58 protein-coding genes and 1 pseudogene (2 of these 59 cut by a window edge) are annotated in these 57,671 nt (G+C 47.1%); 57 read left to right on the top strand and 2 right to left on the bottom strand.

Annotation, left to right across the window (positions count from 1 at the left end; all coding sequences use genetic code 11):
• The 6 genes from ACFYU8_RS01000 to ACFYU8_RS01025 form a co-directional block, all read left to right on the top strand.
• Positions 1-100: the end of a class I SAM-dependent methyltransferase gene (locus tag ACFYU8_RS01000; RefSeq protein ID WP_390296649.1), read on the top strand. It extends 704 nt beyond the left edge of the window; 100 of the gene's 804 nt are visible here — the last part of the coding sequence; its start codon lies beyond the left edge, outside the window; it ends in the stop codon at positions 98-100.
• 116 nt (positions 101-216) lie between these two features.
• Positions 217-393 (top strand): DUF2759 family protein, encoded by a 177-nt coding sequence (locus ACFYU8_RS01005; protein ID WP_390296647.1) that lies wholly within the window; start codon positions 217-219, stop codon positions 391-393.
• 140 nt (positions 394-533) lie between these two features.
• On the top strand, positions 534-1,700 hold the full coding sequence (gene steA / locus ACFYU8_RS01010) for a putative cytokinetic ring protein SteA (protein WP_390296646.1): 1,167 nt from the start codon (positions 534-536) through the stop codon (positions 1,698-1,700).
• Positions 1,701-1,725: 25 nt separating this feature from the next.
• Entirely contained in the window at positions 1,726-2,280 is a 555-nt protein-coding gene (locus ACFYU8_RS01015) for a copper transporter (RefSeq protein ID WP_390296644.1), read from the top strand.
• On the top strand, positions 2,267-2,959 hold the full coding sequence (locus ACFYU8_RS01020; protein WP_390296642.1) for a glycosyltransferase family 2 protein: 693 nt from the start codon (positions 2,267-2,269) through the stop codon (positions 2,957-2,959). Before ACFYU8_RS01015 ends, ACFYU8_RS01020 begins: the two co-directional genes overlap by 14 nt.
• Positions 2,941-3,864 carry a UDP-N-acetylmuramyl pentapeptide phosphotransferase gene (locus tag ACFYU8_RS01025; protein ID WP_390296640.1) on the top strand — a complete coding sequence of 308 codons (924 nt, stop codon included), beginning with the start codon at positions 2,941-2,943 and terminating at the stop codon, positions 3,862-3,864. The genes ACFYU8_RS01020 and ACFYU8_RS01025 overlap by 19 nt, the downstream gene beginning before the upstream one ends.
• On the opposite strand, the gene ACFYU8_RS01030 is transcribed toward ACFYU8_RS01025, so the two are convergent.
• Entirely contained in the window at positions 3,861-4,121 is a 261-nt protein-coding gene (locus ACFYU8_RS01030; RefSeq protein WP_390296638.1) for a DUF2627 domain-containing protein, read from the bottom strand. The genes ACFYU8_RS01025 and ACFYU8_RS01030 overlap by 4 nt on opposite strands.
• Before the next feature lie 215 nt (positions 4,122-4,336).
• Here ACFYU8_RS01030 and ACFYU8_RS01035 point away from each other — a divergent pair, with 215 nt between their 5' ends.
• The 10 genes from ACFYU8_RS01035 to ACFYU8_RS01080 all read left to right on the top strand — a co-directional run bounded on the left by ACFYU8_RS01035 (position 4,337) and on the right by ACFYU8_RS01080 (position 18,349).
• A complete protein-coding gene (locus ACFYU8_RS01035) occupies positions 4,337-6,406 on the top strand; it encodes a sigma 54-interacting transcriptional regulator (protein ID WP_390296636.1) in 2,070 nt (689 codons plus the stop codon).
• A 233-nt stretch (positions 6,407-6,639) separates the two neighbouring features.
• On the top strand, positions 6,640-7,731 hold the full coding sequence (locus ACFYU8_RS01040; protein WP_390296634.1) for a Glu/Leu/Phe/Val dehydrogenase dimerization domain-containing protein: 1,092 nt from the start codon (positions 6,640-6,642) through the stop codon (positions 7,729-7,731).
• 138 nt (positions 7,732-7,869) lie between these two features.
• Positions 7,870-9,291, top strand: a complete 1,422-nt coding sequence (lpdA, locus tag ACFYU8_RS01045) for a dihydrolipoyl dehydrogenase (RefSeq protein ID WP_390296632.1) — start codon at positions 7,870-7,872, stop codon at positions 9,289-9,291.
• 18 nt (positions 9,292-9,309) lie between these two features.
• Positions 9,310-10,302, top strand: coding sequence for a thiamine pyrophosphate-dependent dehydrogenase E1 component subunit alpha (locus ACFYU8_RS01050; protein WP_390296630.1), 993 nt, complete (start codon positions 9,310-9,312; stop codon positions 10,300-10,302).
• 13 nt (positions 10,303-10,315) lie between these two features.
• The gene (locus tag ACFYU8_RS01055) at positions 10,316-11,299 is read left to right on the top strand and encodes an alpha-ketoacid dehydrogenase subunit beta (protein ID WP_390296628.1); all 984 of its coding nucleotides are present in this window, start codon (positions 10,316-10,318) and stop codon (positions 11,297-11,299) included.
• A gap of 20 nt (positions 11,300-11,319) precedes the next feature.
• Positions 11,320-12,657 (top strand): dihydrolipoamide acetyltransferase family protein, encoded by a 1,338-nt coding sequence (locus tag ACFYU8_RS01060; protein ID WP_390296626.1) that lies wholly within the window; start codon positions 11,320-11,322, stop codon positions 12,655-12,657.
• A gap of 241 nt (positions 12,658-12,898) precedes the next feature.
• Positions 12,899-15,049: a copper amine oxidase N-terminal domain-containing protein gene (locus tag ACFYU8_RS01065; protein ID WP_390296624.1), complete on the top strand. Its 2,151-nt coding sequence runs from the start codon at positions 12,899-12,901 to the stop codon at positions 15,047-15,049.
• A 331-nt stretch (positions 15,050-15,380) separates the two neighbouring features.
• Complete coding sequence (gene mce, locus ACFYU8_RS01070; protein ID WP_390296622.1) at positions 15,381-15,797, top strand: methylmalonyl-CoA epimerase; 417 nt, start codon at positions 15,381-15,383, stop codon at positions 15,795-15,797.
• A 91-nt stretch (positions 15,798-15,888) separates the two neighbouring features.
• Positions 15,889-17,010, top strand: a complete 1,122-nt coding sequence (locus tag ACFYU8_RS01075; RefSeq protein ID WP_173620182.1) for a M20/M25/M40 family metallo-hydrolase — start codon at positions 15,889-15,891, stop codon at positions 17,008-17,010.
• A gap of 145 nt (positions 17,011-17,155) precedes the next feature.
• On the top strand, positions 17,156-18,349 hold the full coding sequence (locus ACFYU8_RS01080) for a DUF3866 family protein (protein WP_390296620.1): 1,194 nt from the start codon (positions 17,156-17,158) through the stop codon (positions 18,347-18,349).
• A 7-nt stretch (positions 18,350-18,356) separates the two neighbouring features.
• Here ACFYU8_RS01080 and mciZ read toward each other — a convergent pair.
• A pseudogene (gene mciZ / locus ACFYU8_RS01085) lies at positions 18,357-18,410 on the bottom strand (Z-ring formation inhibitor MciZ); the annotation flags it as partial.
• 106 nt (positions 18,411-18,516) lie between these two features.
• Between mciZ and ACFYU8_RS01090 the strand changes: the two are divergent.
• The 41 genes from ACFYU8_RS01090 to ACFYU8_RS01290 form a co-directional block, all read left to right on the top strand.
• Positions 18,517-19,074 (top strand): NUDIX domain-containing protein, encoded by a 558-nt coding sequence (locus ACFYU8_RS01090; RefSeq protein WP_390296618.1) that lies wholly within the window; start codon positions 18,517-18,519, stop codon positions 19,072-19,074.
• A 4-nt stretch (positions 19,075-19,078) separates the two neighbouring features.
• On the top strand, positions 19,079-20,251 hold the full coding sequence (locus ACFYU8_RS01095) for an endonuclease Q family protein (RefSeq protein ID WP_390296616.1): 1,173 nt from the start codon (positions 19,079-19,081) through the stop codon (positions 20,249-20,251).
• A 67-nt stretch (positions 20,252-20,318) separates the two neighbouring features.
• Positions 20,319-20,945 (top strand): stage II sporulation protein M, encoded by a 627-nt coding sequence (gene spoIIM / locus ACFYU8_RS01100; RefSeq protein ID WP_016739960.1) that lies wholly within the window; start codon positions 20,319-20,321, stop codon positions 20,943-20,945.
• A gap of 94 nt (positions 20,946-21,039) precedes the next feature.
• Positions 21,040-21,504, top strand: coding sequence for a ferric iron uptake transcriptional regulator (fur, locus tag ACFYU8_RS01105; RefSeq protein ID WP_007720739.1), 465 nt, complete (start codon positions 21,040-21,042; stop codon positions 21,502-21,504).
• A 156-nt stretch (positions 21,505-21,660) separates the two neighbouring features.
• Positions 21,661-21,900 carry a YqzK family protein gene (locus tag ACFYU8_RS01110; RefSeq protein WP_106837597.1) on the top strand — a complete coding sequence of 80 codons (240 nt, stop codon included), beginning with the start codon at positions 21,661-21,663 and terminating at the stop codon, positions 21,898-21,900.
• Between the two features lie 93 nt (positions 21,901-21,993).
• The gene (gene xerD, locus ACFYU8_RS01115) at positions 21,994-22,881 is read left to right on the top strand and encodes a site-specific tyrosine recombinase XerD (protein ID WP_390296614.1); all 888 of its coding nucleotides are present in this window, start codon (positions 21,994-21,996) and stop codon (positions 22,879-22,881) included.
• 118 nt (positions 22,882-22,999) lie between these two features.
• Positions 23,000-24,172, top strand: a complete 1,173-nt coding sequence (gene deoB / locus ACFYU8_RS01120) for a phosphopentomutase (RefSeq protein ID WP_390296612.1) — start codon at positions 23,000-23,002, stop codon at positions 24,170-24,172.
• Between the two features lie 60 nt (positions 24,173-24,232).
• The gene (locus tag ACFYU8_RS01125) at positions 24,233-25,042 is read left to right on the top strand and encodes a purine-nucleoside phosphorylase (RefSeq protein WP_390296610.1); all 810 of its coding nucleotides are present in this window, start codon (positions 24,233-24,235) and stop codon (positions 25,040-25,042) included.
• 24 nt (positions 25,043-25,066) lie between these two features.
• Positions 25,067-26,374, top strand: a complete 1,308-nt coding sequence (locus tag ACFYU8_RS01130; protein ID WP_390296608.1) for a pyrimidine-nucleoside phosphorylase — start codon at positions 25,067-25,069, stop codon at positions 26,372-26,374.
• 329 nt (positions 26,375-26,703) lie between these two features.
• Entirely contained in the window at positions 26,704-27,174 is a 471-nt protein-coding gene (locus ACFYU8_RS01135) for an Lrp/AsnC family transcriptional regulator (protein WP_012686077.1), read from the top strand.
• Between the two features lie 113 nt (positions 27,175-27,287).
• Positions 27,288-28,937: a peptide ABC transporter substrate-binding protein gene (locus tag ACFYU8_RS01140; RefSeq protein ID WP_390296606.1), complete on the top strand. Its 1,650-nt coding sequence runs from the start codon at positions 27,288-27,290 to the stop codon at positions 28,935-28,937.
• A 250-nt stretch (positions 28,938-29,187) separates the two neighbouring features.
• A complete protein-coding gene (locus ACFYU8_RS01145) occupies positions 29,188-30,120 on the top strand; it encodes an ABC transporter permease (protein WP_390296604.1) in 933 nt (310 codons plus the stop codon).
• A 6-nt stretch (positions 30,121-30,126) separates the two neighbouring features.
• Positions 30,127-31,044: an ABC transporter permease gene (locus ACFYU8_RS01150; RefSeq protein WP_390296602.1), complete on the top strand. Its 918-nt coding sequence runs from the start codon at positions 30,127-30,129 to the stop codon at positions 31,042-31,044.
• Positions 31,045-31,058: 14 nt separating this feature from the next.
• The gene (locus ACFYU8_RS01155; RefSeq protein ID WP_390296600.1) at positions 31,059-32,048 is read left to right on the top strand and encodes an ABC transporter ATP-binding protein; all 990 of its coding nucleotides are present in this window, start codon (positions 31,059-31,061) and stop codon (positions 32,046-32,048) included.
• A gap of 14 nt (positions 32,049-32,062) precedes the next feature.
• The gene (locus ACFYU8_RS01160; RefSeq protein ID WP_390296598.1) at positions 32,063-33,022 is read left to right on the top strand and encodes an ABC transporter ATP-binding protein; all 960 of its coding nucleotides are present in this window, start codon (positions 32,063-32,065) and stop codon (positions 33,020-33,022) included.
• Positions 33,023-33,202: 180 nt separating this feature from the next.
• On the top strand, positions 33,203-35,275 hold the full coding sequence (locus tag ACFYU8_RS01165; protein WP_390296596.1) for a methyl-accepting chemotaxis protein: 2,073 nt from the start codon (positions 33,203-33,205) through the stop codon (positions 35,273-35,275).
• A 145-nt stretch (positions 35,276-35,420) separates the two neighbouring features.
• Entirely contained in the window at positions 35,421-36,605 is a 1,185-nt protein-coding gene (locus ACFYU8_RS01170) for a D-alanyl-D-alanine carboxypeptidase family protein (protein WP_390296594.1), read from the top strand.
• 147 nt (positions 36,606-36,752) lie between these two features.
• On the top strand, positions 36,753-37,103 hold the full coding sequence (gene spoIIAA / locus ACFYU8_RS01175) for an anti-sigma F factor antagonist (RefSeq protein WP_390296592.1): 351 nt from the start codon (positions 36,753-36,755) through the stop codon (positions 37,101-37,103).
• Positions 37,103-37,552 (top strand): anti-sigma F factor, encoded by a 450-nt coding sequence (spoIIAB, locus tag ACFYU8_RS01180; RefSeq protein WP_390296590.1) that lies wholly within the window; start codon positions 37,103-37,105, stop codon positions 37,550-37,552. Before spoIIAA ends, spoIIAB begins: the two co-directional genes overlap by 1 nt.
• 11 nt (positions 37,553-37,563) lie before the next feature.
• Positions 37,564-38,319: an RNA polymerase sporulation sigma factor SigF gene (gene sigF, locus ACFYU8_RS01185; protein ID WP_390296588.1), complete on the top strand. Its 756-nt coding sequence runs from the start codon at positions 37,564-37,566 to the stop codon at positions 38,317-38,319.
• Between the two features lie 192 nt (positions 38,320-38,511).
• Positions 38,512-39,126 carry a stage V sporulation protein AA gene (locus tag ACFYU8_RS01190; RefSeq protein WP_390296586.1) on the top strand — a complete coding sequence of 205 codons (615 nt, stop codon included), beginning with the start codon at positions 38,512-38,514 and terminating at the stop codon, positions 39,124-39,126.
• Positions 39,123-39,542, top strand: a complete 420-nt coding sequence (locus tag ACFYU8_RS01195; protein ID WP_390296584.1) for a stage V sporulation protein AB — start codon at positions 39,123-39,125, stop codon at positions 39,540-39,542. The genes ACFYU8_RS01190 and ACFYU8_RS01195 overlap by 4 nt, the downstream gene beginning before the upstream one ends.
• Before the next feature lie 80 nt (positions 39,543-39,622).
• Positions 39,623-40,108 (top strand): stage V sporulation protein AC, encoded by a 486-nt coding sequence (gene spoVAC / locus ACFYU8_RS01200; RefSeq protein ID WP_390296582.1) that lies wholly within the window; start codon positions 39,623-39,625, stop codon positions 40,106-40,108.
• 13 nt (positions 40,109-40,121) lie between these two features.
• On the top strand, positions 40,122-41,147 hold the full coding sequence (gene spoVAD / locus ACFYU8_RS01205) for a stage V sporulation protein AD (protein ID WP_390296580.1): 1,026 nt from the start codon (positions 40,122-40,124) through the stop codon (positions 41,145-41,147).
• Positions 41,147-41,497, top strand: a complete 351-nt coding sequence (spoVAE, locus tag ACFYU8_RS01210) for a stage V sporulation protein AE (protein ID WP_390297379.1) — start codon at positions 41,147-41,149, stop codon at positions 41,495-41,497. Before spoVAD ends, spoVAE begins: the two co-directional genes overlap by 1 nt.
• Before the next feature lie 29 nt (positions 41,498-41,526).
• Positions 41,527-42,141 carry a stage V sporulation protein SpoVABEA gene (spoVAEA, locus tag ACFYU8_RS01215; protein WP_390296578.1) on the top strand — a complete coding sequence of 205 codons (615 nt, stop codon included), beginning with the start codon at positions 41,527-41,529 and terminating at the stop codon, positions 42,139-42,141.
• A complete protein-coding gene (locus tag ACFYU8_RS01220; protein WP_390296576.1) occupies positions 42,095-43,564 on the top strand; it encodes a spore germination protein in 1,470 nt (489 codons plus the stop codon). Before spoVAEA ends, ACFYU8_RS01220 begins: the two co-directional genes overlap by 47 nt.
• A 179-nt stretch (positions 43,565-43,743) precedes the next feature.
• Positions 43,744-45,066: a diaminopimelate decarboxylase gene (lysA, locus tag ACFYU8_RS01225; protein ID WP_390296574.1), complete on the top strand. Its 1,323-nt coding sequence runs from the start codon at positions 43,744-43,746 to the stop codon at positions 45,064-45,066.
• Positions 45,067-45,190: 124 nt separating this feature from the next.
• Positions 45,191-47,464, top strand: a complete 2,274-nt coding sequence (locus ACFYU8_RS01230; protein ID WP_390296572.1) for a GGDEF domain-containing protein — start codon at positions 45,191-45,193, stop codon at positions 47,462-47,464.
• Between the two features lie 68 nt (positions 47,465-47,532).
• Complete coding sequence (locus ACFYU8_RS01235; RefSeq protein WP_390296570.1) at positions 47,533-47,961, top strand: peptidylprolyl isomerase; 429 nt, start codon at positions 47,533-47,535, stop codon at positions 47,959-47,961.
• A gap of 155 nt (positions 47,962-48,116) precedes the next feature.
• A complete protein-coding gene (locus tag ACFYU8_RS01240) occupies positions 48,117-48,785 on the top strand; it encodes a site-2 protease family protein (RefSeq protein ID WP_390296568.1) in 669 nt (222 codons plus the stop codon).
• Between the two features lie 19 nt (positions 48,786-48,804).
• Positions 48,805-49,569: a segregation/condensation protein A gene (locus ACFYU8_RS01245; protein WP_390296566.1), complete on the top strand. Its 765-nt coding sequence runs from the start codon at positions 48,805-48,807 to the stop codon at positions 49,567-49,569.
• Positions 49,559-50,143, top strand: coding sequence for an SMC-Scp complex subunit ScpB (gene scpB, locus ACFYU8_RS01250; RefSeq protein ID WP_390296564.1), 585 nt, complete (start codon positions 49,559-49,561; stop codon positions 50,141-50,143). Before ACFYU8_RS01245 ends, scpB begins: the two co-directional genes overlap by 11 nt.
• 143 nt (positions 50,144-50,286) lie before the next feature.
• Positions 50,287-51,456, top strand: a complete 1,170-nt coding sequence (locus tag ACFYU8_RS01255) for a D-alanyl-D-alanine carboxypeptidase family protein (RefSeq protein ID WP_390296562.1) — start codon at positions 50,287-50,289, stop codon at positions 51,454-51,456.
• On the top strand, positions 51,449-52,039 hold the full coding sequence (locus ACFYU8_RS01260) for a nucleoside recognition domain-containing protein (RefSeq protein ID WP_106652985.1): 591 nt from the start codon (positions 51,449-51,451) through the stop codon (positions 52,037-52,039). Before ACFYU8_RS01255 ends, ACFYU8_RS01260 begins: the two co-directional genes overlap by 8 nt.
• Positions 52,040-52,051: 12 nt before the next feature.
• Positions 52,052-52,585: a spore maturation protein gene (locus ACFYU8_RS01265; protein ID WP_390296560.1), complete on the top strand. Its 534-nt coding sequence runs from the start codon at positions 52,052-52,054 to the stop codon at positions 52,583-52,585.
• Between the two features lie 114 nt (positions 52,586-52,699).
• Positions 52,700-53,449 (top strand): pseudouridine synthase, encoded by a 750-nt coding sequence (locus tag ACFYU8_RS01270; protein ID WP_390296558.1) that lies wholly within the window; start codon positions 52,700-52,702, stop codon positions 53,447-53,449.
• 108 nt (positions 53,450-53,557) lie between these two features.
• Positions 53,558-54,082 (top strand): thiol-disulfide oxidoreductase ResA, encoded by a 525-nt coding sequence (gene resA, locus ACFYU8_RS01275; RefSeq protein WP_390296556.1) that lies wholly within the window; start codon positions 53,558-53,560, stop codon positions 54,080-54,082.
• A gap of 13 nt (positions 54,083-54,095) precedes the next feature.
• Positions 54,096-55,730 (top strand): cytochrome c biogenesis protein ResB, encoded by a 1,635-nt coding sequence (gene resB / locus ACFYU8_RS01280; RefSeq protein WP_390297376.1) that lies wholly within the window; start codon positions 54,096-54,098, stop codon positions 55,728-55,730.
• A gap of 23 nt (positions 55,731-55,753) precedes the next feature.
• Entirely contained in the window at positions 55,754-56,983 is a 1,230-nt protein-coding gene (gene ccsB / locus ACFYU8_RS01285; RefSeq protein WP_390296554.1) for a c-type cytochrome biogenesis protein CcsB, read from the top strand.
• Between the two features lie 88 nt (positions 56,984-57,071).
• Positions 57,072-57,671, top strand: partial view of a response regulator transcription factor gene (locus tag ACFYU8_RS01290; RefSeq protein ID WP_012686105.1) — the 5' portion only. It continues 117 nt past the right edge of the window; only the first 600 of its 717 coding nucleotides appear in the window; it begins with the start codon at positions 57,072-57,074; its stop codon lies off the right edge, out of view.

A 57,671-nucleotide genomic window follows, 5' to 3' on the forward strand; every position in this document is an offset into this window, starting at 1 on the left:
CATCCATGATCAGGTAGCCGGGCAAGAAAAATGGATGGAGCAAGATTGCTGGAGTATATGGATAGGCAGCGCAACATGTGGCACAATAAAAGGGAAATAATTGTGAAACTTTTTGTTCACAAATTTGGATATGCTTGTCTCATAATACGTGAAGCTATATAATGGAATTGCCATTGTATTCCGGTTTGCGTCATCATGGTGAAGGAGTTGTCGTTCATGAAAATCGTTTTATTTGACATCCTGATGTTTATCTTCACATTCTTTATTGCTTGGGGCTGTTTGAGTTCCATCAAAGCGAAAAACGTATTTGCAATCGCATTTGGCTTTGTATCTTTGATGGTTTTCCTGTTCGCAGATGGTTTGATCATTTACTACCTGGTCAAGGGTGCGTAGATTAAACTGAAAACGCTTCGCTTAAAAGAGGTTGTGCATTTGATGCACAGCCTCTTTTTTTGTGGGGAGAACATCTTGGTGGGGCGGTTTTTTGCATGTAGCAAGGAAATATTTAGCATACTAAGGGCGGAGGTGGAAAAGTGGGCAAACAAAAAGGTTCTGCAGGACATTCATACACGGCTGTCGTAGCAGCTGATCTGAAGACGAAGCAGTTGTGCAAACGTCTCCACTCTCATCATATCGCTATCATTGATCACCCGGACGTTGATGAAATAGCAGCACAATCCTTACTGGAAAGAGGAGTAAAAGTCGTCCTCAACCTCTCGCCATTTATGACAGGGCAATATCCGGCTGAAGGGGCTCGCCGACTTTTAACAAACAGTATCACACTCTATGAGGTGTTGGATGTAGATGTGTCGGATTCGTTCATGGAATGGATCGAGGGCAAGTATGCAACGATACTTGAAGAAAATCTGTATATCCTTTTGGAAGAGAAGTGGGTCCATGTATGTAGGTTGCAGCGAGTAACGGTTCCATCCGTTTTAAACCGATGGCATGAAGCACACGATAAGTTGGATGACACACTCTCTTCGTTTATTGACAATACACTTTTGTACGCCAGCAAGGAAAAAGACCTATTCTTAAAGCCGCTTTGTCATGTGCGATTACATACAAAAATGGAACAGCGACATGTGGTTGTCGTCGTTCGCGGCAAACATTACAAAGAGGACTTATTGACGCTTTCTTCGTACATTCGGGAGTATCATCCTGTATTGATCGGAGTCGATGGCGGTGCAGATGCTCTCATGGAAGCAGGGTATCGTCCAGACCTGATTGTGGGAGATATGGACAGCGTCTCGGACAGAGCGCTCCAAAGCGGGGCGGAGATCGTCGTACATGCTTTTGTGGATGGGACAGCACCTGGAACGACACGCGTAAAAGCTCTCGGTTTACCGTATCATGTCTTGCCTGCGCCCGGCACGAGCGAAGATGTAGCGATGCTGTTAGCGTACGAAAAGGAGGCTGAACTGATCGTTACGATCGGCGCCCATACCAGTATGATTGATTTTCTGGAAAAAGGGCGCAAAGGTATGGCGAGCACGTTATTGGTCCGCACGAAGATCGGGACGAAGCTGATTGATGCCAAAGGAGTCAGTCATCTCTATCGGCCGAGCGAGTCATGGAAACTGTGGAGTTGGTGTATAGTCGCTATGCTTCTACCTGTTTCAGCCGCGCTCGTCATTAATCCAATCGCCCGTCATGCTGTACACATGATCTGGACGCAGTGGCGGACTTGGGCTTTATGAACAACGCACTTTCATGGAGGTATACATGATACCCTTCCGCTATCATTTGATTTCACTTGCTGCCATATTTGTCGCACTTGGGGTAGGTATCTTGTTAGGAGGGACGGCAGGCCATTCATGGATTTCGCAAGGAACAAAAGAGATTCTTTCCAAAATGGAAGCAAAGTACGATCACGCTCTCAAAAGCAACCATGAACTAAGGCATCAAATGAATCGATTGCTCAAGGAAGTTGCGCGCAGCAACGAAGAGGTTGTCCAACTCATGAGCATACGCTATGTGGATGAACTTGCGGGAAGTAAGGTCTACGTTTGGCAGGAGGATGGTCACGTTGCTGAACGGATTAAGCAACTGATGCATTCAGTAGGCATGGAAGTGGTTTCTTATGGCGAGGGAAACAGTTGGGAAGATGGGGTGCTTTTGGTTGTCGCCAGGCAAGCGCCACTTTGGCTACGGGAAAAACAGGCGAATTCCTGGATTCAGGTTGTAGAAATGCCAGACTCTCCTGCAAAACAATGGTCACTTTTGGAGCAAGTGCAAAATAGATTGGCAGAGAGGAAGGGCTCGCGTGAAAAAAGTTAGTGTTGTCATCCCAGCGTTCAACGAACAGGCTTCCATCGGTGATACACTCCGTGCCATCCGTGAACGCTTTTTTTGTGATGAATTGATCGTCGTCGATGATGGCAGTAAAGATGAGACGGCAAACATCGCAAGCAAGTGGGCGGATATGGTGATTCGTGCGCCGCGCAATCAAGGGAAAGGTGCTGCTGTTCAACTGGGCTGGCAGTGCGCCAGTGGGGATGTGGTCATGCTTCTCGACGGTGATTTGCGAGACAGCGCAGCAGAAGCCGCCCATTTGCTTGCGCCGGTTCTACAAGATGTCTGTGATATGGCCGTAGCTGTTCTTCCGCCTCCACAAGTGAAAGCAGGTCTCGGATTAGCAAAGGGCTTGGCCCATCATGGCATCCGGATGTTGACAGGCTTTGAAGCAAGAGCTCCTTTATCGGGACAAAGGGCAATTCGTCGCGAGCTTCTTAACCGATTGGGGAATCAGGATAAAGGATTTGGCATAGAGGTGGGGCTCACTGTCGATGCTTTGCGGGCAGGGTATCGTGTAGCAGAGGTCCCTGTCTTTTTTTCACATCGAGAAACGAAAAACGATTGGGCAGGCTTCCGTCATCGCGGGAAAGAGTTTGTCGCTATTAGCCGAACGCTATGCTGGAAATGGTGGGAGGGGCAGGAGTGGAAACGAAAATCATAGTGTTCATGCTGCTCTTCGCGATCGTAATTCCGCTAGTGCTTAACCGCCCGTTGCATAAAATCGCTACACAAAAGCTCCATGCACTGGGGATGAATCGATTCAATTACGGTGGAGACCTCGTCCTGACAGCGGGAGGGCTCATCCTCGTATGTTCGAGCGCTATAACAGGGATTGTGCTCATGGGACTACTTTTGCTCAGAGGGGCTAAAAGCGAACTTCTCCTGCACGGTTTTTTATTTCTAACGGGTATGCTCACAATGGCATTATGGGGATGGCGTGATGATCGCGCATCAGATCGAGATGCAAAAGGTTTTCGTGGACATTTCGGAGTGTTATGGCGAGAGCGGCGAATAACCAGTGGCATGTGGAAGCTGATTGGTGGGACAAGCACGGCTTTTTGTCTTTCCTTATCACTTTCGAAAACATTGTGGGCAGGAATTGTTTCCTTTAGTTTACTTGCACTCTCCCCTAATATCATTAACTTGTTTGATTTGCGGCCTGGACGGGCGATCAAAGTGTTTTGGTGCCTAACAGCACTGGCAGGAGCTTTTGGCCTATGGACAAGAGGAGCCAGTGTGACGATGGCAAATTGGATTTTTTTGATCCCTGTTTTTATTGCAAGTATGCTCATATTTCCCCATGACGCTGGCGGCAAAATCATGCTCGGAGATACAGGGTCGAATGCATTGGGATTTGCAGTAGGCTTTACCTTTGTCATCGGGACACCCATTAATGTACAGGCGAGCATGCTTATTCTTTTCTTGTGTCTTCAGATAGCGGCAGAATTTTGCTCGTTTTCCCGTGTCATCGAACAGGTCGATTGGCTCCGTCGACTCGATCAATGGGGGAGGGCTACAGAAGCAGAAAATAAAAAAAACCAGACTGGCTCGTCCGGTTTGGTCTAGTCCTCGTCATCAGGTTCAGGAACCATGAAACGGGGCTGTACGCGATTTTTTTTGCGCTCGTGATGGAGAATAAATCCGGCAATAAACCATACAGGGATGGCGAAAGCCAGTATACCTAAAATGAGTTTTCCCCATAAAAAGCTGACATCGGGAGAAGCAGAGTGGAAGAATGCGTCACGGATTAATTTGATTCCATACATGGCGATTGCTGCCGGGATTACCATAATTAAGAGTGCAATGATCTTCTGAAAAACCAAGGGTGGTTCACACCTTTCTCTAGCGCTGAACTTCCTCGACAGTTACAGCATGGTCTTTTCATCATATCGGATGCGGACTGCCTTGTCCACCGTACCTATAGCACACGAACGAGCGCACGTTAGGGAAGAACGCCTGTCCATCAACGGTTTGTTGGAGTACAATGGTAACGAGTAAGATCGTAAAGAGGTTGTTCAAAAAGTGAGGGGTCTCTCGCATGCACAAGCTGCTCATCGTTGGTGCGGGACGTGGTGGAACAGCACTCCTGCGGATGCTAAACCAGATGGACCGATTACAAGTCGTTGCCGTCGTCGATCAACGACCGGACGCTCCAGGCATACTGCTGGCCAGATCATTGGGGATTCCCGTCGATCAAGATTATCGGCCTTATTTGGATGAGGATCTGGATGTTATTTTAGAAGCTACAGGGGACTTGGGGGAGTATGAGCATCTCAGGCAATTAAAGAACGATAAGACGGTGCTCATCCCAGGAACGTTTACGAGAATCGTCATGAAATTGATACGGGAACGCGACAAGCTGATTGCGGTCTTGATGCAAAATCAGCGGGAGCGGGAAACGATGCTGGACTCCACGCATGACGCGATCATCGGGGTCAATCGCCAAGGAATTATTACGTTGTTCAACAAAGCTGCAGAGCGATTGATGGGCATCGAGGCGAGTGAAGTGCTGGATACAAAAGTTGCGGAGCGTATACCGAACACCCGGTTACATATTGTATTAAAGACAGGCTCTCCCGAATTGAATCAGGAGCAAGTCTTGCCGAATCAGACGCGAATTATTACAAACCGCGTACCCGTTCGCAATGATCGAGGAGAAGTTGTCGGAGCTGTTGCCATTTTCCGTGATATTACAGAAATCATGGCTTTGGCAGAAGAAGTGACGAACTTGAAAGAGTTGCAGAGCATGCTGCAAGCAATCATTCAATCTTCGGATGAAGCGATATCTGTCGTTGACCAATACGGAAATGGACTTCTGATCAACCCGGCCTACACGAGGCTAACGGGCTATTCGCAAGATGATATCATCGGCAAGCCAGCGACGGTAGACATTTCTGAAGGCGATAGCATGCATATGCAAGTGCTGAAAACGAAGAAGGCAGTGAGGGGCGTCCCCATGAAATTGGGACCAAAACGCAAGGACGTCATGGTCAATGTTGCACCTGTTGTGGTCGATGGGGAGCTGAAAGGCAGCGTTGGCGTCATTCACGACGTCTCCGAATTCAAGCGCCTAACAGAAGAGCTGGAGAAAGCTCGTCGTATCATCCGCAATCTGGAGGCAAAATATAGCTTTGCAGACATAATCGGCTATAGTGAGCCGATGCAACAAGCGATCGAGCAAGCCAAAAAAGCGGCGTTAACACCTGCAACTGTCCTTCTTCGTGGTGAATCGGGAACAGGGAAAGAACTATTTGCCCACGCCATACATAATGCAAGTGAACGAAAATACAACCAATTCATCCGCGTCAATTGTGCAGCGATCTCAGAGAGTCTCTTGGAGAGTGAGCTTTTCGGTTATGAGGAAGGCGCGTTTACAGGTGCGCGTCGAGGCGGAAAGCGGGGGCTGTTTGAGGAAGCGAGCGGTGGAACGATCTTTTTGGACGAGATCGGCGAGCTATCCATGAGTATGCAGGTCATGCTTTTGCGCGTCCTGCAGGAGCGAGAGGTAGTGCGAGTCGGCGGAACGAAGCCAATCAACATCGATGTTCGCGTCATTGCGGCTACCCATGTGAATCTGGAGGCGGCTATCGGAGCGGGACGTTTCCGTGAAGACTTGTATTATCGTCTCCACGTCGTACCGATTCATATTCCTCCACTCAGACAGCGCTTGGAAGATATTAAGCCCATTGCTTTGTATCTGCTACGAAAAGCCAATCTGGAGTACGGAAGAAATGTAGAAGAGCTGCATGAAGAAACATTGCAGATGCTTCTGTCCTATCACTGGCAAGGCAATGTACGAGAGCTAGAGAATGTACTGGGCAGGGCGATGATTCATATGCGGATCAACGAGCGAATCATTATGCCGGAGCATTTGCCCCCTCTGGAAAGAAGAATCGTTTCGACCAAAAAGGAAGAGACCCAGCGAGAGGGCACCACTGGTACCACATTAAAAGAAGCAGTGGAAAAAGCAGAACGCCAGCACATTTTGCGGGAACTAGCAGCAGCCAAAGGCAATCGTACCCTTGCGGCCAAACGCCTCGGAATCGCGATTCGCAGTTTGTACTACAAGATGGAAAAATTGGGCATCATGGATGTGCAGGAAGAGTAATGGACTAACTACGCAAAATATTGCATGCAAATCTTTGCGTGTATATGCAAAAAAATGCAGACTTGACGTCGGGATGATCATTCCACGTTCTTGTAAATAAAGCGCTTTCATAAGTTTGATTTTATTGGCATGACTTTTGCATATACTTCTTGACGGGAAATTCTCCAAATGGAGCCCACTGTTACGCCTGCTTACCTAAGCGGAAAACGAAAGATACTAGGGAGGTTTCTTCAGTGAACATCTTTGATTACATGCAAAAGTACGATTACGAGCAATTGGTATTTTGCCAAGACGAAAATTCCGGGTTGAAAGCAATCATTTGCATTCATGATACGACATTAGGACCAGCACTCGGCGGTACGCGCATGTGGCCTTATAAAACAGAAGAAGAAGCGATTGTGGACGTACTGCGCCTCGGTCGAGGCATGACTTACAAAAACGCAGCAGCTGGACTGAATATCGGTGGCGGTAAAGCCGTTATCATTGGTGATCCGCGCGAGCATAAGAGCGAAGAGCTGTTCCGGGCTTTCGGACGCTTTATCCAAGGGCTGAATGGTCGTTACATTACTGCTGAGGATGTAGGAACTACGGTAGCAGATATGGACATGATTCACTTGGAAACGGATTTCGTAACAGGTGTTTCTCCAGCATTCGGTTCCAGTGGCAATCCATCCCCAGTAACAGCTTACGGTGTCTACCGTGGAATGAAAGCCGCTGCCAAATTGGCTTACGGTTCTGATTCTCTCTCCGGTCGTGTGGTAGCCGTACAAGGTGTAGGAAACGTAGCGTACAATCTGTGCCGCCACCTGCATGAAGAAGGCGCGCATTTGATCGTAACGGACATCAATCAAGAGAACGTAGATCGTGCAGTGAACGATTTCGGTGCCAAAGCCGTAGGCGTTAACGAGATCTTTGGCGTAGAGTGCGATATCTTCTCTCCTTGCGCCTTGGGAGCGATCATCAACGATGACACCATTCCACTCTTCAAAGCAAAAGTGATTGCAGGAGCAGCTAACAACCAGCTGAAAGAAGAAAGACACGGCGACCAAATTCACGAAAAAGGTCTGATCTACGCACCTGACTACGTGATCAATGCTGGTGGTGTAATCAATGTGGCAGACGAGCTGCAAGGCTACAACCGCGAGCGTGCACTGAAAAAAGTAGAAACGATCTATGACAGCATCCTGAAAATTTACGAAATCGCTGAACGTGATGGCGTGCCTTCCTACAAAGCTGCTGACCGCATGGCGGAAGAACGCATTGCAAGTCTTGCAAGATCACGTAATACTTTCCTGCAAAACGGCAAGACTGTTTACAAGCGCTAATCTCGTTTCTTCTATAAAGTTCATACTCCTGACCGCTCTTCTAGGAAGGGCGGTCAGGAATACATAAACGGTTTTCTTTGAATATTCATATTCTCGTAAATACACAAGTTAGCTTTCCGAATGAAAGGAGAGATCGTGGTGTCTCAAGAGTTTGATCTAGTCGTCCTCGGGGGAGGTACCGGCGGTTATGTAGCGGCAATCCGCGCTTCCCAATTTGGAATGAAGGTAGCAATCGTGGAAAAAGAAAAGCTCGGTGGTACTTGCTTGCACCGTGGTTGCATCCCATCCAAAGCGTTATTGCGCAGTGCAGAAGTATTCTCCACCCTGAAGGAAGCTGACAAATACGGAGTCTCGGCTGGTACTGTAGGCTATGACTTCACGAAAATACAAGAGCGTAAGCAAGGCATCATCGACCAACTTCACAAAGGGATTCAGTACTTGATGAAAAAAGGCAGCATTACTGTCTTTGAGGGCATTGGAAGAGTGATGGGGCCTTCCATTTTTTCTCCGCAGGCAGGTGCTGTGCGCATTGAAAAGGAAAACGGGGATCAAGAAATGATCGTTCCACGGTTCCTTTTGCTTGCAACAGGTTCTCGTCCACGCACACTTCCCGGTTTGGTCATCGACGGCTCTTATGTGGTAACAAGCGATGAAGCGTTGCAGTGGGAGCAATTGCCTGCTTCTGTTGTCATCGTTGGTGGCGGTGTCATCGGGATTGAGTGGGCTTCCATGCTCAATGATTTCGGTGTGGAAGTAACTGTTGTGGAGTACGCCGACCGTATTTTGCCGTTTGAGGATGAAGAAGTGAGCAAGGAATTGGCTCGTCTGTTGAAAAAGCGGAAAGTCAACATCGTGACGGGAGCAAAGGTGCTGCCTGAATCGTTGGAAAAAGGGGAAGGCAAAGTCTCTATTCAGGCGGAAATCAAGGATGGAGTCCAAACCTTCGAAGCCGAAAAGGTACTCGTATCAGTAGGACGCCAAGCAAATGTAGAAAACATTGGTTTGGAAGCAACAGAAATCAAAGTCGAGCGTGGCGTAGTCGTGGTTAATGAATTTTTCCAGACCGCAGAGTCTCATATTTATGCGATTGGTGATGTCATTGGCGGTCTGCAATTGGCACATGTTGCTTCGCATGAAGGAATACTCGCCGTGGAGCATATGGCTGGACAAAACCCGCACCCGATGGATTACACCAAGGTTCCGAAATGTACGTATAGCCGACCAGAAGTCGCAAATGTCGGACTCACTGAAAAAGAAGCAAAAGAACAAGGCTATGATGTGAAAATCGGCAAGTTCAGCTTTAAACCGCTGGGTAAAGCACTGATCCACGGTGAGAATGACGGCTTTGTGAAGTTGGTCGTTGATGCCAAGACCAATGATTTGTTAGGGGTTCACATGATCGGTACACATGTGACAGATATGATTTCCGAAGCGGGCTTGGCCCGTGTACTAGATGCGACTCCGTGGGAGATCGGTCAGACGATTCACCCGCATCCATCCTTATCAGAAGCAATCATGGAGGCAGCACAGGCTGTCGACGGAAAAGCGATACACAATTAGCAAGGAGGGAATGTAACGATGACAACCAAGCGGCATGAGCAAGTGGGATTAACCGATGCGCAAGTCCTTGACATGTATTATTACATGCTATTGGCCAGAAAAATTGACGAGCGCCAATGGCTGTTGAATCGTGCGGGCAAAGTACCGTTCGTGATTTCCTGCCAGGGTCAGGAAGCAGCTCAGGTAGGGGCAGCTTTTGCGATGGAAAAAGACAGGGATTTCTTATGCCCTTACTATCGCGATCTTGGTTTGGTGCTGGTCTTTGGCCAAACAGCCCGTGATTGCATGCTGTCCGCTTTTGCGAAGGCAGAAGATCCGAATAGCGGTGGAAGACAGATGCCAGGTCACTTCGGTGGCAAGAAGTACAATATCTTGTCGGGCTCAAGCCCTGTGACTACCCAAGTGCCACACGCTGTCGGTATGGCTTTAGCAGGTAGAATGAAGCAAAAAGACTTTGTTGTGTATGCATCGTTCGGAGAAGGCTCCAGCAACCAGGGGGACTTTCACGAAGGTGCGAACTTCGCGGGTGTCCACAAGCTCCCAGTTATCTTTTTCTGCGAAAACAACAAATACGCGATCTCTGTACCACTGAATAAGCAGTTGGCTTGTGAAAGTGTAGCAGACCGCGCGATCGGTTACGGCTTCCCAGGAGTCAGTGTGGACGGAAACGATCCGATTGAAGTATACCGTGTCATGAAAGAAGCGGTTGAACGTGGGCGAAGTGGTCAAGGGCCAACACTGATCGAAGCTGTTATGTATCGCCTTGTTCCGCACTCGAGTGACGATGACGATCGTGTGTATCGTACGAGAGAAGAAGTGGAAGAAGCGAAGAAAAAGGACCCGTTGATTGTATTCGCTGCCTATTTGAGAGAGATCGGACTCTTGGACGAGCATAAGGAAGCGGATATGCTTGCCCGCGTACAGCTGGAAGTGGATGAGGCCACTGAATACGCAGAAAACGCGCCATATCCAACACCAGAATCGACAATGACATACGTATACGGGGAATAAGGGGGGATCTATTATGGCAGTCATTTCTTTTATTGATGCAATTACAATGGCGATGCGTGAAGAAATGCGTCGCGATTCCAATGTGTTTATCCTCGGTGAAGACGTTGGCGTACGCGGTGGGGTTTTCCGTGCGACAAACGGATTGATTGAAGAGTTTGGCGAAGAGCGCGTGATTGATACGCCACTGGCTGAATCGGCTATTGTCGGTGTAGGGATTGGGGCGGCAGCTTACGGTATGCGTCCAATCGCGGAGATCCAGTTTGCGGACTTCATTATGCCAGCTGTGAACCAAATTGTCAGTGAGGCGGCGAAAATGCGCTATCGTTCAAATAACGACTGGCATTGCCCAATCACGATTCGTGCCCCATTCGGTGGCGGGGTTCACGGTGCATTGTACCATTCGCAATCAGTGGAAGCGATGTTCACGAATACCCCTGGTTTGAAAGTAGTGGCACCTTCGACACCTTATGACGCCAAAGGTCTTCTGAAAGCAGCCATTCGCGATGAAGATCCGGTGCTCTTTTTCGAGCACAAGCGCTGCTATCGTTTGATTAAGGGCGAAGTGCCTGAAGACGACTATGTGCTACCGATTGGTAAAGCGGACGTCAAGCGAGAGGGTACAGACATCACAGTCATCTCCTACGGTTTGTCTCTGCACTTTTGCCTGCAAGCTGCGGAAAAGCTCGCACAAGAAGGGATCAGCGCGCATGTTCTCGATTTGCGCACGCTGTATCCATTGGACAAAGAAGCGATTGCAGAAGCGGCTTCGAAGACAGGCAAAGTATTGATCGTACACGAGGACAACAAAGAAGGTGGCGTTGGCGGCGAGGTAGCTGCCATTGTAGCGGAGCATTGCCTGTTCGATTTGGATGCCCCGATTAAACGTCTTTGTGGTCCAGATGTACCGGCTATGCCATACAGCCCGCCAATGGAAAAATACTTTATGCTGAACCCGGAAAAAGTATTGGAAGCAATGCGCGAGCTGGCCAACTTTTAAGGCGAGGAGGACCATGGATCATGGCAACGAAAGTACTTATGCCCCAGCTCGGAGAGAGCGTGACCGAGGGCACCATCAGCAAATGGTTGGTCAATGTAGGCGACACAGTCAAGAAATACGACTCACTGGCTGAAGTGACGACGGATAAAGTAAACGCAGAGGTTCCTTCTACTGTTTCAGGACGCGTCACTGAGATTGTCGTGCCAGAAGGCGAGACAGTCGCTGTCGGCACATTGATCCTATATATAGAAGAAAGTGGAGCGGAAGGTGCTGCTGCAACGCCTGTTGGCACGACAGAAACAACAGCTCCACAAGCACCTGCAACTGAGCAACCAAAGGTAGCTACGCCGGTTGTATCCATTCAGCAAGCGCCAATCGCTGATGGACCAAAGCAACGTTATTCACCCGCTGTTGTCATGCTTTCACAGCAACATGGCATTGATTTGTCCCGAGTTGCAGGGACAGGCGCAGGCGGTCGTATTACGCGCAAGGATGTCCAAGCGATTATTGACGCGGGCGGACAAAAGCCAGCTGAGACAGTGAAAGAAACGGTTGCGCAGGCTCCCGTGGCAGCTGTCGCACCATCTACTGTCGTTTCAACACCTGCACCGCAAGCACCACCTACGACTTCTGCTGCTTCAGTAGATATTCCAGTTGCAAGTGGTGACCAGATTGTACCTGTAACGTCCATTCGTCGTACGATTGCAAATCGGATGGTACAGAGCAAGCATGAAGCTCCACATGCTTGGACGATGGTCGAAGTAGACGTGACCAATCTGGTTAACTTCCGCAATCAGGCAAAAGGCGAATTTGCGAAAAAAGAAGGGCTCAACCTCACTTTCCTGCCGTTCTTTATCAAAGCGGTCGTGGAAGCGTTGAAAGAGTACCCGATGATCAATTCCACATGGGCACATGACAAAATCATCGTGAAAAAGGACATCAACATCTCTATCGCAGTAGCCACTGAAGATGCTCTCTATGTTCCTGTCATCAAGCATGCTGACCAAAAATCGATTCTGGGTATCGCAAAGGCAGTCGACGATCTGGCAGCACGCACCCGTGCAGGGAAATTGACGATGGATGATATGACGGGCGGAACCTTTACGGTTAACAACACAGGCTCCTTTGGCTCTGTTTTATCGCAGCCGATTATCAATGCTCCACAAGCTGCGATTCTGAGTGTCGAGTCGATTGTGAAACGCCCTGTCGTGATTAACGACATGATCGCAGTGCGTTCAATGGTCAATCTGTGCATGTCCTTAGATCATCGCGTGCTGGACGGTCTGATTTGTGGGCGATTCCTGCAAAGTGTTAAGCAAAAGCTTGAGAATGTAGGACCGGATACCAAGCTGTACTAAGGTGTCATCGAAACCAGGTCAAGTAATGACCTGGTTTTTTGATGAAAGAATCGCAAAAAAAATTTTCCAAATCGATCGTTACGTATGTAACTTTTTTGGAGACTTCCTCGTCTTACCAATTGGAGCCAGTAAGTCTCATAAATGATATAGAAGAGATTCCCACCAGATAGCATTTGTGGTAGACTGGTAGCGTCCTGCTAGAGAGATTTTCCAGATTAACGGTAAATATGGGAGGAAAAACATGAAGAAAAGTAAAAAAGCACTACCAATAGTGCTGGCATCAGCGCTGGCCGCTACACCTTTTGTTGCAGTACCGCAAGCATATGCTGTCGAAAAATTGGATGTATCAGCTGACAATGATGGTGCCGGTAAAGAAAGTGACTATGATATTAAATTCACGCTAGAAGAAGACCTGTCGAGCGGAGATACCATCACGGTTGAGTTCGACGATGATTTCGATGTGGATGATAAAATCAGCAAGAAAGATATTTCCGGTATCGATGTCAAAAAAGTTGAAGTGGATGACAATGAAGTAATTATCACGGTAGATGAGGATTTTGAATCCGGAGATAAAATTTCTTTTACCATTAAAAAAGGGATCACCAATCCTGATGATAAGGGTACATATGATGTAAGCGTAGAAACCGAAAATGAGAGCTCTGACACCGACGAAGTGGAGATCAAAAAAAGCAGCTCCAGCAGCAGTAGCAGTAGCAAGTCCAAAAACGATTACAGCGTAACGTTGAGCAGCAAAGCAGCAGGCGAAAAAGTAAGCCTCAAACTCGGCAAAATTTCTCTGAAGGGTAGTGATGAGCTGGAGACGAACTCCACCATTACCGTCACTTTCCCGGAGAAAGGCATGCTGCCTTCGAGCATTGATGAAGACGATGTAAAAGTAAATGGTACTAAAGCGAAATCCGTAAGTATTAGCGGTAGCTCGGTAGATATCAAGATTCCGAGTGGAGCAGACTCAGATGATTACATTACGCTGGAATTTGACAAATCTGCTGGTATTGAGAATCCTAGCTCCGGCGACAAATATGTTATTAAAGTGAAATACGATGGTACCACATATGAGTCAGATCAATTCGAAATTACGAAAAACGGCTCCAGCAATAGCAGCGCTTCCGACAGCTTTACGGTTAATCTGTCTGATCCAGCTGCAGGAGCTCGCACTAGCTACACGTTTGATGCTGACTTCGGCAGCAAAGAATTGAAAGAAGATGGAGAATTGATTCTTGAGTTCCCATCCTCTGATATGGTACCGGGCATTGTGACAGCATCAGACTTCTTGCTCAATGGGAAATCAGCGAGGAAAGCAACTGCAATGGGGAACAGAATTGCTTTGGTTGCACCAACCGGCTTCAAAGCGACTAGCAAAGTGAAGGTTGAAGTTACTTACGGAGCGTGGGTTTCGAATCCTAAATCGGCTGGCAGCTATACGTTGAAGGCTACTGTTTCCGGAAGAACCCTGGAATCCAAATCCTTCAGCATCGGTGGCTCTTCGGTGAACCCGACGCCAACCAACCCGACAACTCCAGTACCTGTTCCAAATACATCTACCAATAACAGCACGGCAACAATCGCATTGACGCAAAATGCACTTGGCAAGCAGACCGGTGTGAACGTGGCAATCAAAGGATTGGGTGTTGGTCTGCAAAAGCAACGCGATTTCATCGAGGTCGTATTCCCGGTAGGCTACAAGGTACCGGCTTATATCGCGCCAGCTAACATTTCTGTGAATGGTGTAGGTGCGAATTTTGTTGCGGTTCGTGGACAAAACGTTCTGATTTATCCGTCTCAGGATATTCCAGCGGCAACAAACGCTAATATCGTGATCAATCCAGCGGCGAACATCGTAAACCCTGCTGTGAAAAACACATATAGCATCAGCGTATTTACTTCCGAAGAAAGAGGTTTGCTGTTCGCGCGTGCTGTTGGTGTAGGTATGCCTTCCCCGGCTCAACCAAAGCCTGTAACGCCAACACCACAACAGCCGCAACAACCATCGACGGTTATTCCTACTAACTCGGCATCCTTTAAAGTAAATACGGCAAACTTCACCCTGCATGGCAAAACGTATCCGCTCTCTGTAGCTCCTTACCTTGCAGATGGAAATACGACTATGGTTCCAGCCCAATTCTTTAAAGAAGCGCTGGCACTGACTACGCAATGGAACAATACAAGTGTTGCTGTTATCAGTGGAACCAAAGTAGTGAAATTTACAGTTGGATCGAAAACTGCAAAAGTAGGCAATACGGATATCCAACTGCCAGCACCTGTTGTCCTCAAAAACGGCATGCCAATGATTCCAATCCGTACCGTTACGGATAATCTTGGTTACAAAGTCGGCTGGGATGCGAAAACTTCCAGCGTATATGTACACAAATAAAAACTAGCTGGGACAAACGAAAACCCCTTTCCACTTTTCGGTCGGAAAGGGGTTTTTTCTTCGTTTATGCATCACTCGTTTATTGAAAGTAAAAAAACGTGGGAACAATGAGTGAGAGAATTACAATGCCGATCAGGATTTTTGCAAAGAGCGATTGGTGTCTCATTCTAATCGAACCTCCTTTCAAGGTCGAGGAAATTATCAGGTGATTCTGTAAGTGGCTGTGCTAGAATGAAGAAAAGGATATCATTGGCTTTCTTTTTTTCGCCCATGCTGAAATTGTACCGAAATGTAGCCAATGAGACAACCACTTACAAAAGGATGATGATTCGTGAGCGCACCGAACAAAATTGCCCATATCGGCATTGCGGTAAAAAGCTTGGAAAAGACGCTTCCCTTTTATACCGAGCAATTGGGATTGGAGCTGGTTGGAACCGAGATCGTAGAGAGCGAACAAGTGTATGTGGCATTTTTAAAGATCGGGGAAAGTCATATTGAATTACTAGAACCATTGAGTGATGAGAGTCCGATTGCGAAATTTATGGAAAAACGAGGGGAAGGCATTCATCACATTGCTTTTGATGTAGATGACGTTGCGGGCCGTTTAGCCACATTAAAAGAGCAAGGTGTACCTCTTATTCACGAGGTTCCTAAAGCAGGTGCGCACGAAGCGTTAATTGGCTTTTTGCATCCAAAGGCAGCGAATGGCGTTTTGTATGAGCTGTGCCAATATCCGAAAGAATCATAGGCGTTTACGTAGTAGAAAAAATTTTTTTGCGGTATACTGGAACTTGTGAATAAGTACCAAAATCGGGCAGTACGATCAGGAGGTAACGAGTGTGAGTACGATCAACCAAGAGCGTTTGTTAAATGAATTTTTAGAGCTCGTCCAGATTGACAGTGAGACGAAGAACGAAGCAGAGATCAACAAGGTTCTCAAAGAAAAACTGATTGCGATGGGCTTTACCGTAGAAGAGGATGACGCAGCAGCCAAAACGGGGCATGGTGCCAACAATCTGATCGCAACCTTGGAGGGAACTGGAAAAGGTCCTGTTATCCTGTTTAGCAGTCATATGGATACGGTTGTACCAGGAAACGGAATCAAGCCACAAATTCGCGATGGTTATATTTATTCCGATGGAACGACGATCCTCGGTGCGGATGACAAAGCAGGAATCGCCGCGATCTTTGAAGGTATTCGCAGCATGAAAGAGCAAAACTTGCCGCATCCTACGATCCAAGTCGTACTGACTGTGGGAGAAGAGTCTGGACTAGTTGGCTCTCGCGCAATGGATTCCAGCCTGCTGAAAGCGGAAATGGGCTTCATCCTTGATTCAGAAGGCCCGGTTGGGAAAATTACAGTAGCTGGTGCTGGACAATACCGCATCGTAACCAAAATCCACGGTAAAGCAGCACATGCAGGTGTGAATCCGGAGGATGGCATCAGTGCTATATCGGTCGCTAGCAAAGCAATTTCTCGTATGCCACTGGGACGCATCGATGCGGACACAACTGCAAACATCGGTCGTTTTGAAGGTGGAAAAGCGTACAATATCGTAACGGATTATGTGGAAATTTGGTCGGAAGCACGCAGCTTGGTTATGGACAAGCTGGAAGCTCAAGTGAAGAAAATGACAACAGCATTTGAAGAAGTGGCAGCCGAGATGGGTGCGACTTGCGAAAATGACGTTATTTTTATGTACCACGGCTACAAATTCAACGAAGAAACGCCTGTTGTGCAAAAAGCGATTGCGGCAGTTAAACGTGTTGACCGCAATCCTGAGCTGGTTGCAAGCGGCGGCGGTAGCGACGGTAACGTATTTAACGGCTACAACGTGCCAAGCGTAAACTTTGCTATCGGCTATGAAGAAATCCATACGAAAAACGAGCGCATGCCAATCGCTGAACTGAACAAAGCGGCTGAATTGGTGCTCGCTGTTATTGCAGAAGTACAAGAATAACCAAAAGAAGGTCGGAATCTCCTTGCGAGGGGTTCCGGCCTTTTCGTTTGTTTGCATTCTCGTTTGCATGTTTGAGACAACCACTGTTCATCATAGACTGAATAGAAAGCTCCGGGACGAGGCAGGAATGAAAGGAGGAAGCTGCGTGCTCCGTTTGGCGGTGGGGACGGTCCAAAAAGTGCTGGAAAAGCAAACAGGGATGCAGATGCTCGAAGTCAGGACAGAATCAGTTGCTGGACCCAAAATGGAGAGAGTGTTGTCTTTTTTGCAGGAGGATTATAAAAGTGGAGATGTACTTTTGATCAATACAACTGCTGTTCGTCTTCAATTGGGGACAGGTGGGTATCACTTTGTTGTAGGAAAAGTTGCCCAACCAGAGGAAACCGATGTCCTTCCGAATGAGTGGGGGCATGTCATGAAAATGCGCTATTCGCCGTGGCAGCTGGCGGTTGATTCGGTAGAAGAACAGGCCAGTCCGTATCACTCTTTGTTTGTGCAAGAAGACTTATCCTTGGAAGGTACCCCTGTTTTGATCGGAGAGCTGCATAGTTTTCTGCCTGTTGCTGTCCTTTCCTTGCATAAATACAAACCAAATGCTCGTATCGTATATGTCATGCCAGACGGCGCATCCTTGCCGATTGCCTTGAGCCAGCACGTCCATCAATTAAAAGCAAACGGGAGCTTGGCTGCGACAGTGACGACAGGACATGCGTGGGGCGGAGATCGCGAGTCGTTGACGATTCATAGTGGCTTGTTGGCAGCACGCCATGTAGAGCATGCCGATATTATTGTTTGTATGCTGGGACCTGGGGTAGCAGGTACGGGTACCCCTTATGGCTTCTCGGGAATTCAGTTGGCTGAGGTCATTCATGCCGTATCCACTCTAGGTGGAACGCCCTTTTTTATTCCTAGAATCAGCTTTGGCGATCCACGTACCAGGCATTACGGTGTTAGCCATCATACAGTCTCGATATTAAACAGATTTGCTCTCTGCCCTGTACTTGTTGCGATCCCGATTTTCGGGGATGAAAGAGATGATGTCCTTTCACGGCAAATGAAAGCGATAGAAGTTGCGGGGAAGCATATTTTCATAAAGGGAAAAGTCCCAGACCTGTCAGAACTGGCATCACTGGAAAAGGGGTATGGCTTGTCCTTTTCTACGATGGGGCGAAATTGGCAAGAAGACCCTGCTCCTTTTCAGACGGCATGGATGGCTGCCGATTTTGTAGGAAACAGTCTGGGCTACATCGTCCGAACAGTTAACGACGCCCAGCATTCGCCCGCTTCATCAAGTACTCTTGAAGCGTTAGGTCTTTATTTGACCAGGAACGAAGTGTAGCCTTGATCTCCCAAGCTTTCCCGACCATACGCAATTGCTTTTCACTAACATATGTTTTCATTCATGATCTCCTCCGATACAATAGGGTGGACAAGCTCTATGCTCCCAACTTATGGAGGGAATCGACGATTTAGAACGACTTCATGTAAAAAAGGATGATGACGACAGTGAGTAAATATGATCATTTATATGAAAAAACCATTTCCAGTCAACCGATTTATGACGGAAGAATTATTAAGGTCAAGGTGGATGAGGTGCTTCTGCCCAATGGCAACACAGCCAAGCGAGAAATCGTGAATCATCAAGGGGCGGTTGCCGTATTGCCGATAACAGATGATAACAAGATGGTTGTGGTTCGTCAGTTCCGCAAAGCATTGGAGCGTAGCATCGTGGAAATCCCAGCAGGAAAGCTAGAGCCGGGGGAAGAGCCACTTGCATGTGCGATGCGGGAGCTGGAAGAAGAGACCGGTTACGTAGCGAGTCAGTACACACCGCTCAGCTCTTTCTACACATCGCCAGGCTTCGCGGATCAAATTTTACACGTTTTTGTTGCCACTGGTTTGAAAAAAGGAGAAAGCAAGCCGGACGAGGATGAGTTCGTCGATGTGCTGGAAGTGACACTGGAAGAAGCGCATGCCCTGCATCAAAGTGGAGAAATTCGAGATGCCAAGACGGTAGTGGCATTGTTTGCGTGGGAAAATAAAATGCTTCGTGAACGTGGCTAGTACCATGCTGCGTTCCTTTTTTTGCGACATGCATATTCATATCGGAGGGACGTGGACGGGGAAACCTGTGAAAATAACGGCTTCCCGCCAAATGACGCTCACCAAAATTTTGGAGGAAGCCTCGGATAAAAAAGGGATGGATGTCATAGGGATCATCGATGCGCATTCACCGGAGGTTCAGGATGAGCTGATAGATCTCTTGGAGAAGGGATTAGCGACTGAACATGAGGATGGAGGAATTTCCTACAAAGATACTTTGCTGATAGTGGGGTGCGAAGTTGAAATCAAAGAGCCAGGACGTGGTGCAGCTCATTTTCTTGTTTATTTGCCGAAGTTACGAGATATGAGGCAATTTACCGCCTGGCTGTCTGAACGCTGCAAAAATGTGCATTTGAGTTCTCAGCGTATCTATACATCGCTTATGGAATTACAAGCCTGTGTCCAGCAATTGCAAGGCCTCTTGATCCCGGCACATATTTTTACGCCGCATAAAGGCTTGTATGGGAGCTGTACGGATTCGATGGTAGAAGTCCTTGAACCTTCGCTCATCTATGCGGTTGAGCTGGGATTGAGTGCGAATACCAACATGGCAGACCGCATATCCGAGCTTCATGACAAAACCTTTCTCACAAATTCAGACGCCCATTCACTAGCGAAAATTGGCAGAGAATATCAAGCGATGTATATGCAAGAGCGTTCCTTCGCAGAGTGGTCGAAAGTAATCAAGCGCATCGGTGGCAGAGGTGTTCATATGAACTACGGTTTGCACCCCGAGCTTGGCAAATATCATCAGACGGCGTGCCAAGGGTGCCAGTCTTTACTATCGGCTGATGCTTCAGGCAAATGTCCGGAATGCGGTTACCAACGAATTGTGCGAGGGGTTGCAGCGCGCATTGATCAGCTGGCGGATGTAGAAACAGGCAAGCATCCGGCGTTCCGTCCTCCTTATATCGAGCAAATCCCGCTGGAATTCATTCCAGGAATCGGTCCGAAATTGTTGGACAAGCTGTATCGGTCGTTTGGTACACAGATGAATGTATTGCATCGCGTGAACGAAGAAGAGCTCACCCATGTTGTCGGAGAGAAAATCGCTTCGCTTATCGTGCAAGCGAGAGAAGGAAAGCTGTCTGTCCAAAAAGGGGGCGCCGGTACATACGGAAAGATCGTCCCAATGTAGGGTGTCATAGGGGAGAACTCGTCCGCATAAGCTGTACAGTAATCAGCGAAGCGGGAGGCGACGAAGTGTGCGTTCACGAGTCGGACAAACTATCCAATCCTATGCGAGAGAACATCAGTCACTCTACTGGTTCACGATCGTCCTGTTTACGATGGGCATTATTTTCGGAGCCGTCCTCGTCAATTCATTGCCACTATCACAGAAGCAGGAGCTGTACGGTTTTCTGCAATATTTTTTTAACAGTCTTGGCAGTGATGGAATCCCTGAGACCAGTGCCCATTTTCAGCAGGCGTTTGGTCATTATGCCAAGACCATCGCGATCATGTGGGTCCTAGGGTTGTCCATCATTGGGTTGCCCATGATTTTGTTGATGCTCTTCTTAAAAGGGGTCGTGGTTGGTTTCACCGTCGGTTTTTTGGTGAGTCAACTTCAATGGCAAGGCGTAACATTTGCCATGGTGGGTGTTCTCCCGCAAAATTTATTAGTCGTCCCTGCCCTTTTTATTGTAGGTGTTAGCGGAATTTCATTTTCCCTTCGACTCATCCGGACGAGAGTGCTTAGCAAAAGAGATGTCATCATGCCTCATTTTATGGGCTATACCGTCCTTGTTCTTAGCATGCTGGCGGTATTGACGATAGCAGCCTTGTTTGAAACCTTCATTTCACCCAGGCTGATGCAGCTTGTACTTAATTAAGAATAATTCTCAGGTAATAACTTATGCATTTGACTTATTCGATGCCCCTCTACTATAATAGGAACAGGTTTCATGCGAGCGGGGAGGGGCATTAATGTTGGAAGAAAAATTAGAGAAAATTAAGCAGCAGTTGCATTCACAAAACTACAAGCTGACACCACAGCGTGAAGCCACTGTTCGCGTGTTGTTGGAGAATGAAGAAGATCATTTGAGCGCGGAAGATGTTTACTTGTTGGTGAAGGATAAAGCCCCGGAAATCGGGCTTGCTACCGTATACAGGACATTAGAGTTGTTGAGCGAACTGAAGATCCTTCATAAAATGAATTTTGGCGATGGCGTGGCTCGTTACGATCTTCGTGATGATAATGCTGCCTATCACCATCATCACCTCATTTGCCTCAATTGTGGTACGGTGGATGAAATTTTTGAAGATCTGCTTGTCACAGCAGAAGAAAAAGTCAAGAATGTTTACAACTTTTATATTACCGACCACCGATTGACCTTTTACGGAATCTGCAATCGTTGTGTAGATAAAGTGAATGTGGAGGACTTCAAATAAAGTCGACTTCTCTGGGAACGGAGAAGTTTTTCTTTTTTCCTTGGGAGCTTTTGTAATGGCAGATCTATTCCTGTGGAATCCTAGGTGAGGATCGATTCGAATGGAGCAAGGGACAAGTGCATATAAATGAAAGAAAGTCTGTAAGGAGGCTTACGGATGAAGGTCTCTTATCGCCGCTTGATGGAGGGGCTTCGTTTTTTGCTTCTTTTCATTACCTGCACCTTGCTCTCCTACGGCATCATTACTTTGCTGGCGGACAAATTTCTTCCGGCAAACCCTTATCATGAACCACATGGAAATGCGGTGAAGGTAGTAAAAGTCATCAATACCTCTCAGGCACAGGATTTTGACGGATATGTCGCACGACTACAGCTCTTTTTTTTAATGGGAGAGTAATGCAAGTTTGAGTTTTTTATCTGGAGAAGCAGGAGTTTCTTTTTCTTTGTGGAAAGCAATACAAGATACTTATCAGCTGAAGGGGACAGCTTCATGGACAGTCTGATTGATCAGTTTATTCATTTCCTGACAGTGGAGAAAGGGCTATCGAGAAATACCCTGGAATCCTATCAACGGGATATGGTGGCCTTTACCTCGTATTTACAGGAGCAAGGTGTCGCTCGAATAGAAGATTCTACTCGTACGCACATCATTGGTTACTTGCTTGTTTTACGGGAAAAAGGACGTGCTACAGCGACGCTTTCTCGCAATATGGCATCGATACGAGCGTTTTATCAGTTTCTCATTCGGGATAAATACATAGAGAAAGACCCATCCATTCATCTGGAAACACCGAAGATCGAGAAACGCTTGCCAAAAGTGCTCTCTGTTGAGGAAGTGGAACGTCTTTTGGAAAGTCCTCCTGTCAATCATCCTGCCGGGCTGCGGGACAAGGCGATGCTTGAGCTTTTATATGCGACAGGCATACGTGTCTCGGAGTTAGTCAATCTGGATAGTGCTGATGTAAATCTGGATATGGGCTTTGTCAAATGCATGGGAAAAGGATCAAAAGAGCGAATCATTCCGTTAGGCTCGGTTGCCATTCAAGTGGTTCGTCACTATTTACAGGCAGGGCGCCCCAAGCTGGTAAAAGGAACTGGCGATAATGCATTATTTCTGAATCACTTGGGCAAACAAATTACACGGCAAGGTTTTTGGAAAATTATCAAACGATATGCCCAAAAATCAAACATCCGTGCAGAGATTACACCCCATACGCTTCGCCACTCTTTTGCCACTCACTTACTGGAAAATGGAGCCGATTTGCGCTCTGTTCAAGAAATGCTTGGGCATGCTGATATTTCAACCACCCAGATTTACACACATGTGACCAGAACGCGGATTAAGGACATCTATGCAAAGACGCATCCGCGAGCATGAGTATGAAAAAACGATCGACTCCGCCTGATTGTTGGGCGGAGAAAAATTTTCTGAATCAGGTCAGACGTCTGACGACTTGGTTGTAGAATCGAATGACTGGTAAACAGGAGGCGTTAAGATGCAGTATTCACGAGTTTTTTTGATCGTCATGGACAGCGTAGGGATTGGCGAACAACCTGATGCGCCTAAGTTCAATGATGCAGGAGCGAACACCTTAGGTCATATTGCAGAACGTGTTGCAGGATTTTCATTGCCCAACTTGCAAAAATTAGGATTGGGAAATATAGCACCACTCCAAAACGTTGCGCCAGTAGCAATCCCTATGGCCCATTATGGAAAAATGCAGGAAATCTCCATGGGGAAAGATACAACGACTGGTCATTGGGAAATCATGGGTCTGCATGTTTCTACTCCGTTTAACACGTATCCAGACGGATTTCCACAAGAGCTGATCTCGGAATTTGAGCAACGTATCGGTCGCAAGGTGCTCGGGAACAAGGTTGCTTCGGGAACGGACATTCTCGACGAGCTTGGTGAAGAGCATATGAATACTGGTGCAGTGATTGTCTATACGTCTGCGGACAGTGTATTCCAGGTGGCAGCGCACGAAGAGATTGTTCCGCTAGAAGAGCTGTACCATATTTGTGAGGTAGCTCGTGAGTTGACGCTTCGTGATGAATTCGCCGTTACTCGTGTCATTGCGCGTCCATTTGTTGGACAGCCAGGCAATTTTAGCCGCACAGCAAATCGCCACGATTATTCCGTGAAGCCATTTGCTCCGACAGTCATGAATCGTTTGCAAGATGCTGGACTTGCTTCTATTGCGATTGGCAAAATCGGCGACATTTACGCAGAAGAGGGCGTTACCCAATCTATCCGTACCAAAGATAACATGGACGGTGTGGATCAAATACTGGGCACGATGAAACAATCGTTTACAGGCCTTTCTTTTGTCAATCTCGTGGACTTCGATGCGAAGTTCGGTCATCGCCGCGATCCAGAAGGGTATGGTCAGGCATTGATGGAGTTCGATGCTCGTATTCCAGAGCTTTTGGAAGCGCTACAAGAAAATGATTTGCTGGTAATCACTGCAGACCATGGAAACGATCCTGTACATCATGGCAGTGACCATACGAGAGAATACGTTCCGTTGCTTGTTTATAACAAGGGTATTCAAGCTGGACAAAATTTGGGTATCCGTGAAACATTTGCGGACTTGGGTGCGACCATCGCAGACAATTTTGAGGTAACTGCTCCAGTGATTGGGAAGAGCTTCCTTAATCATTTATAAAGGTTAAGTAAAAATAAACATTTATATAATAGAAGAAACACAAAAAAGGAGAGAGTTGAATTGGCAAATTTCCATGATGCAGTAGCATATATCGAACCGAAACTAACAGAAAAACCTACGATTGGTCTCGTACTCGGATCAGGGCTGGGTGTTTTGGCAGATGAAATCGAAAATCCTGTGATCATACCTTATCATGAAATTCCTGGCTTTACTGTGTCCACCGTTGTCGGCCACAAAGGACAACTCGTGATTGGCAAGCTGCAAGGCAAGCAAGTCGTTGCGATGCAAGGTCGTTTTCACTTTTATGAGGGACATGGTCTGGATGCCGTTGTTTTCCCGATTCGTGTCATGAAGCTACTCGGCGTAGAAACCATTATTGTGACCAATGCGGCTGGCGGAATTAACGAAGGCTACAATCCAGGCGACCTCATGCTGATTTCCGATCACATCAACATGACGTTCCGCAATCCATTGATCGGTGCAAACGATGAAGAATTGGGACCACGCTTCCCAGATATGTCTGAGGCTTATTCCAAACAGCTCCGCAAGCTGGCACATGAAGTTGCGTCCGAGCAAGGAATCCAACTCCGTGAAGGTGTATACGCAGGTCTGCTCGGTCCTACCTACGAAACTCCTGCAGAAATCCGTATGCTCCGTCTGTTGGGTGGGGATGCTGTAGGGATGTCAACTGTACCAGAAGTAATCGTGGCACGACATATGGGTGTTAAGGTGCTCGGTATTTCGTGCATTAGCAACATGGCAGCAGGTATTTTAGAACAGCCTCTGTCCCATGATGAAGTAATGGAAACAACAGAAAAGGTAAAATCGCAATTCCTGGCTCTAGTTAACGGTATCGTAGCCAAAATGTAAGTAACGGATTCGGAGGGATTAACAATGCGTATGGTCGATATGATCGCCAAAAAACGTGATGGCGGAGAACTGACAACAGAAGAGATTCAATCTCTGGTGACAGGCTATACAGATGGAAGTATTCCTGATTACCAAATGTCCGCTCTGGCAATGGCAGTCTTTTTCCGTGGCATGACCGCGAGAGAAACGGGAGATCTAACCTTGGCAATGGCAGGGTCAGGCGAACAGCTTGACCTGTCTTCCCTGCAAGGAATTAAAGTAGACAAGCACAGTACAGGCGGAGTAGGAGACAAGACTACTCTTGTTGTTGCGCCATTGGTAGCAGCAGCGGGTATTCCTGTAGCAAAAATGTCTGGAAGAGGCCTCGGATACTCAGGAGGCACCATTGACAAGCTAGAGTCCTTCGTAGGTTTTGAAGTAGAACGCACACGCGAGCAATTTTTGCAACAGGTGCGTGATATTGGCGTGTCCGTAATCGGGCAGTCTGGCAACCTGACACCTGCAGATAAGAAGCTGTATGCTCTGCGTGACGTGACAGCTACTGTAGAAGCTGTGCCGTTGATTGCAAGCTCCATTATGTCCAAGAAGATCGCCGCTGGGGCAGATGCCATCCTGCTTGACGTGAAAGTAGGAAAGGGCGCTTTCATGAAGAGTATTGAAGAGGCAGAAACGTTAGCAAATGCGATGGTTGCGATTGGCAGCCAAGTAGGACGTAAAACGGTGGCGGTTATCAGTGATATGAACCAGCCGCTTGGCTTTGCTGTGGGCAATGCACTCGAAGTAAAAGAAGCGGTGGAGACACTTGCAGGCAAAGGTCCTCGTGATTTGACTGAGCTGGTATTGGCTATTGGTTCGCGCATGCTTGTTATGGGTGGGCTCGTTACGGATGTGGAAGAAGGACGTAAGAAGCTCGAAGATCTGATGGCTTCCGGAAAAGCAGTGGAGAAGCTAGCAGAGATGGTAGAGGCCCAAGGCGGAAACAAGCAGGACGTCTATGATTTGTCTCGTCTGCCGCAAGCTAAGATTATTCATACCGTTACAGCCGAGCAGGATGGCTATATCAGCGAGATTGATGCGGAAGCAATCGGTCATGCTTCTGTTGTCTTGGGTGCGGGCAGATTGACAAAAGAAATGCCAATTGACTTGGCAGTAGGTCTTGTTCTGCACAAAAAACGCGGGGATCAAGTGAAGGCTGGAGAAGTTTTGGTCACCATTCATGCCAACGAAGACCGTCTTTTGCAAAGTGCTTTGAAAGAAATGGAAGGTGCCTTCCAAATTTCGACAGCGATCGCTGGAGACCAACCGTTGATTTATAAAATTATTGAAGCATAGAACATCCGGATATTAATTGATTAATCAAATAAAACAAGGCGTGCAGAGCACATACGCACGCCTTGTTTTATGAGTAAAAATACGTTTCTCGAAAAAATATTGTTGATTAAATCTAGTTTTTCATATTCAATAGTAAGATATAAGTCCTTATTTATTATATAAAATATATTTTACTGTTCGGATTGACTTTATAAAGTTTTATTATTCTACTTGTCAAATTTCGTTGACACCGCTATCATTTCAGATTACTTTTATTGTATTAGACTGTTTGTAAAAGATTATTGCGAAATTCGTAAAAAAATGATGGAGGTTCCCGGAAAATCGTATTTATGAAAAAGCTGGACCATGTCGACAGACAGATTCTGCAAATCCTCCATGAAGATGGGCGTATCCCATATACAGAAATCGCCCATCAACTAGGCGTGAGTGAAGGAACAATTCGATCGCGCATCACTCGTCTTTTGCAAGACGGAGTCTTCCAATTCGTAATTCAACCCGATCCAGAGAAATTAGGATTACATGTGCAGGCTATCATCGGGTTAACCACAAAGCTAGGTTTGCAGAAAGAAGTGGCAGAAAAATTGAGCAAATTTTCTGCAGTACGCTTTGTAGGCGCTTATAGCGGTAAGCACGACTTGATTATCCAAGCGTGTTTCCATAGTAATGATGAGCTGATCACCTTTGTCAACGAACGACTCTCTCAAATTGAAGGAATTGCAGCTGCGGATGTTTCATTGGAACTGAAGCAGTACAAAGACACCTTCTCTTTCGTTCAAGACGACGAGGTGACCCTGCAATGAAAGGGGTTGATGCCTTCCAGCCGAAGTCAAGCAGCTTCGTGTAGTTTTCATTTTTTTCGTCCTTTATTTTCAGAAAAAAGACAAAAAAGAAAAACATACTGGGGGTTATTGCGTTGAAAAAGAATATGTTTGCACTTGTGAGCTCGATTGCTGTATTAGGAACTGCCCTGGCAGGGTGCGGTGGAGGTCAACCAGCTGCAGCTCCACCGGCAGGAGGAACTCCAGCACCTTCACAGCCTGCAACACCAGCTGCTGAGAAGAAGCCACAAGTTTTAAAGATGAACCTTCACACGGAGCCACCTACAACTGATCCAGGGCTCGCAGAGGACACGACTTCAGGCGCAATTATCTTGGCAACCTTTGATGGCTTGACGCGCATTGGTACCGACGATAAGCCGCATGAAGCTGCCGCTGAGAGTTACACCGTCTCTGATGATAAGCTCACTTACACATTTAAAATCAGAGAAGCGAAATGGAGCAATGGTGATCCTGTAACAGCACATGACTTTGAGTATGCTTGGAAGCGTGCTCTCGATCCAAAAACAGCTTCCAACTACGCATATCAGCTGTACTATGTAAAGAATGGCGAAAAAGCAAATAAGGGCGAAGCAAAGCTTGATGAAGTAGGCGTGAAGGCACTTGACGATAAGACGCTGGAAGTTAAGCTGGAGAATCCTACTCCATACTTCCTAGAATTGCTTGCATTCCGTACCTACTTCCCAGTTAACAAAAAAGTAATTGATGCAAATCCGAAGTGGGCAGGGGAAGCAAGTTCGCACGTCGGTAACGGACCTTTCAAAATCGAATCTTGGCAGCACAAAAGCAAGATGGTGCTCGTGAAGAACGACAATTATTGGGATAAAGATAATGTAAAGCTCGACAAAATCGAATTCTCCATGGTAGAAGACGAAAATACAGAGCTCTCCATGTTCGAAAATGGCGAAATCGATTGGGCTGGGGCGCCTATGAGTGCTTTGCCGACAGATGCGATTCCAGCATTGAAAGATCAAGGCAAGATTCAAACTAATCCAATCGCTGGTACGTACTGGTACAAGTTCAATACTGAGAAGCCGCCATTTAATAACATTAAAGTTAGAAAAGCATTTGCCTACTCGATCGATCGTAAAGCCTTGATCGACAACATTCTCCAAACGGGTCAAATCCCGGCAACAGGCGCTGTACCTCCATCCATGGTGCTGAATCCAAACGGCTATTTCAAAGACAAAGATTTAGAAAACGCGAAAAAGCTTTTGGAAGAGGGACTGAAAGAGGTTGGCATGAGCAAGTTGCCAGCGATTACGTTGTCCTACAACACATCTGAGGCTCACAAGAAGATTGCTGAGGCCATCCAAGACCAATGGAAGAAAAATCTCGGTGTAGATGTGAAGCTCGAGAACAAAGAGTGGAAAGTTTACCTCGAAGATATGCATGAGGGTAACTTCCAGATTGGACGGATGGGCTGGCTGGGTGACTTCAATGACCCAATCAACTTCCTGGAGCTCTACAAGGATAAAATGGGTGGAAACAACGATACGCGTTGGGAAAATGCAAAATATAAAGAGTTGTTGAACCAATCCGCTCAGGAGCCAGACCTCGAGAAACGTAAGAAAATTTTGGCAGATGCAGAGCAAATCTTGATGGATGAAATGCCAATCATGCCAATTTACTTCTACACGCAATCTTGGGTACAGAAGCCGGAAGTGAAAGGCGTTCACCAAACTGGTTTGGGTGACGTGGATTGGAAAGGCGCATACATCGAGTAATCACATAACGAAGGAAACGGGATTTGCAGCAGAGGGTATATGGTTGCACATATACCCTCTGCTATGCAAGCCCTTCCCATAAATACCAGTTGGCATGATTGCCAGCAAAGAGAAAAATAGAGAGAGAAGCTTTACTGCAAGAGATCTAAGGGTTATTTACACAGCCGATTTTTACACTGTGTCGGCAGCGTTCCGCAGTGTAAACATGGGACGTGAAAGCAATCAAAAATCTACCAAGGGGGTAAGTTAGTTGATCCGTTATCTCGGTAAGCGCATCATTTTTATGCTCATCTCGCTCTTCTTAATTGTAACGGCCACCTTCTTCATCATGAAAGCAGTACCAGGTGGTCCATTTACATCCGAGAAGCAGGTCCCGCCGGAAATTAAGGCAGCACTAGAGGCAAAGTACAAGCTGAACCTACCGATGCACGAACAATACTTTGAATATTTGAAGGGTGTTGTAACGTGGGAGCTCGGTCCGTCGTTTACGGAGAAATCTTCAACTGTTAACGACATGATTAATCGTGGTTTCCCAGTCTCTGCTCACTTGGGAGCACAAGCTTTATTGCTCGCTATTTTTGGTGGGATTACGCTAGGGGTTATCGCAGCGCTAAACCATAATAAATGGCAAGACTATTCCGCGATGGTCATCGCCGTTTTGGGATTATCGGTACCAAGCTTTATTTTGGCGTCCTTTTACCAATACATTTTCGCTATTAATTTGGGCTGGTTTCCAATCGCGAAATGGGAAGGATTCGAATACACCATCCTTCCATCATTGGCACTTGCCGCATCACCGATGGCATTTATCGCGCGTTTGACGCGTTCCAATATGATTGAAGTAATGGGTCAAGATTACATTAAAACAGCAAGAGCAAAAGGTTTGCACACTATTGCTATTACAGTAAAACACGCAATCCGTAATGCGCTCTTGCCAGTTGTTACTTACCTGGGTCCACTGATTGCCGGTATTTTGACAGGTGCATTCGTTATTGAACGTATTTTCGGTGTTCCTGGTCTTGGTCGCGAATTCGTATTGTCCATTACAAACCGCGACTATACGGTAATCATGGGTACGACCGTGTTCTACTCCATGATCCTAGTTGTGATGATTCTGATTGTTGACATCGCATACACCTTGGTAGACCCACGGATCAAACTTTCGGACGCAGGAAAGGAGTAATGACACGTGCAAAACTTGACTAAAGAACATTTCGAGCCAATTTCCGTTGACCTTCGTCAAGCAGAAGCAATCAAGCGCCCAAGTCTCTCTTTTTGGTCTGACGTTTGGCGTCGTTTGAAAATGAATAAAGTCGCAATGATTTCTATGATCTTCATTGCTGCATTGATCGTATGTGCCATTGTGGTTCCATGGCTAACTCCCCAAGATTATTTTACGACGGATCTGGCTGGCAAGAATAAAAAGCCGTCTGCTGAACATTGGTTTGGAACAGATGACCTAGGTCGTGACGTATTTGAGCGTATTTGGTACGGAGCACGTATCTCACTGCAAGTAGGTCTTGCCGCAGCGTTCATTGACCTGATCATTGGTGTGATCTGGGGCGGTCTCGCAGGTTTTTATGGTGGAAGAATAGATGAAATGATGATGCGTTTCGCAGATATCTTGTTTGCGATTCCGTACCTGCTGGTTGTTATTTTGTTGATGGTTGTTTTAGAGCCTGGTGTTGGAACGATTATTCTTGCCTTGACGATAACGGGATGGATCGGTATGGCCCGGATTGTGCGTGGTCAGATCCTTCAATTGAAAAACCAAGAGTTTGTACTGGCAGCGCGCTCCCTTGGCGCTGACGCCAACCGTCTGATCTTCAAACACTTGATTCCTAATGCTTTGGGGCCAATCATCGTAACGTTGAGCTTGACTGTACCTTCCGCGATTTTCGCAGAATCCTTCTTGTCCTTTATCGGGTTAGGGGTTTCGGCACCGATTGCGTCGTGGGGAACGATGTCCAATGAGGGCTTGCCGGCCATGAAGTACTATCCATGGCGTTTGACATTCCCGGCAATCTTTATTTCCATGACCATCTTGGCATTTAACTTGTTCGGTGACGGTCTGCGCGATGCAGTAGACCCACGCCTGCGTAAATAGGAGGGAACGTCGTTATGGAACGCATTCTTGATGTAAAAGACCTGCATGTATCCTTCCATACGTATGCAGGTGAAGTAAAAGCAGTCCGCGGTGTGAATTTTCACGTCAACCGCGGAGAGGCTGTAGCGATTGTAGGGGAGTCCGGTTGCGGTAAATCCGTAACCGCTCAAACCCTCATGAAGCTGATTCCGATGCCTCCAGGTGAAATTAAAAAAGGGCAAATTCTCTTCAATGGCGAGGATATTGTCAAGAAGTCGAAAAAAGAGATGGAAGCGATTCGCGGTAAAGATATCGGGATGATCTTTCAAGATCCGATGACTTCCTTGAACCCTACAATGACCATCGGTAGCCAAATTACCGAGGGATTGATCAAACACCAAAACATGTCGAAAGCTGCAGCACGTGATCGTGCCATTGAGCTGTTGACTATGGTTGGTATTCCGCAACCTGAGAAACGTGTGGAGCAATATCCACACGAGTTCTCTGGCGGTATGCGTCAGCGTGCAATGATCGCAATCGCTCTCGCCTGTTCGCCGAAGCTGTTGATCGCGGATGAGCCGACGACAGCTTTGGATGTAACGATTCAGGCGCAAATTTTGGACCTGATGAAAGAATTGCAAAAGAAAACAGGCACTTCCATTATCTTGATCACGCATGACCTTGGTGTTGTTGCTGAGATGTGTGAACGCGTAATTGTTATGTACGCAGGAAAAGTGATTGAGACAGGAACAGTTGACGATATTTTCTACAATCCGCAACACCCTTACACCAAAGGCTTGCTTCGCTCGGTACCACGTCTTGACTTGAACCGTGATGAGCCACTGACACCGATTTTTGGTACGCCGCCAGACCTTCTGCGTCCGCCAGCTGGCTGTGGATTCACTGCGCGTTGCGAATCTGCGATGCGTGTGTGCCAAGAGATCGATCCTGAGCTGAACGACATCAGCACGACTCAGCGAGCAGCTTGTTGGCTTCAGCATCCGCTTGCTCAGAACCGTGCGTAGAAGGAGGGATATCAGTGGATAATCGTGAAAATTTGATTGAAGTACGTAATCTCAAAAAGTTCTTTTCGATTGGCGATAATACTCTGAAAGCTGTGAATGATATCTCGTTTGAGATCAAACGCGGAGAAACATTGGGCGTAGTAGGAGAGTCAGGCTGTGGAAAGTCCACTGCCGGTCGTACCATCTTGCGACTGTATGATGCGACTGAAGGGGACGTCCTGTTTGAAGGTAAGAGCATCATGAATTTGAACCAACAGGAAATGAAGGCGATGCGCCGTAACATGCAAATGATTTTCCAAGACCCATACGCATCCTTGAATCCGCGTATGACAGTTGGGGACATCATTGGCGAGGCGCTGGATATTCATGGTCTGGCGACTGGTCAAAAGCGCAAAGAGCGCATCCAGGAGCTCCTTTCCTTGGTAAGCTTGAATCCTGAGCATATGAACCGTTTCCCACATGAGTTTTCAGGTGGTCAGCGCCAACGTATCGGAATTGCCCGTGCATTGGCAGTAGAGCCAAAATTCATCGTGTGTGACGAGCCGATCTCTGCTCTGGACGTATCCGTACAAGCACAGGTTGTAAACCTGCTCGAACAACTGCAAGAAAAAATGGGTCTGACTTACATGTTCATTGCCCATGACTTGTCCATGGTAAAATACATTTCCGACCGTGTAGCGGTTATGTACCTGGGTAAAATGGTTGAGCTGGCAGAAAGTGATGCTTTGTATGAAAAGCCGCTCCACCCGTATACGCAAGCGCTGTTGTCGGCGATTCCGATTCCAGACCCAGAAATTGAGCGTAACCGTGAGCGCATTGTATTGCAAGGAGATGTACCTAGCCCTATGAACCCACCAAGCGGTTGCCATTTCCGTACGCGTTGCCCAAAAGCAATGCCGGAATGCGCTGCATCCATACCTGTATGGAAAGAAGTAGAGCCAGGACATTTCGCGGCCTGTCATTTGTATAACTAAATCAACTACAAATAACGAGTTCCGAGGCTACTCGTGCAGCCCGGAACTCGTTTCCCTTCATAAGGGAGGTTTTACCTCTGAAAAAAATGGGTATTATACCCAGAGGAAGTTTTTTTCAGGGGTATTTTTTCGGAGTTCTTACACTGGAAAATTGTAGGAGTGAAAAAGGGGGCAGGCAGCATGAGTAAATTTTTGTCGCCACGATGGAAGAAAAAGGAGGCATTTTCGAATCTCATACAAAAAGTAAATGTAACAAGCCAAGTAGCATCGGATAAGCTTAAAGGATCTCTTGCAACAAAAATGATTGTGTTTGGTCTAATCCTTGTACTTATTATCATTGGTTCTTTGCAATACATAGCCCTTTCCTTCTCGAAATCAACGTTGTTTAGCATCACCTCGAATCAGGCAAAAATGCTGGCTGACCAGCATGCGAATAGCATGGAAGATGACATTCAAGCGATTGTGAACTCCAGCAAATCGGCGGGAACCAAACGTGTGATGATGACAGACCTGCAACCGCTGATCATGGAGCAGTTTACTTTATTGCGCCAAGCACATAAAGAAGTATCCAGAATCTATTTGATCGACACGGCTACCGGGAAATCCCTATATTCCTTGACCGGGACGAATGAGATTGACTTCAAGCAAAAGCAGTACTTCCAAAGAGCGCTAACCACGAAATCCTTGGTCATTTCTGATGAAGAAATCGTTGAAGGCAGCAACAAGAGTTTTCTTTATATTGCGACACCGATAGGGGAAAAAGCCGATGATACGAGCAGGTTGTTCGTTGTTGGCTTTACGATTGACCAAATGATTCAAAAGATTCCTGAGATCTCTTTCATGGAAAACGGCTATGCATTTGTCGTTCGACAAGATGGTTTGGTTGTAGCCCATCAAAATCCGAATAATAACAACAAGCTCGTGCTGGCAGGGGACAAAGATTATCAAGAGATGCTATCCCTGATGCAGTATGAGACAAGCAACAGCTTACTGTACTCGGATCATGGAATTGATTCGTTTGCAGCTTTTGCACCGATCCCGATGTTGAAATGGAATGTGGTTTTGTCTACGGGAACCGACGAGGTGTATGGTGAAGTGGACGGAATGTGGCTGTACTTCGTGCTCTTCAGCTTGCCGATCATCGGACTCTCGGTGTGGGCGATCTGGTGGTTTGCGAAACGGATTCGACTGTCCCTGTTCGCGATAGCACGAGATATGGATCAAATCGGCGCCGGACATTTTAATATCAACGTAAAGGTAAACGGTAATGATGAGCTGGCTATGGTTGGCCGCAAAATGAATGACATGGCGGCTGAACTGCGCAAGTTGATTGCCCTTGTACAGGGACAAGCTACACAACTGAACGTAGCGACAGATGAGCTGACGTTGTTTGCGCAAGAAAACAAAGGAGCCATTAACGTCATTACGGATAATATTTCTTCGATCGCGCAACGCGTCTCTACGCAGACGAATGAAGTGCAAGCAACGGCCAATACCGTCTCTGAAATATCGGAAGGTGTTGAACAGGTGGCTGTGGCTGCCGAATCTACATCGGTTGCCACGACTCGTACGTTTGAGAGAGCGCAAGGCGGAATGGAGTTAGTGGAGAACGTAATCAATACGGTAAGACGTGCCACAAATGAGGTAGAACGTACCGCCGGGCAAATGCACAGCCTTCGTGAGCGGGCTCGTGAAATTACGAGCATCGTCGAAATGATTACGAGTATTGCATCGCAGACGAATTTGTTGGCGCTGAATGCAGCCATTGAGGCTGCCCGTGCTGGAGATGCGGGTCGAGGATTCTCAGTCGTAGCCAGCGAGGTTCGCAAACTCGCAGAGGAAAGCAGCTCCTTCTCTGAGCGTATCGCTGCCATTGCACATTCGATCAATGATGAAGCAATGGATATGAGCAAGCATATGGACGAGATCGTTACAATGGTGAGTGGAGGCTTGCAGTCTGTCGAGTCTGTGGGTACTGCTTTCCAAAATATCGTGGGAGAGATTCAATCGGCTGCAGAGCAAAGCGAATCGATGACGGCGACCTCGGAAGAGATGGCGGCGGGTAATCAGGTTGTGACGAACTCCATGCAGCGTCTTGCCACCATGTCGGATGAAATTAGTGAATCGATCTCAGGTGTGGTTGAGACAGTTGACGAGCAATTGAATTCGATTGCACGCATTAATGAAAACGTGGAACAATTGAAAAAAATGGCGGACGAGCTAACTCAAAATGTGAGCCGCTTCGTCATTTAAGGTAGAGTCCCTTCTGCAAGCTGCGAAAGGGACTCTTTTTCGTGAAACCGGATGTGTTGCGAGAAGATAATCTTGCCGTTTTTGTGTGAATATTTTCCTTTCGTGATGGTGAGAATAAAACCATGAATGGAGGGAAGAGACTGCTATGAAACGGAATGGATATCTCGCTCTATGTTTTGTTATGTGCTTCACCATCTTTTCTCCGATGGCTGTTGCCAAAGAAAAGGCTGGACAGCAAAAAGGCGATAATCATTTTGCCCCACTAGCGTCATCCGCGGTGATGATTGAAGCGGATACAGGAACAGTCTTGTATGAAAAGAACGCCAATGAAAAAATGCCACCCGCGAGTATCACCAAAGTAATGACCATGCTTTTGATCATGGAAGCGGTGGAGCGGGGAGAGCTTAAGCTTACCGATAAGGTTCGAACGAGTGAAAGAGCAGCATCGATGGGCGGATCGCAAATTTTTTTACAGCCCGGTGAAGAAATGACGGTAGAGGACATGCTGAAAGGGATTGCAATTGCTTCTGGGAATGATGCCTCAGTAGCGATGGCTGAGCACTTGGCTGGGACAGAAGAGAGTTTTGTCGCGCGAATGAATGAACGCGCACAGCAGATCGGCATGAAAAATACGCATTTTGTCAACTCGAATGGACTTCCTGCTGCGAATCACTACTCATCGGCGGCAGACATTGCGATTATGTCACGCGAGCTCTTAAAGCACGACGGCATCACGAAGTTCACCGGTACGTACCAAGACTATTTGCGCAAAGATACGGAGAGTCCCTTCTGGCTTGTGAATACAAACAAGCTGGTGCGTTTTTATGAAGGTGTGGACGGTTTGAAAACAGGATACACAGGGGAAGCGAAATACTGTTTAACAGCGACTGCAAAACGAAACAACATGCGTGTCATTGCAGTCGTCATGGGTGAGCCTGATGTAAAAACGCGCAACAATGAGGTTTCGACCATGTTCAATTATGCATTCACACACTTTCAGGTGATGCCGATGTACAAAAAGGGAGAAGCTGTGCGCGCACTAGTTGTGGATAAAGGTCAGAAACCGCAAATTAATGCGGTGACGCCACATGCGGTAAGCTTGTTGATGAAAAAAGGAGAATCAGCCGATACCTTCCAGAAGGAAATTGTCATCAATGAGGCGGTGCATGCACCAATAGCAAAGAACCAAGTAATCGGCCACATTTTCATCCGTACGAAAGATGGTAAGGAAGTAAATCGAATCGACCTGTTCCCAGAAGATCAGGTAGATAAAGCCAACATGTGGGAGATTCTCAAGCGAACTACCAAGAGCGTTTTGATTAGCTACTGACAGACAGCATGAGCGCGAAAAGAATCGAGTTGCCCCGAATCGAATGGCGTGGCTGCTCGATTTTTTTGTTCTTTTGTCGGCTGGCAGGAATTGGTTTCGCCGAGGAAGAAAGAGAGTTTCTATCAAGGGAGAAGGAGTGTGTCAGCTATGAGTTTACGAGTTGCGATGGAGACACGGCAGGATGTGCTGGTAATCCGTTTGCAGGGTGAGCTGGATCATCATACGGCAGAGGAGTTGCGCAAGAAGGCGGATGATCTTTTGCGTAACTCTACTATACGCCATATTGTACTGAGTCTGGCTGATTTGGCGTTTATGGACAGCTCTGGTATCGGAGTTATTTTGGGAAGATACAAGCAGATTTCTGCCCGATCTGGAGAAATGTACGTCTGCTCGATTAATCCTACGATCTATCGAATATTTGAGATGTCCGGGTTATTCAAGGTGATCAAGTTTCGCGAAAATGAAGCGGATGCTTTGCATGTTCTGGGGGTGGCGTAATGATGATACAACGTAACTTTATGTCAGTGTCGTTTGCAGCATTGAGCCAAAATGAAGCATTCGCACGTGTAGCAGTCGCAGCCTTCATTTCCCAACTCGATATTACGATGGACGAGCTAGAAGAAATCAAAACCGTTATATCCGAGGCTGTTACAAATGCCATTATTCATGGTTATGACGAAAATCCTGAGGGTGTGGTACAGATCTCTGTGCGAATTCAAGAGGACAGCATTGATCTGATTGTGGAAGACAATGGACGAGGTATTGAGGATGTGGAGCAGGCCATGCAGCCACTCTATACGACGAAACCGGAGCTTGAGCGTTCTGGAATGGGCTTTACAATTATGGAGAATTTCATGGATTCTTTGGAAGTGGCAACGGTTGTGGGTAAAGGAACAACTGTGCGCCTCACCAAACGCCTAGCGTTTGCCAAAGCCTTGCAAAATTAGGGGTAGTGCCTATGGGTGCCGATATCAAAAACGCGAGTCAACCATTTCTGACCAATGACCAAGTAAAAGAGCTAATTGCCAAAAGTCAGGCTGGGGACACTGAGGCAAGAGAGCTTCTCGTCAACAGCAATATTCGGCTGGTCTGGTCCGTCGTCCAGCGCTTTATCAACCGTGGATACGAAGCAGATGATTTGTTTCAGATCGGTTGTATTGGCCTTTTGAAAGCCGTAGACAAGTTTGATCTCTCCTATGATGTTCGATTCTCGACCTATGCTGTGCCGATGATTATTGGAGAAATTCAACGCTTCTTACGCGATGACGGTACAGTCAAGGTAAGTCGATCACTCAAAGAAACAGCCAATAAGGTACGACGAACAAAGGATGAGCTGTACAAGCAATTCGGTCGCGCACCCACGATTGCAGAGGTTGCGGACGTGGTGGGGATTACGCCAGAAGAAGTCGTGTTTGCGCAGGAAGCGAATCGGGCGCCCTCTTCCATCCATGAAACGGTTTTTGAAAATGACGGGGACCCCATTACTTTGATCGATCAGATTGCGGATGAAGGGGTCAACAAATGGTTTGAAAAAATTGCCCTCAAGGATGCGATCAGTCGATTGAGCGAGCGGGAACAACTCATCGTCTACCTGCGCTACTACAAGGATCAGACGCAGTCGGAAGTAGCAGAGAGGCTGGGAATCTCGCAAGTGCAGGTATCGCGCCTGGAGAAGCGTATTTTGCAAACGATCAAAGAACAATTTGAACATTAACTGATGAAAACACTCCGGTCACTATGTGACTGGGGTGTTTTTATTGTGAAAAACATCTAGATGTTTTTCATTAAACAGAATGTGACCGCTTGCGGTCAGCAAATAAACGATCATTTCCGTTTATTTGCATGGGTTTTGTGGCTCGGCACATACTAGCGAATAATCAGGTAGTTGATGGAAGGGGAAGGTATCATGAAAGACGCGTTGTTTCTGCGCCTGCGAAAGCGATTGGCCGTACAGCCTCAGGCAATGATTACACTTGGGGACATTTGCCAGCTTTTCTGGGATGGAGAGCGCGAGGAAGCGTTAAAGCGGATGCCCATTTACCAGACAAAGCCAACGGATGGCAATTTGATCATTATCGATATTATGCAGGTGATTAAAAGGCTGCGTTCTGTCTATCCCGACGTGGAACTGGACGTTCAGGGTGCTCCCCAAATCATTGTGGAAGTACTCAATCCACGAAAGAAAGCGAATCCGATTTTGGTGGCGATGGTGTGGCTTTTGTTGTTTATTGGCTCAGGATTGGCGATCATGAATTTCCATACGGATGTCAGCATGATGAAGGTTCACGAACGAATCTACTATTTGATAACAGGTGAAAAAAGTCATCAGCCTTTGTGGATGCAAATCCCTTACTCCATCGGAATCGGCTTGGGGATGATTCTGTTTTTTAACCATATCTTCCAGAAAAAAATCAACGAAGAACCTAGTCCGTTAGAAGTTGAATTGTTTATGTATCAGCAAAGCCTGGATCAATACTACATACAAAATGAAAACAAGGAAAACCAGCGGACGAAGAAATGAGCATCATCAAGTGTTTGTTGCTTATTTTGATCGGGCTGGGTGGAGGGCTTGCAGTAGGGAGCGGGCTGGTCGCGTTTATTACCGTTCTGGACATCATTCCAAGGTTGACACAATTAACGAATGCTCATCGGTATATCCGCTCGCTGGAATGGGCTCTGGTGGCAGGAGCGCTTTTTTTTACGTTTATTGACTTTTTTCACTGGGGTGCTCATTTGCCCGTTATCGTTTCTTCGATCTACGGGATATTTGCAGGGATATTTGTGGGGACACTCGCCGCAGGCTTGACTGAGGTGCTGAATGTCTTTCCGATATTAGCGAAGCGAATCCATATGGATGGCAGTCTTCTCTATCTGTTAATGGCAGTGGTTTTGGGAAAAGTGACGGGTTCCTTGCTGCAATGGCTGCTCCATCTGTGAAATGGTAAATACCACTATTCATAGGCATCTTTAGAAAAAGGAAGGATATAGGAAGAAAGCTTACAAGGGAGTGAAAGGGCATGGCAACCAAAACAAAATCCAAAACCCCCGGATCGATGCAGATGACCAAACAACTGTATCAACAGCAAGCTTCCAAGTTCCAGCCCAAACGAAACGTTCTGCTTAACTCGTTTCGAGCGTTTTGGGTGGGAGGAACTATTTGTCTGTTGGGTCAGGCCCTTCAGAATATGTATATTACCTTTTTTGGATTTACGGAGAAAACCGCGAGCAATCCGACCGTTGCTACGCTTATTTTTCTATCTGTTTTGCTAACGGGATTTGGGGTGTATGACAATATTGGGCAGTATGCCGGAGCTGGGTCAGCAGTACCTGTTACAGGCTTTGCCAACTCCATTGCCTCTGCCGCGATTGAACATCGGAGTGAAGGACTGGTGCTCGGGGTTGGGGGAAATATGTTCAAGCTCGCAGGCTCCGTTATTGTATTTGGGGTTGTCGCTGCTTTTATCGCTGGCATTTTAAAGAGCCTGATGAAGATGTTTTTCTAAGGGAGGGCTGTCGGTGTCAAACAATCAACCAGTGAAACGAGTCAATCGGCAAACCTGGCACTTCGATCAAAATGTACGCTTGCAAAGCTCGGCAGTTGCTGTGGGACCAAAAGAAGGAGAAGGACCACTGGCGCACTTGTTTGATAAGATCCACGACGATATGTATGCAGGCCAACAGACGTGGGAAGACGCCGAACGCCAGATGATGGAGGATGCAGTCAACACCTTGCTGCAAAAGGCAGGGATCACGGGCAAGGATGTGGATATCATTCTCGCGGGTGACCTGTTGAATCAGAACATCACTACCAACTTTACAGCAGAAAAGTTGGCGATTCCGCTTATGGGCATGTACGGAGCTTGTTCTACCTCGATGCTCACACTGGCAAATGCGGCGGCTTTGGTAAACGCAGGCTATGCAAACAAGGCGATTGCTGCTTGCAGCAGCCACAATGCTACAGCGGAAAGGCAGTATCGTTATCCCACAGAATACGGAGGCCAAAAGCCGCCAAGCGCCCAATGGACAGTGACAGGAGCCGGCGCGGGATTGGTCGGGATAGGTGGAAATGGTCCGCGCATTACGTATGCGACGATGGGAAAAGTAGTAGACATGGGGATTAAAGACCCGTTTGACATGGGGACGGCCATGGCACCAGCAGCTGTCACGACGATCCAGACGCATTTTCAAGATACGGGGCGCTCTCCACAGTCCTATGATTTGATCGTGACTGGCGACCTGGCAGCTGTCGGATACCCGATTGTGAAAGAGCTCATGTTGACAGAAGGATACGACATGGATCAAGTCTACAATGATTGTGGGCTGATGATTTACACTCCGGATCAGGATGTATTTGCTGGTGGGAGCGGTTGTGCCAGCAGTGCAGTGGTCACGTATAGCTACATTTTGGATCAGCTCAACCGTGGGTTACTGAAAAACGTGTTGGTTTGCGCCACGGGAGCACTCTTAAGCCCGGTAAGCACTCAGCAGGGCAATTCGATACCGTGCATCGCTCATGCGGTTGCACTTGAAGGAGGAAAATGATGGAGTACCTGATTGCTTTTGTCGTAGGGGGATTGGTTTGTGTTGTTGGCCAGCTCCTTCTGGATGTTGGCAAGCTAACGCCTGCTCATGTCATGAGTACGCTGGTCGTGGCAGGAGTATTTCTCGATTTTATCGGCGTGTATGACAAGTTTATTGATTTCGCAGGTGCAGGTGCAACTGTACCGATTACGAGCTTCGGTCATTCTTTGTATCATGGAGCCATCAGTGAGGCCGAACAAAATGGGTTGATTGGTGTAGCAACGGGGATTTTTGAGGTCACGAGTGCGGGTATATCGGCTGCGATTGCATTCGGATTTTTTGCCTCTCTCGTCTTTAAACCCAAAGGGTAAGTCCAGGCAGTAAAAGGCGGTGACCCAGCATGGACACAGTACGCCGGAAAGTCATATTGGTGACAGACGGAGATCATATTGCCCAAAAAGTTATCGAGAATGTCGCCAAGCAATTTGGTGGTCGATGTATTTCGCTGTCTGCCGGGAATCCGACTCCACTACGAGGGAATCAGATGGTCGAACTGATTAAAATGACACCACATGATCCTGTGATCGTCATGTTCGATGACAATGGTGATTATGGCAAAGGTAGAGGGGAGCGAGCACTCGAATACGTGGTGAAGCATCCTGATATCGAAGTAATCGGTGCGATCGCAGTAGCTTCGAATACACGCTGGGTCAAGGGTGCGACAGTCGCTTATTCCGTAAACAACCAAGGACAAATTGTAGAAGAAGCCGTGGATAAGGACGGGTACGCAGACGAGCAGCTTCAGCATCATATTTATGGAGATACCGTAGACATCTTGAATTCCTTGCATGTACCCAATGTCATCGGCATTGGAGATATAGGGAAGATGGAAGGTAGGGATAGTTTGCAAAACGGTTGTCCCATCACAACAAGAGCGGTGCAATGGATAATGGAAAGGAGCGGCTCTTATGGCACAAGTCACAGAAAAACGGCATCCCATTTCGACTTATCTTGAAGAGAACCAGAAATATTTGAACGACAGGCTTGGTGTTGGCAAGAGTTTTGATATCGGAGTCCATGATTTTTATGTGGGTCATACACGAATGTTGTTGTATTACATAAATGGCTTCGCCGAAAGCTTGCTTATTTCGCAAATCATGCGTGAGTTGAACGATGTGCGTGAGCGTGATCTGGCTGATAACGCTTTCGACCAGCTGTTCCACAAATTCATCCCGTTCTTTCAGCTCAGCAAGGTGGAAACGACCGACGAATTTATGGATAAATTGCTCGTCGGTCAAGTAGGGCTTATTATTGACCGATCTCCTCACGCCATTATCATCGATGCCAAAATCCTGCCCAATCGCTCACCACAAGAGCCAGATACGGAGCGAATCGTCCGCGGCGCGCATGACGGTTTTACAGAAGTGCTCGTAACCAATACGGTTCTTACTCGTCGAAGAATACGTGATGAACGACTCCGCTTTGAAATCATGCAGATTGGGGAGCGTACGAAGACAGATGTTGCAGTTGCTTACTTGCATGATGTAGCAAATGAAGAGCTGGTCCAAACGTTAAAGGAACGTCTACAAAACATCCAGATTGACGGAATACCGATGGCGGAAAAAACCGTCGAAGAATTTATCATTGGAAAGACGCTGAATCCGTTCCCTTTGGTACGATATACAGAGCGCCCCGATGTGGCTGCTACACATCTATTGGAAGGCCACGTACTGATTTATGTGGATACCTCACCGAGTGTCATGATCACACCCGCTACTTATTTTCATCATGTACAGCATGCGGAGGAGTATCGACAAACTCCAGTAATCGGTGCTTATCTACGCTGGGTTCGTTTTTTGGGGATTTTTGCTTCCGTTTTTGTATTGCCGATCTGGCTGCTTTTGGTCATGCACCCTTCCATGATACCAGAGTCACTTCACTTCCTAGGGATCAAAAAGATGGGCAGCATTCCTATTTTGGCACAATTTTTGATCGCTGAGGTCGGTCTGGACTTGATGCGAATGGCCGCTATTCATACGCCGGCACCCCTCTCGATTGCCGTAGGTTTATTAGCCGCCATTTTGGTTGGGGATGTGGCGATTAAGGTAGGACTCCTTGCACCAGAGGTTATCTTGTATTTGGCAGTGGCCGCAATCGGGATGTATGCAACGCCTAGTTATGAGTTGGGCTTGGCCAATCGGCTTATTCGCTTGTTTCTGATTCTCATGGTGGGCTTTTTCTCTACACCGGGTCTGATGATCGGACTTACGCTCATTCTGATTTTCTTGGCTTCCACACGTTCGCTCAATACGCCTTACTTGTGGCCGTTCATTCCTTTCAACTACAAAGGGATGAAGGATATTGTGGTACGGCTAGCTGTGCCAAGCAAAAATAACAGGCCGAGTATCGTTCGCGCGCAAAATTCCTCTCGGCAATAATATTCTGAAAACGGCTGGCTTCACCCATTGTCAAACGCACAACCTTGTAGTAAATTGTAGGAAAGCCTTACGAACAAAAGTTTCTGTATGGCAACTGACGTTCCTCGTTGGTTGCCTTTCTCTATAAAATTTTGTCTATATACATCATCGGTGCGAATGAATTGGGGAGGAAACGAAACATGTACTTACACGGGACAAGTCGAGTGAATGAACAAGGAAACCTGGAGATCGGAGGCTGTGATACCACACAGCTAGTTACTACTTACGGAACACCTTTATATGTGTATGACGAACAACAAATTCGCACCAAATGCCGGGAATTTGTCAACGCATTTCACAATACGGGTTTTTCCTTTCAGGTTGCTTATGCGAGCAAAGCTTTTTGCACGATGGCGATGTGTAAGCTGGTTGAAGAGGAAGGCTTGTCACTCGATGTAGTATCTGGCGGCGAATTGTATACGGCCCTGCAAGCTGGATTCCCCGTTGAGCGCATCCATTTTCATGGGAACAACAAATCTCATGATGAGTTAATCATGGCGCTTGACGCCAAAATCGGCTGTTTTGTAGTGGATAACTTTTATGAGTTGCACATCTTGGCGCAATTAGCCGAAGGGCGGAACGAAAAAGTCTCTGTTCTCCTGCGTGTTACACCGGGTGTAGAAGCTCATACGCATGAGTACATTTCTACAGGACAGATCGACTCCAAGTTTGGCTTTGACGTGCAAAACGGCCAGGCTCTTGAAGCGATTCAGTTTTCTCACGAAAGCGATCATGTCCATTTATTAGGGGTTCATAGCCATATTGGCTCACAAATATTTGAAACAGAAGGCTTCCTCGTCGCTGTCAAACGATTGACAGAACTGTTGGGCGAAGCAAAAGAAAAGCTTGGATTCCTGCCGGAAGTACTGAATGTAGGAGGCGGCTTCGGCATTCGGTATGTAGAAGGCGATACACCGCAGTCCGCGGAAACGTATATCAAAGCCATTACAGATATTGTTCGCCAAGAACTCACAGCGCTTGCGATTCCACTGCCTGAGATTTGGATCGAACCAGGTCGGAGTATTGTAGGGGATGCAGGAACTACCTTGTATCGAATTGGATCGCAAAAGAACATTCCAAATGTCCGGAAATATATTGCGGTCGATGGTGGGATGACAGACAATCTGCGACCAGCATTGTACGATGCCCAATATGAAGCTGCGATTGCAAATAAAATGAATGCACCTGCTACAGAGGTTGTTTCGATTGCAGGGAAGTGCTGCGAGTCAGGTGATATGCTCATCTGGGATGTGAAGCTGCCAGAAGCGCAAGCGGGCGATATTCTCGCAGTCCCAAGCACAGGTGCATATGGTTATTCGATGGCGAACAACTACAACCGGATTGCTCGTCCTGCTGTTGTATTCGTAAAAGAAGGAGAAGCAGAAGTGGTCGTAAGACGCGAGACGTACGCAGAAGTAGTTGGTCACGATGTTTTGCCAAAACGCGCGCAGCTAATGCGCTAAACTTTTAAAAAAATCCACAAACCTTCCCGATTATATGGGAAGGTTTTGTATTTCCTTCATCTGCCATTCATGATTGCTTAATGTTTTCTAGGCATAATGAAAGGGTGAGGGGGAGCGATTCATCATGTTGTCGACTCTTATGAAGCGGTTTCGACGAATACCCTATTTTTCCTTGGACAAACGCCAATGGATGAAGGCGATGATTCGGCAAGAAGTGGAGAGAGAGAAGAAAGTCGTCCTGTTTTACATAGATATCGTCAAGCTGACAGAGATAGAGCATCGCTATGGTGATACGAGTGCCAAGAGAGTTCTTCATATATTTGAAACCATTTTGCCAGCTGTAGCTCGTCAAGCTTTTGAAATCAAAGGGAGAATCATCGCGATTCAAAAGCTGTGGGGAGATGATTTTGCGATCTACACGTCCTTTTCGAAAATGATGAGCGAGGAAGACTGTCAAATGCTATCGATTCATTTTCAGGAGCTGGCTGAACGACAGTTAAATCGACAAGTGAGCTTCGTCAATCGCGAGGAGCTTCGTGTCCATATCGGCTATGCGGAAATCATCGGAGAAGATATCGTGAAAGAGATGTATACCTCTGTCAAACATGCTGTACATATGGCCAAGTATGGGATTACCTCCGAAAAATATGCGCACATCAGACTATTTCACAAGCTGCTTGCAGAAGAAAACGTTCAGATGCACTTTATGCCGATCATTCATTTGCCAAATGGTGAAGCTTTGGGATGGGAGGCATTGGCGCGAGGACCAGTCAACAGTCTCTTTGCAACTCCCGCTGCCTTGTTCAATTATGCGCAGGAGACAGATACGGTTTTTCGTTTGGAGCATATATGTCGCAAGCGGGCATTAGAGCATATACGTTACCTGAGGCCGCATGAAAAACTATTCATCAATTTGGACCCACGTGCGATTGACGATCCGTTTTTGTTACGTGGCAAAGTGCAGATGCTTTTGGCAGAGTATGAGCTGACGCCACAAAACATTGTCTTTGAAATTACAGAGCGCCACGCGATTACGAATTACGCTGCCTTTCGAAAAATCATCGAGGAATACCGCAAGCAGGGCTATATGATTGCCGTAGATGATGCGGGAGCAGGGTATTCCAGCTTGGAATCGATTACAGAAATTTACCCAGACTTTATCAAGCTCGATATGTCATTGATCCGAAATATCGATGTCGATCCGATTAAGCAGGCGTTGTTGGAGACGTTTGTTTCCTTTGCTGACAAAGTGAACTGCAAAATCATAGCAGAAGGGATCGAGACGGAGCGTGAGCTGGAAACGCTCATGGACGTCGGTGTCATCTATGGACAGGGTTACTATTTAGGAAAGCCTGACAAAGGGATGGCACAGCTATGTGGAACGGCTATGAACTTTCTGCGGTTTACGATGGAAAGGCGGATTGAGCAAGAAGCAGAACCAATGCTGCCCACTCCGGCTATGACCGAAATCTTGGCGAAGACAATCAGTGTTGAAAAGCACTTGAAAGTAAGACGTATCCATGAGATTTTCGAACAAAATCAGCGGATTGAAAGTGTGGTTGTGCTGGAGAACAGCATACCGGTTGGACTTGTCATGCGTTTTTCTCTGTATCAAATTCTCGGTGGTCAATACGGAATCGCGCTGTACTATGAAAGGCCCGTTTCTCAAATCATGAATACCAACCCGCTCAAAGCTACCAAATACGACAAGTTGGATGAGGTAGCGAAGCGAGCGATGGCAAGAGACGCTTATCATTTGTATGATGTGGTCATTATTATTGACGAGCATGGCGAGTACATCGGTATCGTTACCGTGCAGAAGCTGCTAGACAAAATGGCTTCCATCAAACTCGAGATCGCGAGCTCTGCCAATCCGCTGACAGGATTGCCGGGGAATGTGCAGATTGAAAGGGAATTGAATCAACGGCTGAAACAGAGTGATCATCATGTGGTCATCTACTGTGATCTCGACCGTTTCAAATGGTTTAACGACCGCTACGGCTTCGAAGTGGGAGATCAGATTATCGTTCGAACGGCGAACTTGTTGCGGGAAGCTGCGAAATGGTACGGAAGTGGGTCTGACTTCATCGGTCATATTGGCGGAGATGATTTTATCCTGATCACAACTGCGCAATGTGCGAATGATGTTGCCTTGTTTATCATGGATGCTTTTACGCCGCATTTTTCGGACATTTATGAAAAGCGCAGAATGGGGGACGGTCAGGAGCTCTCGATGTCGATGGCAGGTGTCGTCCTTTATGCAGGGAAGTACACCAGTGCCGAACAAGTTGCGGAGAGGGCAGCGTACGTAAAAAGGGTGGCAAAAGCGCAGACGGGGACTGTTTTTATTACCGACTGTGAGTTGCCTGGCGAAGAGCAGATCCGCATCGAGGGATAAATTGGACGTCAACCGTTCTCCATGGTAGAATGGGTACGTTAACTTTACAAGGTATGGAGGTTCAACATATGAAAAAAGCGCTCATTACCATGGAAAATGGTAACCAAATCGAGTTGGAGTTGTTCGATCAAGAAGCTCCGGGCACAGTAGGAAACTTTGAGAAATTGGCTAACGAAGGCTTCTACAACGGTCTGTCCTTCCACCGCGTTATCCCTGGCTTCGTAGCACAAGGCGGTTGCCCTTACGGAACAGGTACAGGCGGTCCTGGTTACACAATCAAATGTGAAACAAAAGGAAACCCACACAAGCATCTGCGCGGTAACCTGTCAATGGCACACGCAGGAAAAGACACAGGCGGAAGCCAATTCTTCATCTGCTACGATTCTTTCCCTCACCTCGATGGCGTACATACAGTATTTGGTCGCGTCACTTCCGGTCTGGAACACATTGATGCAATCAAACAAGGCGATAAAATGGGTACAGTAAAAGTAGATTAATAGTAGTGAAATGAACACCGATGAGGGAAACCTTGTCGGTGTTTTTTCGTTAAGATGCATGCCGGGTCTAGTTTGAATGGGGTTGTAAGCCTATCTATCTGCTGGTATGCTAGAAGATAGACGACTTTTTGAACTCGCATGACTAGGAGGAAGCAATGGACCTTTTTCACTTTGATTGGAAAACGGTACCGTTTCGCATGATTGCGTTCGTTATCGCTTTTACTTTGCATGAATGGGCGCATGCCTTTGTCGCTTGGAAGCTGGGTGACAATACGGCTAAATCGGAAGGCCGTTTAACATTAAATCCCATCCCGCATATTGATCCGTTTGGTTTGATTCTCATCTTGTTTGGTCCATTTGGTTGGGCGAAGCCGGTGCCGATCAATCCTCTTCATTTTCGCGGGAACAAGCGTTTAGGCATTGTTTACGTATCGGTGGCAGGTCCGATTATTAACCTGATCCTATCGATCTTATTCTGCATCGCGTACATTCTTGTACGCTATTCCGGAATGTTGGTAGGAATGAATGAAAAAGCAGCCTTCGCCATTGAGGTAACGCTTGAATTTAGTATCATCATCAATGCGGCACTCTTTGTCTTTAACCTTTTGCCGATCCCACCATTGGATGGCTACAAAATATTGCGCTTCTTGTCTCCGCGCAGTTGGGATGCGAAGTACTATCATTATGAGGTTTACGGACCGTGGATCTTGCTCTTGCTGATTTTCATTCCGGGTGTCAGCTCTACCATTTTCGGGATTCCGCTTGCTATTGTTAGCACCTGGATTCAACAGATTGCAGTGAACATATTAAGCATGTTCATCTAACGGAAACGAGGGACGACTTTTGGCTTACAGCATCAAACTTGATTCCTTTGAGGGACCACTCGATCTGTTGCTCCATCTGATCGACAAGGCTGAGGTGGACATCTACGATATACCGATAGCGGAAATTACGGAGCAATACCTCGCGACGATTGACAAGATGCAAGAGCTCCAACTGGATGTGGCCAGTGAGTTCGTAGTCATGGCGGCTACGCTCCTCTCTATTAAAAGCAAGTTGCTGTTACCCAAAAAGGAGGAGCATGTCTTTCAGCAGTTCCTCGATATGGATGTAGACGAGATAGACCCCCGTGAAGAACTGGTTGCGCGTCTGTTGGAGTACAAGCGCTATAAGATGCTTGCCGAGAACCTGCGAGAAATGGAAATCGGTCGTAATCAAGTTTTTACGCGTCCGGCAGAAAATTTGTCTCCTTATGTGCGTGAAGAGGATCATACCGTGACGAATGTGTCCCTATATGATTTGATCAACGCGCTGGAAAAACTGGTGAAGAAAACAAAAGAAAAAGAACCAATTACCAAGGTGTCGCGCGACGAAATCTCCATTAAGGATCGGATGACGGAGATACGCCAAGTCGTACGCGGCGGAGGGATGGTTCGATTTTCTGAGTTGTTTACCCAAGGGGCGACGCGGACAGAGATCGTAACAACCTTTCTCGCCTTGCTTGAGCTTATGAAGGCTAAGCACATTACGTGTGTACAAAATCAATTGTTTCAAGAGATCATCATCTGTGAAAACGGAACGGAAGGAGCCCATACTGATGGACTATGACAAGCTGAAAGGCGTAATCGAGGGCTTGCTGTTCATCTCGGGTGACGAAGGAATCGATGCCAAGGAAATCAGTGAAATCACTGAGGTGTCGGAAGAAGAGGTCGTCGACTTGATCGAAGACATGAAAGCTGACTTCCGCCGGGCAGGACGCGGTATTCAAATCGTGGAAGTGGCAAAAGCGTATCAGCTGACCACTCTGCCCGAGCATGTGCCCTTTTTTGAACGGCTAGCAACATCGCCAGGTCAGTCAACGCTGTCCCAAGCAGCATTGGAGACACTCGCAATTGTTGCTTACAAGCAGCCCCTGACCCGTTCGGAGATTGAAGAAATCCGCGGCGTTAAATGCGAAAAAGCACTGAACACCCTCTTATCCAAACAGCTCATTCGCGAAGCGGGGAGAGCAGAGGGGATCGGGCGCCCCATTTTGTACGCGACCACCAAAGAATTTTTGGAGCATTTTGGTTTACGGGAACTGGGGGATTTGCCAGAACCGCCTGTCAATCTTGATATCGAAGAAGCGCGTCTGGAAGCATCGGCGCTATTCGGAAAAGCAGAAGAACCGACAAACGACTAGTTACAGCCCGGACAGTTTTTCGTACTATCATACGACTCGTCCCCATATACTATGGTACAAACCTGTGTATCGTGGTATAACGATGGCTTTTCTCTTGCCTAATAGGCAAGGCGAGCCCAAGTTTTCGAATGGGGAGGACGTTTATGAACACACGAAAATATCTGTCCGGCGTACTCGTCGTTTTTCTTTTTATACAGATGGCACTTACGCCGGCAGCGGTAGTAAAAGCTGCTGCAGCTCCACTTAGCTTGTCAGCCGAAGGTGCGGCGCTAATCGATGTAGAGAGTGGGCGGATTCTTTATTCCAAAAACGGTACGAAAAAAATGAGGATTGCGAGCCTGACCAAAACGATGACAGCAATCGTAGCGATTGAGATGGGCAAATTGGATGCACAGGTAACGGTACCGCCACAAGCAGTAGGCGTAGAAGGTTCATCGATCTACTTGAAAAATGGGGAGAAGCTCACGCTTGAAGAACTGCTGTACGGCTTGATGCTGCGGTCTGGCAATGACGCAGCCGTAACCATCGCAACCCACATCGGGGGGTCAGTGCCTGGATTCACTTATTTGATGAACGAAAAGGCTGCGATGATTGGAATGGAGCATACGAATTTCACCAATCCGCATGGTTTAGATGACAGTAACCAGCATTACTCTACGCCAGAAGATATGGCAAAGCTGTCCGCCTACGCCTTACATAATCCGGTATTTCGTCAAATCGTCTCAACGAAAGTCAAGGATATTTCATGGGAAGGCGAACAGTGGGATCGGCGTCTACTCAACAAAAACAAGATGCTTCACCTATACAACGGTGCTGATGGCGTAAAAACGGGATACACCAAACTCGCGAAGCGCTGCCTGGCTTCCTCGGCTACACGGGATGGGAGGCAGTTGGCGACGATCACCCTGAATGCTTCTGATGACTGGAACGACTCCTCCAAGCTGATGGATTGGGGCTTTGCGAATTATCCGCTTAAAGAGTTGGTCAAAAAGGGACAGGAGGTAAAGCCTGACACACCAGTCACACTTGAAGCAGGAACTCATCTTGTCACAACAAACGCCTTTCAATATCCACTGCAAGCAGCAGAGGCAGAGGGGATTCACAAGCGTGTCATTATGGGAGAATCAATGGTAACACCGAAGATGAACGGTCAGCTAGCCGGGTTTCTTCAACTTTATTTAAAAGAAAAGATGATTGGGCAGGTTCCGTTGCTCGTTAGTGTAGATGCGCCGACTTTAGCCGTTCCGCAAGTTTCACGCTCAATGTGGCAGCAGTTTTGGAGCATAGTGTCAGGGGGGCTGTGGAGTGCTTAATGTCATCTGGCTCGGGCTCATTGTCATTAGCATTGTCGTTGCGGCCATGACGGGACGGATGGAAGCGATCAACGCAGCAGCGTTTGAGGGAGCCAAGACAGGAGTAACCGTTAGTCTCGGACTACTCAGCGTTCTCGCCTTTTGGATGGGAATGATGCGGATTGCAGAAAAGTCAGGACTCCTTGAACTATTGGCTCGGGTATTGTCACCGATCATCCAAGTCCTTTTTCCCGATGTACCAAAAGGGCACCCTGCTATGGGATATATCCTCTCGAATATGAGCGCAAATCTGCTCGGGCTCGGTAATGCGGCAACGCCAATGGGGCTGAAAGCCATGGAAGAACTCCAAAAGCTGAATCCAGACAAACAAAATGCTTCGGCTGCCATGTGCACGCTATTGGCAATCAATACAGCGAGCATCACGATTATCCCGACGACGATGATCGCGATCCGCATGCAGTATGGTTCTGTAAATCCTGTAGAAATCGTAGGTACTACGCTGTTATCTTCCTTTGCTGCCACGATTGTCGCCTTGTTGATTGATCGCATGTATCGCTATCGGCATATTCGAAGACACAGATAGGGGGGAGTCCTTATGTACCAATGGGTATCCCTGCTCTCTCTTTGGGCCATTCCCGTTACAATTGCCTTTGTCTTGTTGTATGGGTGGCGGAAACAAGTCCCCGTCTACGAGACGTTTGTAGATGGAGCAAAAGGCGGCTTAAACACTACGATTCGGATACTCCCGCACCTGATTGCCATGATGGTCGCGGTGAGTATGTTTCGGGAGTCAGGAGCATTGGATCTATTGCTTCGCGCACTCAAACCGCTACTGGACCTGTTGCATTTTCCTGAAGAACTGGTCCCGCTGGCGTTGCTTCGTCCGTTGACGGGAACAGGCTCACTTGCCATTGCAACAGATCTGATCGCGCAGTACGGTCCCGATTCTTTTTTGGGCAGATTGGCAGCTACCATGCAAGGTAGCACAGATACGACACTGTATGTCCTAACCGTTTATTTTGGCGCAGTTGGTATTCGTAATTCTGCCTATGCGTTAAAGGTAGGCTTGTGGTCGGATCTGGCTGGTGTCATATTCTCGCTCCTCATTGTCTCCTATATTTTTGCGTAAAGAAGTTCAAATAGCGTAGGCAGATAAAACTTCCTCATGGATATGGGGAAGTTTTTCCCTTTTTCTTGTCCACACTAGTAAGAATGGGTATGATGTTGTAGAGGTGAACCAACGATGGAACGTTTACAAAAAGTATTGGCGCATGCTGGAGTCGCCTCTCGTCGCCATTGTGAAGAATTGATTGCGCAGGGCAAGGTGCAGGTAAATGGCCAAGTAGTACGAGAGCAGGGAATAAAAGTCGATCCACTCAAGGACAGAATTGTAGTGAATGGTCAGCAGGTTAAGCTGGAGCAACATGTCTATCTACTGCTGTACAAGCCTACTGGTGTAATTACGAGCGTCACAGACCCGCGCGGTCGACGGGTAGTGATCGATCTGTTGAAGGGAATAAAAGAACGGGTATATCCAGTCGGTCGCTTGGATTACGATACTTCCGGCTTGCTGCTCTTGACGAACGACGGAGAGCTTGCCAACAGGCTGGCACATCCAAGCTATGAAATCGATAAAGTGTATCGGGCATGGGTAAAGGGAATCCCCAGTCAGGAAAACATGCACAAGCTAGCAACCGGCATTCGTTTGGAAGACGGCATGACTTCTCCCGGTCAGTCCAGATTGTTAAAGTCAGAGTCTAGCAGCCAGAGGGCATTGGTAGAACTGACGATACATGAAGGACGAAACCGCCAAGTGCGCAGAATGTGTGAGGCGATTGGCCATCCGGTTTTGACATTGGAGCGAATCCGTTTAGGGTTTCTCACTTTAGATGGACTAAAGCCCGGCGAATTTCGCAAGCTCACTCTAGAAGAAGTAGAAAGCTTGAAGCGGGGATTGGTTCAAAAGAAACGCAGCCCGCGGTCGAAACATTGATTCGTTCAAAATCTGTTCATAAGTTGTGCGCTGTCGGAAAAACTAGGAACGCTATAATAGAATGGGAAAAGGATGCAATTTATTAGCAGTAGATGGGAGTATGGCCTCATGAACAAAAGCAATCGTACATATGTCAGGATCGCGGTATTGGGTGTTTTGCTTGTAGCGCTGGTCTTTGCACTCTATTCCAGCTTTGTGAAGGACCCCGGTGCTGTGAAAGTAGGAAGCGATGCTCCGAATTTCAGTTTGGAGCAACTGAATGGACCAGAGGTGACTCTGGAAGGCTTGAAAGGCAAGGGTGTTATCCTCAATTTCTGGGGCACGTGGTGTGAACCCTGTAAAGAAGAAATGCCGGCATTGCAAGAGCAATACACGAAGTTCAAAGACAAGGGATTGGTTGTCGTTGGTGTCAATATCGGTGAATCGCCAGTTGCCGTAGAACCATTCGTGAAGCAGTTCGGGATTGACTTCCCTATTTTGCTCGATCGCCAATCTCAAATTACAAAGCTGTATCGCATCGGTCCAATTCCGACAACCTTTTTCATCGACCCAGATGGAGAAGTGCAGGACATTTTTATCGGCCAGTTAGATGAAGCGATGATTGAGTCGAAAATTACAAAAATCTTGCCGTAAGTGAGGAGCAATGATGGATCAGCGAAAATGCGAATGCGGTCATACCAACCCGGTTGGGACGCTGCTCTGTGAGTCTTGCGGGAAGCCTTTGAATGTGGAACTCGACGAGCAGACATCGTTTCCTGACATGCGTTATGAAGGAATGGCAAGACGTTCTCAAACGAATAAGACGAAGGTAATCGATCGAGTCTGGAACTTTTTTTCTTCGGTCAAAATTGCAATCGGTATCATTATTGTCATTTTGGTGGCATCCGCTGTCGGAACCATCTTTCCGCAACAAATGTACATACCGGTTCCCGTACCGACTGATGCAGATGTTGCCCGTTTTTATACGGAAACATATGGAACGCTGGGAACGATTTTCTACGGGCTAGGCTTTCACAATATGTACTCCTCCTGGTGGTTTGTGACTCTTCTGGTCATGCTCGGTACTTCTTTGGTTATCTGTAGTCTGGACCGCGTAGTGCCGCTGTATAAAGCGTTAAAGAAGCCAAGATTGAACCAACACAAGTCCTTTCTGAAAGGGCAAAAGCTGTTTGCAGAGGGTGAGCTTGCTCCAGAAGCCAATCAGGAAGCGATACTGGACGCCTCCGCTCTGGCCTTGAAAGAAAAAGGATACCGCATTTTCCGCACAGAACGAGCCATTATGGCTGAAAAAGGCCGTTTTAGCCGTTGGGGTCCTTACATTAATCATATCGGACTGATCTTGTTTTTGGTCGGTACCCTGATGCGAAGCCTGCCTGGCTTTTACTTGGACGAGTACGTCTGGGTGCGTGAGGGACAAACAATGGCGATTCCGAATACCCCTTACTACATAAAAAACGAGAACTACACGACAGAGTATTGGTCGAAAGAAGAAATGCCGGAGCAACTGGAGCTTAAGGGCGGAGCCATCGTGAAGAGCTACCAGACAGAGGCCATTTTGTATGAAAATAAAAGCGCTGACGTTCCAGGGAAAAAGCCGGATTTGGTAGAAGTACAGAAGGGGCCGATCGTCGTGAATCATCCGATGGAGCAGGACAGCCTCTACATTTATCAGAGCGGCGTGCAAGAGATGCAGCTTGGAGCGCTCAATTTTACATTGGTTGATTTGAAAAACAATAAAAAAGAGATCGGCCTTATCAAAATTGATCTGTATAATCCACAGCCCGAGCAAACCATTGCAGATGGGTTTACGGTACGGATTTTGGATTACTTCCCCGATTTTATAATGGGAAAAGACGGGAAGCCGGCAACGAAAACCAATTTGCCTAAAAATCCGATGGTGGCTTTAGAGATCATTGGAGAGAATGGCAAGCATAACGAAAAAGTGGTTTATCTAGAAGGAACCATTCTTACACAGAAAAATGATCCGCGTTACGGACTAGACATCAAAATGCCTGATTTAATCGATATTGCAGGGCTGAATGTACGGGTGGACAAAGCATTGCCACTGATTTATTTCGGTTCATTCATTTTCCTTGCGGGCGTTGTAATCGGGATGTTCTGGCAACATCGTCGGGTTTGGGTACAGACGCAAGAGGGAAGTATCTTGGTAGCAGCTCACACGAATAAAAACTGGTTCGGTCTTCGCAGAGAAGTAGATGGGCTGGTTAAACAAGCGGAGCTCCCTGTCACGATAGAAGATAAAACGAAGGCCAAGGCCTAAAGCTTCAAAGGGGGACAAACAACGTGCAGCTCATTCAACTGAGTGACTGGTTACTGGATATCGCGTTCCTGCTCTACGTCATCTCGTCTATCGTCTTCGCTGTAGCCGTGACGGGTAAAAATTGGGCAGGGCGTGATCCCAAGAAACATGAAGAGCGTTATGGACGGATTGCGTATTGGTTAGCCGTTATCGGTTTTGTGGCGCAAACAGGGTATGTGATGGCTCGCTGGATTGCCGGCGGCCATAGCCCGACGAGCAACATGTTTGAGTTTATGGCATTTTTGGATTACTGTATTATCCTGGCCTATTTGATTATTTACCGGATCTACAAGCTGACCTCGATTGGGGCGTTCGTCCTTCCGCTTGGGGTTATCATGCTCGCGTATTCGTACGTGTTCCCGAAAGAAATCACCCCATTGATTCCTTCTTTGCAGAGCTACTGGCTGCATATTCACGTGACTACCGCTGCACTGGGTGAAGGGATTTTGGCGGTTGGTTTTGCAGCGGGTCTGATGTATTTGATCCGTACTGTTCCGCAGCATATTTCGACGAAAAGCACGAAATGGCTGGAGATCGTGCTGGCTGTGGTCCTGATGCTCGTTGGTTTCATTTTGATGGACTCTACGTTTGCTCGGATGGATCAAAAGACGGTATTTGAGATGAAAAAAGAAGAAATGAATGCAGCAGGACAGATGGTAAAACCGAAAGTGGAGTACATTCTGCCTGCAATTGTTGCACCTGCTGATTCAACGATAATCAAGGAAGGGCCGATGTCTCCACTCTTTACGGCACCTACCTGGATGGAAGGAAAAGACGCCGCGCGTAAATTGAACACGATGCTGTGGTCAGTCCTTACAGGTGTGATTCTGTACGGCGGATTGCGCTTGATTTTCCGAAAACGTTTAGGGGCTGCAATCAAGCCTTCCGTTGAGAGTGTGGATCCTGAGCTTCTGGATGAGATCAGCTATCGAGCGATCAGTATCGGATATCCTGTGTTTACCCTCGGAGCTCTTATCTTTGCGATGATTTGGGCAGAAGAGGCGTGGGGACGATTCTGGGGCTGGGATCCGAAGGAAGTATGGGCCCTGATTGTCTGGCTCTTTTACAGCGCCTACTTGCACTTGCGTCTATCCAGAGGATGGATTGGTGCAAAGTCAGCCTGGATGTCTGTCATCGGGTTCGTCATTATTTTGATTACACTGGTCGTGGTCAACTTGGTCATTGCTGGTTTGCACTCTTACGCTGGTGTGTAAAATTTCTGCGAAAAGCTGGTTATACCACCAGCTTTTTGGACTATCTTCTAACGGTTTTACGATATTATGAGAGCAAGAGGTGTTCCAGATGGAAAAAATGGCACGTATTCTCGTAGTGGATGATGAAGAGCGCATTCGCAGACTTCTGAAAATGTACTTGGAAAGAGAAAACTTTCTGATTGATGAAGCAGATAATGGCGAGCAAGCAGTCGAAATGGCAGTGGGAAGTGACTATGATATCATTTTGCTCGACTTGATGCTGCCAGGAATGGACGGAATCGAAGTATGCCAGCGTGTTCGTGAATTCAAGGCAACCCCTATTATTATGCTGACAGCAAAAGGGGAAGAAACGAACCGCGTTCACGGGTTTGAGGCAGGGGTGGACGATTATGTCGTGAAACCGTTCAGCCCGCGTGAGGTCATGTACCGGGTAAAAGCGATTCTTCGTCGCTCTTCCGCGACCGCTTATTTGAAGACAGAGACATTCAACAGTCATTCTGTTCTTGTTTTCCCGGAATTGACCATTGATCACGATGCACACAAAGTCATCGCAAGTGGCCAAGAAGTGAGCCTGACTCCGAAAGAGTATGAGCTGTTGCACTATCTGGCATTGTCGCCGGATAAAGTGTTTACGCGTGAAGAGCTGTTAAAAGATGTGTGGCACTACGAGTTCTTTGGCGATTTGCGC

Origin of the sequence: Brevibacillus sp. NPDC003359 (assembly GCF_042878995.1) — a bacterium.
Taxonomy (GTDB): domain Bacteria; phylum Bacillota; class Bacilli; order Brevibacillales; family Brevibacillaceae; genus Brevibacillus.

Bases quoted from the DNA above. Each gene is read 5' to 3' on its own strand.
- ACFYU8_RS01005 (WP_390296647.1), top strand. From the start codon at position 217: ATGAAAATCGTTTTATTTGACATCCTGATGTTTATCTTCACATTCTTT.
- ACFYU8_RS01015 (WP_390296644.1), top strand. From the start codon at position 1,726: ATGATACCCTTCCGCTATCATTTGATTTCACTTGCTGCCATATTTGTC.
- ACFYU8_RS01035 (WP_390296636.1), top strand. From the start codon at position 4,337: ATGCACAAGCTGCTCATCGTTGGTGCGGGACGTGGTGGAACAGCACTC.
- ACFYU8_RS01050 (WP_390296630.1), top strand. From the start codon at position 9,310: ATGACAACCAAGCGGCATGAGCAAGTGGGATTAACCGATGCGCAAGTC.
- ACFYU8_RS01055 (WP_390296628.1), top strand. From the start codon at position 10,316: ATGGCAGTCATTTCTTTTATTGATGCAATTACAATGGCGATGCGTGAA.
- ACFYU8_RS01060 (WP_390296626.1), top strand. From the start codon at position 11,320: ATGGCAACGAAAGTACTTATGCCCCAGCTCGGAGAGAGCGTGACCGAG.
- ACFYU8_RS01065 (WP_390296624.1), top strand. From the start codon at position 12,899: ATGAAGAAAAGTAAAAAAGCACTACCAATAGTGCTGGCATCAGCGCTG.
- ACFYU8_RS01095 (WP_390296616.1), top strand. From the start codon at position 19,079: ATGCTGCGTTCCTTTTTTTGCGACATGCATATTCATATCGGAGGGACG.
- fur (WP_007720739.1), top strand. From the start codon at position 21,040: ATGTTGGAAGAAAAATTAGAGAAAATTAAGCAGCAGTTGCATTCACAA.
- ACFYU8_RS01110 (WP_106837597.1), top strand. From the start codon at position 21,661: ATGAAGGTCTCTTATCGCCGCTTGATGGAGGGGCTTCGTTTTTTGCTT.
- xerD (WP_390296614.1), top strand. From the start codon at position 21,994: ATGGACAGTCTGATTGATCAGTTTATTCATTTCCTGACAGTGGAGAAA.
- deoB (WP_390296612.1), top strand. From the start codon at position 23,000: ATGCAGTATTCACGAGTTTTTTTGATCGTCATGGACAGCGTAGGGATT.
- ACFYU8_RS01130 (WP_390296608.1), top strand. From the start codon at position 25,067: ATGCGTATGGTCGATATGATCGCCAAAAAACGTGATGGCGGAGAACTG.
- ACFYU8_RS01135 (WP_012686077.1), top strand. From the start codon at position 26,704: ATGAAAAAGCTGGACCATGTCGACAGACAGATTCTGCAAATCCTCCAT.
- ACFYU8_RS01155 (WP_390296600.1), top strand. From the start codon at position 31,059: ATGGAACGCATTCTTGATGTAAAAGACCTGCATGTATCCTTCCATACG.
- ACFYU8_RS01165 (WP_390296596.1), top strand. From the start codon at position 33,203: ATGAGTAAATTTTTGTCGCCACGATGGAAGAAAAAGGAGGCATTTTCG.
- ACFYU8_RS01170 (WP_390296594.1), top strand. From the start codon at position 35,421: ATGAAACGGAATGGATATCTCGCTCTATGTTTTGTTATGTGCTTCACC.
- spoIIAA (WP_390296592.1), top strand. From the start codon at position 36,753: ATGAGTTTACGAGTTGCGATGGAGACACGGCAGGATGTGCTGGTAATC.
- spoIIAB (WP_390296590.1), top strand. From the start codon at position 37,103: ATGATGATACAACGTAACTTTATGTCAGTGTCGTTTGCAGCATTGAGC.
- sigF (WP_390296588.1), top strand. From the start codon at position 37,564: ATGGGTGCCGATATCAAAAACGCGAGTCAACCATTTCTGACCAATGAC.
- ACFYU8_RS01190 (WP_390296586.1), top strand. From the start codon at position 38,512: ATGAAAGACGCGTTGTTTCTGCGCCTGCGAAAGCGATTGGCCGTACAG.
- ACFYU8_RS01195 (WP_390296584.1), top strand. From the start codon at position 39,123: ATGAGCATCATCAAGTGTTTGTTGCTTATTTTGATCGGGCTGGGTGGA.
- spoVAC (WP_390296582.1), top strand. From the start codon at position 39,623: ATGGCAACCAAAACAAAATCCAAAACCCCCGGATCGATGCAGATGACC.
- spoVAE (WP_390297379.1), top strand. From the start codon at position 41,147: ATGGAGTACCTGATTGCTTTTGTCGTAGGGGGATTGGTTTGTGTTGTT.
- spoVAEA (WP_390296578.1), top strand. From the start codon at position 41,527: ATGGACACAGTACGCCGGAAAGTCATATTGGTGACAGACGGAGATCAT.
- ACFYU8_RS01220 (WP_390296576.1), top strand. From the start codon at position 42,095: ATGGCACAAGTCACAGAAAAACGGCATCCCATTTCGACTTATCTTGAA.
- lysA (WP_390296574.1), top strand. From the start codon at position 43,744: ATGTACTTACACGGGACAAGTCGAGTGAATGAACAAGGAAACCTGGAG.
- ACFYU8_RS01230 (WP_390296572.1), top strand. From the start codon at position 45,191: ATGTTGTCGACTCTTATGAAGCGGTTTCGACGAATACCCTATTTTTCC.
- ACFYU8_RS01235 (WP_390296570.1), top strand. From the start codon at position 47,533: ATGAAAAAAGCGCTCATTACCATGGAAAATGGTAACCAAATCGAGTTG.
- ACFYU8_RS01240 (WP_390296568.1), top strand. From the start codon at position 48,117: ATGGACCTTTTTCACTTTGATTGGAAAACGGTACCGTTTCGCATGATT.
- scpB (WP_390296564.1), top strand. From the start codon at position 49,559: ATGGACTATGACAAGCTGAAAGGCGTAATCGAGGGCTTGCTGTTCATC.
- ACFYU8_RS01255 (WP_390296562.1), top strand. From the start codon at position 50,287: ATGAACACACGAAAATATCTGTCCGGCGTACTCGTCGTTTTTCTTTTT.
- ACFYU8_RS01265 (WP_390296560.1), top strand. From the start codon at position 52,052: ATGTACCAATGGGTATCCCTGCTCTCTCTTTGGGCCATTCCCGTTACA.
- ACFYU8_RS01270 (WP_390296558.1), top strand. From the start codon at position 52,700: ATGGAACGTTTACAAAAAGTATTGGCGCATGCTGGAGTCGCCTCTCGT.
- resA (WP_390296556.1), top strand. From the start codon at position 53,558: ATGAACAAAAGCAATCGTACATATGTCAGGATCGCGGTATTGGGTGTT.
- resB (WP_390297376.1), top strand. From the start codon at position 54,096: ATGGATCAGCGAAAATGCGAATGCGGTCATACCAACCCGGTTGGGACG.